The organism is Streptomyces sp. NPDC047079 (assembly GCF_040643755.1).
Classification (GTDB): Bacteria; Actinomycetota; Actinomycetes; order Streptomycetales; family Streptomycetaceae; genus Streptomyces.
The window spans coordinates 1-57,671 of record NZ_JBEYUZ010000026.1 but is presented as its reverse complement, the minus strand read 5'-3'; the positions used below and the strand labels follow the sequence as shown (position 1 = coordinate 57,671).

Below are 57,671 nucleotides of genomic sequence, written 5' to 3'. Positions count from 1 at the left end.
ACTACTTCACATCGAAGCGCGGCTATTACCTGGCGATTGTCGAGGATTCGGTGGCCGGCCTCGTGAACCTGGCGGCCGGCGGCCTCGAACTGCCTCCGGTGGAGCGGGTGAACCGTACCATCGACAGCTATCTGCGCTACGCCGAGAACAACCAGGCCGCCTACCGCACGATCGTGAGCGGCGGGGTCGGCTTCGACGCCCAGGTCCACGCGATCCGGGACGGGGTGCGCGAGGCGATCGTGACCACCATCGCCGAGGGGGCGTACGGTCGGCGTGAGATCCCCCCTCTGGTGCGCATGGGGCTGCTCGGCTGGGTGTGCAGCGTGGAAGGCGCCGCTCTCGACTGGATCGACCGCCCGGAGCTGTCCCGCGACACCATGCGCGAACTGCTCGTGAAGACGCTCGGCGGCACCCTGCGAGCCATAGAGGAGCTGGAACCCTCCCGCGTGGCCCCGCCGCCCGCCCGCCGGGACCCCTGACGGCAAAGTGGGGCGGGAGCCGCCACGGCTCCCGCCCCAGTGCCCTGCCGGACACGTCAGTTGATGGCCTTGATCAACTCCCCGCTCGCGGTGTCACCGCTCAGCTCCCAGAAGAAGGTGCCGCCCAGGCCCTGCTGGTTCTTGTAGGCCATCTTGGTCGCGATGGTCGACGGTGTGTCGTAACTCCACCAGTCGTCACCGCACTTGGCGTACGCGGTGCCGCCCACGGTGCCGGTCGCCGGGCACTTGCTCTTGAGCACCTTGTAGTCGTCGATGCCCTGCTCGTAGGTGCCCGCCGCCGGGCCGGTGGCCGTCCCGCCCGGCGCCGCCTGGGTGACACCGGTCCAGCCGCGCCCGTAGAAGCCGATACCGAGCAGCAGCTTCGACGACGGGATGCCGAGTCCCTTGAGCTTGGCGATGGTGGCGGAGGTGTGGTAGCCGGCCTTCGGGATGCCGGAGTAGGAGTTCAGCGGCGAGTGCGGGGCCGTTGGGCCGGTCGGGTCCCAGGCCCCGAAGTAGTCGTACGTCATCGGGTTGTACCAGTCGACGTACGGTGCCGCTCCAGCGTAGTCCGCCGCGTCGATCTTGCCGCCGCTCGTGGCGTCGGCCGTGATCGCCGCCGTGACCAGCGAGCCGGAGCCGAACTTCGAGCGCAGCGCCGCCATCAGGTTCTTGAACGCCGCCCGGCCGCTGGTGTCGCAGGTGTTGCCGCAGGCGTTCGGGTACTCCCAGTCGATGTCGATGCCGTCGAAGACGCCCGCCCACTTGGAGTTCTTCACCAGGTCGTAGCAGGACTGGGCGAAGGCGGCAGGGTTCTTCGCGGCCTCGCCGAAGCCGCTCGACCAGGTCCAGCCGCCGAAGGACCAGAGGATCTTGAGGTTCGGGTGCTTCTTCTTCAGCTTCAGCAGCTGGTTGAAGTTGCCGCGCAAGGGCTGGTCCCAGGTGTCGGCGACGCCGTCCACCGACTCGGCCGCGGTGTAGGCGCGGTCGGTGGCGGCGTAGGAGTCGCCCATCGCGCACTTGCCGCCGGTGACGTTGCCGAAGGCGTAGTTGATGTGGGTGAGCTTCGCCGCCGACCCGGAGGTCTCGATGTTCCTGACGACGTACTTGCGGTCGTAGGTGCCCCATTCGGTGAAGTAGCCGACGACCTTGGAGCCGGCTGCGGCCTGCTGGGCGGGGCGCGCCTCGGTGGCGGTCGCGGTGCCCGCGCCCGCGAGCAGCCCGGCCCCGAGGACGGCGCTGCATGCGGCGGACACGAGCGCCCGGAGGGGGAGGGCGCGGAAGCGGTGCGGTGTGAGCATCGTGTCTCCTCCGTGGGGGAGAGGGGAACGCGCGCTGACTGTACGCGTGCAGATTGGCATGAACGCGGTGAAACGGTGATCCGCAACAGTAGGAGGACTAGACCAGCATGGTCAATGGTTCGGACCAATCCGGGTTCCGCATTTTCTTCGGAGTAAGCGGTCGTTAACTGGTGACTCCATGCCTCCGATCGGGCATACTCCAAGCGCCACAACCGCTGGTCAGCCGGTTCCGCAACCCGGAGCGGCGAGCATCGGCCAGGCCCAGTGAGACCCGGCGGAGCTGTCCCACCCAAGGCGCGCATCCGTCGATGTTCCCGAACAGGGAGGAGAGCGTCGCCATGCCCGACCGCGCCCCGCAACCGGTGGACCGGCAACTGCCCACGGACGAGGCCAGGGACCTGATCTCGCTCGTCCGCGACATCGCGCAGCGCGAGATCGCGCCGAAGGCGGCCGAGGAGGAGTACGCAGGGCACTTCCCGCGCGAGGTCTTCCGCCTGCTCTCCGAATCCGGACTCCTCGGCCTGCCCTACGCCTCCGAGTACGGCGGCGGCGACCAGCCGTACGAGGTCTACCTCCAGGTCCTCGAGGAGCTGGCCACGGCCCGCCTCACCGTCGGCCTCGGTGTCAGCGTCCACACCCTGGCCTGCCACGCCCTGGCGCACTACGGCACCAAGGAACAGCAGGTCGAGCACCTGCCGGCGATGCTCGGCGGCGGTCTGCTGGGCGCCTACTGCCTCTCCGAGGCGTCCTCCGGGTCGGATGCGGCGTCCTTGCGTACAAAGGCCCGCCGCGACGGCGACCACTGGTTGATCGACGGCACCAAGGCGTGGATCACGCACGGCGGGATCGCCGACTTCTACACCGTGATGGCGCGCACCGGTGTGGAGGGACCGCGCGGTATCAGCGCCTTCCTCGTCCCGGGCGACGCCGAGGGGCTGAGCGGTGTGACGCCCGAGAAGAAGATGGGCATGACGGGCTCCCCCACCGCGCAGGTGCACTTCGACGGGGTGCGGGTGCCCGACGAGCGGCGCATCGGCGAAGAGGGCCAGGGCTTCGCGATCGCCCTGTCCGCGCTCGAATCCGGGCGGCTCGGCATCGCCGCCTGCGCCATCGGTCTGGCCCAGGCGGCCCTCGACGAGGCCGTCGCGTACGCGACCGAGCGCCTGCAGTTCGGGCGGCCGATCTCGGACTTCGAGGGGTTGCGTTTCATGCTCGCCGACATGGCGACGCAGATCGAGGCGGGCCGGGCGCTGTATCTGGCGGCGGCGCGACTGCGCGACGCGGGCCGGCCGTTCGCCAAGCAGGCCGCCATGGCCAAGCTGCACTGCACCGACACGGCGATGAAGGTCACCACCGACGCCGTCCAGGTCCTCGGCGGGTACGGCTACACCGCCGACTTCCCGGTCGAGCGCTATATGCGCGAGGCCAAGGCGCTCCAGATCGTCGAGGGGACCAACCAGATCCAGCGGATGGTCATCGCCCGTCACCTCGTGGGTCCCGAGACCCGGTGAACGGGTCCTGGTCCGCCGCGCGCCGGCCCTGGCCGGCCGGGGGCGCGGAGAGCCGCACCCACTCCGGGTCGTGGCGACCCGGCAGTGTGCGCCCGCGGTCGGCCCACGTGCGCATCAGCGCACGGTAGATGGGCGGATCCTGGGGCTGGGGCGGCGGCGGCAGAAATGCTGCCGACGCCGGGACGAGCACCCGTCGCCGACGTCCGCTCGCCGATTGTGTGGCGGTCATGCATGGGGAACGGCGGGGCGTGTGCGCAGGTCACCGGCCCCGGTATTCGAGCGTGAGTTCCTGGGGGCCTCGTACGGGGGCACGGCCCGACTTCACCTGACGGCCCGGTGGGGTCGGAGGGGCGGACCGTGTCCGGTGCCGTCCGGTGACGGCGGAGCGGCGGGTGGTGTCAGGCCGCCTGCCGGGGCATCACCGGCATCCGCACCGGGCGCGAGCCAGGGCCGCCGACGTGAGAGAACGGCTGCATCCGCCAGTCGAGTCCCTGAGGGAGCGTCAACAGCAGGGCGGTGTCCTGCTCCTGGGGCGCCACGGACTCGTCCGCGGGCCGGGCTTCGGCTGCCGAGCGGCCCGTTCCGGCGCAGACCGTGAGACCGAAGGGGTTCCACGGCGAGGCGCACAGCGCGTGCTCGGGCAGGACCTCCTCGTCCGCCAGGAGGGCGATCGGTTGCGCGCAGTCCGGGCAGATCACCCGGTACATCTCGAAGGTGTCGTACGCGTCGAACTCGTCGTCGTCGGCGGGTTCGACGCCCTCCGGCTCGGGCTCGACGACCGGCTGCTGCCGCTTGGACACGCTGCGACCAGGGTGCTTCAGACTCTGCATGGGATTCTCCCCCTCGGGCTGGGCCGACCAGGAACCGCGGCCTCGACCACAGCAAGCACTTCCCGTCCGGTCTCGGCGGTAATCACGAGGACATCACGAAGCCTGTCCGGGTTCTGTGGCGTTCGTCACATGCCGCCCGCAGGTGCCGGGTACGGCCGCCGTCTGCCGCGAAGGCTCCCTCATCCCCCTGGCCAACATCACAAACCGGGTATGACCTGCGCCGCTGAGGTATCCGCGGGGATTGGCCGCACTGTAGGTTCTAGCGCCATGGAGGAGCTGGACCGACAAATCGTGCAGCTGCTCGTCAAGGACGGGCGGATGAGCTACACCGACCTGGGCAAGGCCACCGGCCTGTCCACGTCGGCCGTGCACCAGCGGGTGCGCCGGCTGGAGCAGCGCGGCGTCATCCGCGGGTACGCCGCGGTCGTCGACCCGGAGGCCGTCGGACTGCCGATGACCGCCTTCATCTCGGTGAAGCCGTTCGACCCCAGCGCCCCCGACGACATCGCGGACCGCCTGGCCGGCGTCCCGGAGATCGAGGCGTGTCACAGCGTCGCGGGCGACGAGAACTACATCCTCAAGGTCCGCGTGGCCACGCCCCACGAGCTGGAGGAACTGCTCGCGCGGCTGCGGACGCTCGCGGGGGTGTCGACGCGCACGACGGTGGTCCTCTCCACACCGTACGAGGCCCGGCCGCCCCGCATCTGACGCGGCCGGACGCCCCCCGTACGGGAGGACCGGAGGCTTCCGGCAGGAGCGGGTCCTGCGGGCGCCTGCGCACCCGCGTACCGGCGTGTCCGGCCGGACCTGCGTGTCGGGCCGTTCGGGCGAGGCGCGAGACTGTTCCCATGAATGAGCGCACCGCCCCGCAGCGGACCGTCCTGCTGCGCCGAGGAGAAGTCCACAGCCCCGCCGATCCCTTCGCGACGGCCATGGTCGTCGAGCGCGGACAGATCGCCTGGGTCGGCTCCGAAGGCGCGGCCGACGCGTTCGCGGAAGGCGTGGACGAGGTCGTGGACCTGGCCGGCGCGCTCGTCACCCCTGCCTTCACCGACGCCCATGTCCACACGACCTCCACGGGTCTCGCGCTCACCGGTCTCGACCTGTCCGACGCGCCCTCCCTCACGGCCGCCCTCGCCCTCGTCCGCGACTTCGCCGCCGCCCGCCCCGGGGACCGCGTGCTGCTCGGTCACGGCTGGGACTCCTCCCGCTGGCCCGAGCGGCGGGCCCCGCGCCGGGAGGAACTCGACGAGGCCACCGGCGGCCGTCCGCTCTACCTCACCCGCATCGACGTCCACTCCGCCGTCGTCACCACCGCCCTGCTGGACCTGACACCCGGCGTACGCGACCGGGACGGCTTCGCGGACGGGGAACCGCTGACCCGGGACGCCCACCACGCCGTCCGTGCGGCGGCGTTCTCGGCGGTGACCCCCGCCCAGCGCACCGAGGCCCAGCGGGCCGCCCTCGCTCACGCCGCCTCCGTCGGCATCGGCTCGGTCCACGAGTGCGGGGGTCCGGAGATCTCCTCCGAGGAGGACCTCACCGGGCTGCTTCGCCTGGCCGCCGAAGAACCCGGCCCCCGGGTCGTCGGCTACTGGGCGGAGCAGGACGTCGACAAGGCGCGGGAGCTGGGCGCGCTCGGCGCCGCGGGCGATCTGTTCGTCGACGGATCCATCGGCTCGCGCACGGCGTGCCTGCACGAGCAGTACGCCGACGCGGGCCACACCGGCACCGCCTACCTGGACGCCGCCGCCGTCGCCGCGCACGTCGTCGCCTGCACCGAGACCGGGCTCCAGGCGGGCTTCCACGCCATCGGCGACGCCGCAGTCACCGCCGTGGTCGAGGGGGTGCGTGCCGCCGCCGAGAAGATCGGCCTCGCCCGCGTCCGCGCGGCCCGCCACCGTATCGAGCACGCCGAGATGCTCACCCCCGAGACCGTCGCGGCCTTCGCCGAGCTCGGCCTCACCGCTTCCGTGCAGCCCGCCTTCGACGCCCTGTGGGGCGGCACGGACGGCATGTACGCGGAGCGCCTCGGCGCCGACCGGGCCCGGACGCTGAACCCGTTCGCGACGCTGCTGCGCGCCGGTGTCCCGCTGGCCTTCGGCTCCGACAGTCCCGTCACCCCCCTGGAGCCGTGGGGCGCGGTACGGGCGGCGGCCTTCCACCGGACCGCCGAGCACCGGATCTCCGTACGCGCCGCGTTCACGGCGCACACGCGCGGCGGCTGGCGGGCGATCGGACGCGACGACGGCGGGGTACTGGTCCCGGGCGCGCCCGCGGACTACGCCGTATGGCGCACCGACGCACTCGTCGTCCAGGCTCCCGACGACCGGGTGGCCCGCTGGTCCACCGACCCCCGTTCGGGCACTCCGGGACTGCCCGATCTGACCCCTGGCGCCGGCCTTCCCGTCTGCCTGCGCACCGTGGTGGGCGGCCGGACGGTGTTCGTACGGCCGGGCGAGTGATCTGCCGGGGTGGCGTGCCCGTGTCCGCCCCCCCGGGGTCCCGTCGCGCGACCTGCGCATCCTCGCCGCTGACCAGGCGAGGGATGGAGAAACCGCAGGTCGGGCGGCTGTTGACAGTGAGGCGCAGCGGGCCGGTAGGTTCGGCCGCGTCCACCATCGGACGTCCGACCGGGGAACCTCCGCGCAGTCGCCGGAGCGCCGCTGGGTCAGGGATGGTGTGCCGCACCGGCGCACCACCACTGGGAGCCAGGCTCAGCGCCCGCGCCACGGCACGGGAACGTTCCGGCCGGTCGGCAGGGTGCGACCCGGGTGGGGCCCGGACGTCCAGTAGACAACGGCTCTCGGTCGACCCGCAGCCAGCGGGTCCCAGGTCGGCCCGAAGGGCGCCGGGCCCCCATCCGCAGCAAGCCCCGCCGGACGCCGTAAAGTGCGCAAACCGTTGTTCTTACCCGACTCTTGTGGAATCGACACCCCCATGCGCATGTGCTGTCACGTCGGTAGAGACGAGGGACACTATGGTGGTTCCCTGCGTACGGACATGAAGGGGCAGCAGTGAACGACGGCGACGGGACCCTTGCGGCAGGAGCCCAGGGGAGGCAGTTCGGTCCGCTCGGCACCGCCTTGGTGATCATCCCGACCTACAACGAGGCGGAGAACATCAAGACGATCGTCGGCCGCGTGCGCTCGGCCGTGCCCGAGGCGCACGTCCTCGTGGCCGACGACAACAGCCCCGACGGGACGGGCAAGCTCGCGGACGAACTGGCGGCCGAGGACGACCACGTCCACGTCCTGCACCGCAAGGGCAAGCAGGGGCTGGGCGCCGCCTACCTCGCCGGCTTCCGCTGGGGCCTGGAGCGCGACTACGGCGTCCTGGTCGAGATGGACGCCGACGGCTCCCACCAGCCCGAGGAGCTGCCGCGACTGCTGACCGCGCTCAAGGGCGCCGACCTCGTGCTCGGCTCGCGCTGGGTGCCGGGCGGGCGGGTCGTGAACTGGCCCAAGAGCCGCGAGTTCATCTCCCGTGGCGGCAGCCTCTACTCGCGCCTCGCCCTCGATCTGCCGCTGCGCGACATCACCGGCGGCTACCGCGCCTTCCGCCGCGAGACCCTGGAGGGCCTCGGCCTCGACGACGTCGCCTCGCAGGGGTACTGCTTCCAGGTCGACCTGGCGCGCCGCGCCGTCAAGGCCGGCTACCACGTGGTCGAGGTGCCCATCACCTTCGTCGAGCGGGAGCTCGGCGACTCCAAGATGAGCCGGGACATCCTCGTGGAGGCGCTCTGGCGGGTCACCGCGTGGGGTGTCGGAGACCGGGTGGCCAAGTTCAAGGGCCGCGGCACGGCCTCTTGAGCGAGACGGCCTCCTGAGGGATATGCGCGGGGGGGTACGGCCGTCCGTCAACCGAAAGCCGCTTTTTGGCGGTCGCCCGTACGGGTGCACGGCTACGACTGCGGGGCGGACCGGGACGACCGGCCGTGGCCTTGTCCCGCTTGTCCCGCGTTGAGTCCGCTCCAGGCACACTGGAAGCATGACGACAGGCGCACCGACTTCCTCGTACCAGGCCCGGCCCCGGCGTTCCCGGCCGCGCAGGTTCCTGCCGCTGGGCATAGCCGCCTGGCTGGTGCTGGAGATCTGGCTGCTCGCCCTGGTGGCCGACGCGGCCGGCGGGTTCACCGTGTTCCTGCTGCTGGTCGCCGGTTTCGTGCTCGGCGCCGCGGTGGTCAAGCGGGCCGGGCGCCGCGCCTTCCGCAATCTCAGCGAGACGCTCCAGGGGCGGTCCTCGGAGTCCGAGCCGAGGAGCGGCGGCAACGGTCTGACGATGCTCGGCGGCCTGCTCCTGATGCTGCCGGGTCTGATCTCCGATGTGGTGGGCCTGGTGCTCCTGCTCCCGCCGGTGCAGAGGACGGTCGGCCGACGTGCGGAGCGCAGCCTCGACCGCAAGCTCCGCGAGGCACCGTACGGCAGCCTCGGCGACGCCTTCCGGCAGGCCAACATTCACCGGCCCGACGGAAAGGTCGTCCAGGGTGAGGTCATCAGGGACGAGCCCGGGGACACCCCGGGCGAACCGCGACCGCCGCTGAGCCGCTGAGGCCGGGGCGCGTCCGCGGAGTCAAGAGGCCCGTGCGCGGAGCCCCGGACCGCCGAGCGGAGCCTTGGAGCGCGTGTGCAGGCCACCCACTCCCGCGCACACGACAGCGGGCGCCGCACGTCGTACCGACGTATGGCGCCCACTGAACCGTCGTGCGCTGTGCTGCCGTCCAGTCCCTGCGGGAACTACGCGGACTTGCGGCTGTCCCGCGGATGAACCGCGATGTTCATCGCGCCGGAACGGAGAACGGCCAGGCGCTCCGCGAGGACCTCTTCGAGCTCCTCACGGGTGCGCCGCTCCATCAGCATGTCCCAGTGCGTACGCGCGGGCTTGGCCTTCTTCTCTTCCGGGCCGTCGCCGTCCACCAGGAGTGCCGGGGCCCCGCAGACCTTGCACTCCCACTCCGGCGGGATCTCCGCCTCGACCGAGAAGGGCATCTCGAAACGGTGCCCCTTCTCGCATGCGTACTCCACGGCCTGGCGTGGAGCCAGGTCGATGCCGCGGTCCGTCTCGTAGCTGGTCACCACGAGGCGCGTGCCGCGAAGAGCTCGCTCACTCATGAATCGTGCCTCCCGGGCTTGTCGCCCACAGGACAGGTGTCGCTGTCGTCGTCATCCGGTCAACGTCCGGTCGGCGGTAAAGATTCCCGTTCCGAGTCCCGTACCGGGTCATGCGTCGCCGTCGTAGCCGCCCCTTGTTGTACCCACCGGCGCCCGGTTTGTCACATCTGCTAGCAGATGTCACCCAGCGTTTCGGCTCCTTTGACGCGCAGTAACGGTACGCCTGGCAGGCCAAACGCGTACACTACCGCCCTTTGCCTTCAGGTGCTAAATCCTTTCGGGCACCGGATTTCCCGCGTCGCGCACCGCCTGCCGCACCGGGACCCGGGCCAGCAGGACGAAGCCGAGGGCGAAGAAGGCCACCAGCGAGATGATCGCGGCCCGGTAGCTTCCGGTCAGCTGGTAGGTGAGGCCGAACAGCAGAGGGCCCAGCCAGCTCATGCCACGGTCACTCATCTCGTACGCCGAGAAGTACTCGGCCTCCTTGCCGGGCGGCACGAGGTGGGAGAACAGGGAGCGGGAGAGCGCCTGGCTGCCGCCGAGCACCAGCCCGATGCAGGCCGCGAGGAGGAAGAAGCCCACCGGCGCGCCCGCGGGCAGGAAGTAGCCGACGCCGAGCGTCAGCGCCCAGGCCACGAGGGAGCCGAGAATGGTCCGCTTGGCTCCGTGGGCCCGCGCCAGCCGCCCCATGCCCAGGGCTCCGCCGACCGCCAGCACCTGCACCAGCAGCACCGCGACGATCAGCGTGGACTGGCTCAGCCCCAGCTCCTCGGAACCGTACACCGACGCCTGGGAGATCACCGTCTGAATGCCGTCGTTGTAGACGAGATAGGCGAGCAGGAAGGCGAGGGTGAGCGGCTTGCCGCGCATGGCCCGGACGGTGGCCGCCAGTTGCCGCCAGCCGTGCACCGCGGGAGCCGTGGACGTCGCACGGCGGTCGCGCAGCCGACCGAGCGGCACCAGGGTGAACGCCCCCCACCACAGGCCGGCCGAGGCCAGGCAGATGCGGACCGCCGTGGACTCCGAGAGGCCGAAGGAGTCGTGTGCGGTGAACAGGACCAGGTTCGCGATCAGGACCAGGGAGCCGGCCGCGTAGCCGAAGGCCCAGCCGCGCGAGGAGACCGCGTCTCGCTCCTCGGGCGGGGCGATCTGTGGCAGATAGGAGTTGTAGACGACCATCGAGACGGCCATCGACGCGTTCGCGACGATCAGCAGGAGACCGCCGAGCAGATAGCGGTCGCCGTCCAGGAAGAACAGGCCCGTGGTGGCCGTGGCGCCCAGGTACGCGCAGAGGGCGAGAAGGGGCTTCTTGCGGCCCGTGCGGTCGGCCGCCGCACCCGCCAGCGGCATGACCAGGATCGCCACGACGACGGAGACGGAGACCGAGTACGCGAAGAAGGAGCCCGCCCGCACCGGGATGCCCAGCGGGTGCACATATCCGTCCGTGTCCGCCGCCGACTTGGCCACCGAGGTGAGGTAGGGCCCGAGGAACACGGTCAGCACGCTCGTCGAATAGACCGAGCACGCCCAGTCGTAGAAGTACCAGCCGCGCTGTTCGCGCCGCCGCTCGACGGCCCCGTCGGCCGCCCCCGGGAGCTTCGGGGAGCTCCGCTCAGGGGGGACCTCCATCGCCCGCTCGGTGCCGGTGCCCACCGTGCCTCGCTTCCCCGCAGTACGTGATCGTGCGCGGGCCTCAGACCCAGGTGCCCCGGTCCTCGAGGACCTTGCGCAGCGTGTCGATGTGATCGGTCATGATGCCATCCACTCCCAGGTCCAGGAGCCGGTGCATGTCCTCGGGTTCATTGATCGTCCACACGTGGACCTGGAGCCCGAGCGCGTGGGCGGTGCGCACGAAACGGTGGTCCACGACGGGCACGCCCGACTGCGACTCGGGGACCTGGGCGGCGACCGCCGAGCGGCGCACCGGCGCGGGTATCCCCCAGGAGCGCAGCCGAAGGCCCAGCACCCCGCGGGTGCCGTACGACGTCGCCAGACGCGGTCCCGCCAGTCGCTGGGCGCGCGACACGCGTCCCTCGGAGAACGAGCCGACGCAGATCCGGTCCCAGCAGTCCGTGCGGCCGATCAGGTCGAGGAGGGGGAGCAGGGCGGGCTCCGCCTTGACGTCCACGTTCCAGCGCACCTTGGGGAACTCCTCGAGCAGCTCCTCGAACAGGGGTACTGGTTCGGCACCCGCCACACGGGCCTGCCGCACATCGTTCCAGGGCAGGTCGGCGATCCGGCCCGCCCCGTCGGTCACCCGGTCCAACGTCGCGTCGTGGAACGCCACCAGCTTTCCGTCGGCCGTGGCGTGCACATCCGTCTCGATGTACCGGTAGCCCGCCGCGACCGCGCGCCGGAACTGGGCCGCGGTGTTCTCCAGGCCGTCCGCCGCCCCGCCCCGGTGGGCGAAGGGGATCGGGCCGGGATGGTCGAGATAGGGGTGGCGTTTGAGGGTGGTCACCGAGGCAGTATCACCCCCTCCGGTTGCCCGACGGCAACGACCGCGCTGCGCCCCGATGCCCGGGGGACGGCGAACACACGCAGGAAGAACTGGGCGAGCGGGCCGATGGACAGCGCGTACAGGACGGTGCCCACTCCCACGGTGCCGCCGAGGGCGAAGCCGGTCGCGACGACGGCGACCTCGACGGCCGTCCGGAGCAGCCGGATCGAGCGGCCCGTGCGACGGTGCAGACCGGTCATCAGACCGTCACGGGGGCCGGGCCCGAAGTCCGCGGCGATGTACAGGCCGGTCGCCACACCGTTGAGCACGATGCCCGCGAGGAGCAGGGGCACTCGTAGGCCCAGGAAGCGGACCTCGGGGAGTACGGCCAGAGTGGCGTCCATGGCGAAGCCGATGACCAGCACATTGGAGACGGTGCCGAGGCCCGGACGCTGGCGCAGCGGTATCCACAGCAGCAGCACGGCCGCGCCTACGATCGTGAGGACCACGCCCATGCTGAGCCCGGTGAGTTCCGCGAGACCCTGGTGGAGGACGTTCCAGGGCTCCAGGCCGAGGCCGGCCCGGACCAGGAGGGCGGAGCTCGCGCCGTACAGCGCGAGGCCCGCGTACAGCTTGACCAGCCGGCATCCGAGCCGGCTCCTCATGGACGTGTCAACGGACCAGTGGGTTCGGGTAGACGGCTCAGCAGACAAAACGTGCCCCCCTGTGGTGATAGTGGCCTGTCGCATGTCACTCTGTGGCTTGGAAAGACAAGCCATCCATGGCCAATTCCGGGAAGGTGGACTGGGAAACATGGCGCAGTGGACTTCGGCGGTCGGAGCGGCACAGCTCGCCCGGCTGCTCACCTCCCAGCAGGACCGTCCGGCGGGCCCGGGAAACCGCCGTCCGCCCGCCTACCGCGCGCTCGCCGACGGCATCCGGCTGCTGGTGCTGGAGGGCCGCGTGCCCGTCGCGGCCCGGCTGCCCGCCGAGCGGGAGCTGGCGCTCGCCCTGTCCGTGAGCCGGACCACGGTCGCCGCCGCGTACGAGGCACTGCGCACCGAAGGATTCCTGGAGTCCCGCCGCGGAGCGGGCAGCTGGACCGCCGTGCCGGCCGGGAACCCGTTGCCGGCGCGGGGCCTCGAGCCCCTTCCGCCGGAGGCGCTGGGTTCCATGATCGACCTGGGCTGCGCCGCCCTGCCCGCGCCCGAGCCCTGGCTCACCCGCGCCGTGCAGGGAGGCCTGGAGGAGCTGCCGCCCTACGCCCATACGCACGGCGACTACCCGGCGGGGCTGCCCGCGCTGCGCGCCATGATCGCCGAGCGCTACACGGCCCGCGGCATCCCGACCATGCCCGAACAGATCATGGTGACCACGGGTGCCATGGGCGCGATGGACGCGATCTGCCACCTCTTCGCCGGGCGCGGTGAACGCGTCGCCGTCGAGTCACCGTCGTACGCCAACATCCTTCAGCTGATGCGGGAGGCGGGCGCCCGGCTGGTGCCGGTGGCCATGGCCGAGGGGCTCGAGGGCTGGGATCTGGACCGCTGGCGGCAGGTGCTGCGGGAGGCCGCGCCGCGGCTGGCCTACGTCGTCGCGGACTTCCACAATCCGACGGGCGCGCTCGCGGACGAAGACCAGCGCCGCCGCCTGGTGGAGGCGGCGCGGTCCGCCGGGACGGTCCTGGTGGTCGACGAGACCATGATCGAGCTGTACCTGGAGGACGATCTGGAGATGCCGCGCCCGGTGGGCGGTTTCGACCCCGCGGGCTCCACGGTCATCACGGTGGGCTCGGCGAGCAAGGCGTTCTGGGCGGGGCTGCGTATCGGCTGGGTGCGGGCCGCCCCCGATGTGATCCGCAGCCTGGTCGCGGCCCGCGCCTACGCGGACCTGGGCACGCCGGTGCTGGAACAGCTGGCCGTGAACTGGCTCCTCAGCGCGGGCGGCTGGGAGCAGGCGGTGGGCCTGCGGCGCGAGCAGGCCCGGCAGAACCGGGACGCCCTGGTCGCCGCGGTGCGCCGGGAGCTGCCGTCCTGGGAGTTCTCGGTGCCGCGGGGCGGTCTGACGCTGTGGGTGCGCACCGGTGGCCTGTCCGGGTCCCGTCTGGCGGAGGCCGGGGAGCGGGTGGGCGTCCGGGTGCCGTCCGGGCCCCGTTTCGGCGTGGACGGCGCCTTCGAGGGGTTCGTCCGGCTGCCGTTCACGGTGGGGGGTGCGGTTGCGGAGGAGGCGGCGGTGCGTCTGGCCGCCGCGGCGCGTCTGGTGGAGACGGGCGCGTCCGGCCCGGCCGAGGCACCGCGCACCTTCGTCGCCTGACCCGGACCGCGAGCGGCGCCGGGCTCAGCCCTCCGTGGCCAGCGCCTCGACCCCCACCGGTGTGGCGGGCGCACTGCGCCGCGGCAGCAGCCCCAGGACCGCCTGCCGGTCGTTCTCGCTGGTCGCGTCGTCGTACGGGTCCGGGGTGGCCGGCACCTGGAGGCGGTGGACCGGGCCCGAGCCCAGGCGCGCGTAGCCCCGGCCGGGCGGGACGTCCTGGACGGGCGTGGTGTGCGGGGGCGCTCCGAGCACCGTCTCCAGTTCGTCCGGGGCCGCGGGGCCGAGGACCACACGGGCGCGGGTGTACTGCCGCACCGCGTCGGACAGGCCGTCCAGGGCATCGAACTGCTCGGCGACCACGACCGTGACGTTCGCCGCTCGCCCGTGCCGCAGGGGCACCTGGAGCAGGCTCTGGGGATCCGGGCGTCCGTCGGCGGCCGCGAGGTGACCGAGAGCGCCGGGGCGGTCCAGCAGGATCCACAGCGGACGCCTGACGTCGTCCGGCGGCGGGTGCCCGGCCTGCCGCGCGCGGTTGGCCGCGATCAGCCGCCGTTCCGTCTCGTGGGTGGCCCACTCCAGGCTCGTCACCGCGCCGACGAGCCCGGATTCGACGGCCAGCACGCCGTCCCGGCCCGCCAGGCACGCGTACTCGCCCGTGTCGCCGCCCTCGACGATCAGGACGTCGCCGTGCTGCAGGGCCTGGAGGGCGATGGAGCGCACCAGTGTCGTCGTACCGCTGCCGGGCGCGCCGGCGATCAGCAGATGCGGTTCGGTGGACCGTGCCCCGGTGCGCCACACCACCGGCGGCACATCGCGCTGCTCCTCGCCGTGGGTGAGCGGAAGCGTGCGCTGGACGCCGGTGGGGTCGGTGAAGCCTAGGACCGTCTCGCCCGGTGCGGTCACGAAGCGCTGTGCGGCGATGTCGGTGGGCAGGGGCGCCAGCACGGTCACCGCCAGCTCGTTCGCCTCCTCGTCCCAGGCGAAGTGGTACTCGCGGCCCCGGCCGGACTTGGCGTGCAGGAGCTGCTCGATCCGGGCCCGTGACGTGGCCTCCCCGTCGGTGAAGTAGGCGGGATAGCGGATACGCAGCCGGGAGATCCGGCCGCTGTCGTCGAAGTCGTACGAGGGGAAGGCCCGGGCCCACTCCCCGCCGTGCGCATAGAGGGGGTCGGGGTCCTGGGCCGCCGAGAAGTACGGCACCAGCGCCTCGTACAGGGCCCGTAGGCGCTTGGTCTGCGCGTCGTCCGGGCCCTGGGGCCGTGGCGGTCTGCGGTCGCGGCCCTTCCAGGCGGCCGCCGCCATGAGTGCGAGGCCCGCGAGCAGCGGCCCGTACGGTGCCAGGGCCACGACCACGATCACCGAGGCGATCAGGAAGAGGAGCGGCCCCCGCCGGTCCTTCGGTGTCTCCGCCCACCTGCGCCGCCCGGCCGCGGCCAGCCGGCGCAGTCCGCGCGCGAGGGTGAACACCGGCTGGAGGACGTCGCCCGCGCCGCCGGCCGCCGTCCGGGCCATCTGCCGGCCGCGGGCGATCTGGGTGCTGCCGCTGCGCAGGATGCGGGGGAGTGGGCGCCGGGCCACGTCGTTCTCCTGAAGGGTGGGGGCGGGGGCGGGGGCCGGGTCAGAAGTTGATCCCGCCGAGCAGGCTCGCGAGGCTCTGGCCGCCGGCCTTGATCCCCGGGGCGATGCCGGTGCTGGCGAGGTAGAAGCCGAAGAGTGAGCAGATCGTGGCGTGCGAGCCCTTGAGGCCGTCTTTCCGGAAGAAGAGGAAGACGCAGGTGCCGAGCAGCAGCACGCTGGAGACGTTGAGGACCATGGGCTCTCTCCTGGTTCGAGCGGGACTGTCACCATGAGTACTTCCAGGCTCACAGCATGTATCCATACGATAAAAGGTGCAAATGAGTGAAATCCGCCAGATTTCCCCCTGCTGGCGGAGCTGTCCGCGCCGACGGAGCGGGTCCGCGCGCCCGACGGGCACTGTCGTGATCTTTGCCTGGCGTGGTGCCGGTCATGTGCCGCGGAAGCCAGTACGCTGGCGATTCACCCGTACGGCGGCACCGCCCGCGCCAACCAGGCGTGCACGACGGCTCCGCTCGCTGTCGTACGCTCCCGCAGTCCCCAGCAGTCTGTAGTGAGAGGCGGTCCGGCCGATGAGTGAAGCCCCCGACCCCGAGGTCGTGGAGCTGGCGACCAAGATCTTCGATCTGGCGCGCCGAGGCGAGACCGAGGCGCTCGTGGCGTACGTCGACGCCGGCGTTCCGGCCAACCTCACCAACGACCGCGGCGACTCCCTGGTGATGCTCGCCGCCTACCACGGCCACGCCGACGCCGTCCGGGCCCTGCTGGAGCGGGGCGCGGAGGCCGACCGCGTCAACGACCGAGGCCAGACGCCGCTCGCCGGCGCGGTCTTCAAGGGCGAGGTGGAGGTCATCCGGGCGCTCCTCGACGGCGGCGCCGACCCCGCCGCCGGTACGCCATCGGCCATCGACACCGCCCGCATGTTCGGCAAGAACGATCTGCTCGAACTGTTCGGCGCACACTGATACGAAAGCTCTGACCAGCGAAGACGACGAAAACGGGGGAGGCGGTACGGGGCCGCCCGAAATAAGGTCGCGACAGCGCAAGACGCCGGGTCATCATGACGTCGTGGTTCATGGACGCGATGGCCGGGCAGGCGTTGCCGCACCGCGCGGACCGTGATGCGGCCCGCACGGGCCACCGACGAGAGGCAGAGGAAGATGGTCTACAACAAGCAAGAGACGGCGGGCGCCCCGACGTGTTGTCACGCGGCCAGGTAATGCGTGTTCCCCGGTTGCGTCGACGCTTGATGTGAGGCTGTTTCCCATGTTCGAACCGGTCATAGCGCCCAGTGGAACGCTGCTCGGCCTCCTCCAGAGGGGCCGCGGCGACGGCACGCTGCACGCGCTCACCGCACCGCGCGCCGAGGCGCTCGCGGCTCTGAACCACTGTGTGCTGCGCGACCCCCGCCACGACTGGCAGGTGGAGAACCGCTCCCTGTACTACGCCCGGCTCTACCTCGATCTGAACGGCGAGCTGGACGAGATCGAGGCGCACCTCTTCGGCCCCGAGGACGTCCTCGACACCGAGGAGTGCCGAACCGGCCTCGCCCTCGCGGTCCTCGGGCACCTCGCCTCCTACGGCAGGCGCGACGCACTTCAGCTGCTGCGCAGGTACGCCGCCTCGGGCTACAACTGGGCGTGGGCCCTGGACGAGCTGGCGCTGCGCGACGACGACGCGGGGCTGCGCGCCCTCGCCGCTCCCGTCCTGGCCCGCTTCCCGGCCGACCCCGAGGGCGAGGCCGAACTCGCGGCCGCCGTCCGGGACGCCTTCGAAGTCCGGCCCTGGCGGCTGTGGGCCGACGACCCCCGCGCCTCCGTCGCCAGGCGCGTGCGTGCCGCACAGGAGGCCGGCTGCTTCGACAGGTGGCAGCGGCAGCTGCGGCCCCAGGGTCCCCGGCCGGGCTGGAGCGTCCAGGCCGTCTTCGACTGGGCCCAGCAGGGCATCGAGCGCGGCGCCGTTCTCCATGTGCCCGCCGCCCGCTGCCTCACCGCCGTCGCGGGCCCCGAGAACCGGCCCGAGATCCTCCAGGCCGCCCGCTCCGGCGGCGACGGGGCCCGCTGCACGGCCCTGCGCTACCTCGCCGACGGCAACGACCCCGAGGCGCTCGACCTGATCGAGGACGCCCTGGCCACCGGGTCCGCGCTCGTCGTGGACGCGGCCGTGGACGCCTTCGAACGGATGCGCAGTGTCGCCGCCGTGGACCGGGCGCGCGGCTGGGCCCGCCGGCCCGACGCGCTCGGCGCCGCCGCCGGCCGCGTGCTCGCCTGCCGGGGCGGCGCCCAGGACCGCGACCTGGTTCTCGCGGCGCTACGGGAGGCGGTACGGGGTGAAGGCCCCGACGCGCCGACCCTGTGGACGCTCGTCGACGGCGCCGGACGGCTCGGCATCGGCTGCGCCGCACCGGTTCTGCGCCATGTCTACCGCGAGACCGCCTCGTCCCATCTCCGGGGGCGCGCCGCCCGCGCACTGGCCGCCACCGACCCGTCCTTCGCCGCCGGATTCGCCGTCGAGTGCCTCTGGGACTGCGAGGAGTCCACCCGTGAGATCGCCGCACGGCATGCCGAGACCGGGGATGTCCGTGTCGTCGAGCAGTTGCGCCGGCTCGCCGCGGACCCGGCCGAGGAGGCAGAGGTCCAGACAGCCGTACGGAGCCGGATCGGGCCAGACATGCCCACCGTGTGAACGTTTGGTGACCCGTGGGTCAGGATCGTATGGACAGGGGCTGACCCACTCGCCTGTGCAGCCCAACGCTCATGGGACGTTCCCCGGCCGGAAAGATCGACGTTGACGCGGCCACGTCCAGCACGGCGAGAACACGGGTATGCGTGTCGTCATCGTGACCGAATCCTTTCCCCCCGATGTGAACGGCGTGGCCCACTGCGCGCTCCAGACCGCCCGGCACCTCGTCGATCGCGGTCACGTTCCCCTCGTCGTCGCTCCCACGACCTCCCCCAAGTCCTCGGCGTCGTTCGGACAGGGAGGCGCCCCGATCAGGACCGGCACGGGAGCCGACGCCCTCGCGCCGTGCCCCGTCGTCCGTGTCCCCTCCATCTCGCTCCCCGGCTACCCCCAGGTGCGCGTGGCACTCCCCAGCCGACGCGTCGCCGCGGCGATCACCGCACACCGCGCCGACATCGTGCACCTGGCCAGCCCCTTCGTCCTCGGCGTCCGCGGAATGGCGGCCGCTGCCCGGCTCGGCATCCCCGCCGTCGCCATCTACCAGACCGACCTGGCCGGATACGCCCGTACCTACATGGGCGCGGGCGAGGCCGCGGCCTGGCGGCGCATCCGCTCCGTGCACGCCGCGGCCGACCGCACCCTCGCGCCCTCGAGCGCGGCCCGCAGCGACCTGGAGGCGCACGGCGTGCCCCGGGTGCAGCTCTGGCCGCGCGGCGTCGACACCGTCCGCTTCCGGCCGGACCTGCGCGACGAGACGATCCGGCGGGAACTGGCCCCCAACGGCGAGCTGATCGTCGGCTACGTCGGCCGGCTCGCCCCCGAGAAGCACGTCGAACTCCTCTCCGGTGTCTGCGGCCTTGACGGGGTCCGCGTCGTCGTGGTGGGCGACGGACCGAGTGAGACGACCCTGCGGGGCGCCCTGCCCGGCGCCGCGTTCCTGGGCCGCCGCACCGGCGACGAACTGGCCCGGCTCTTCGCCTCCTTCGACGTGTTCGCGCACACCGGCCCCTTCGAGACGTTCTGCCAGACCGTGCAGGAGGCCATGGCGAGCGGTGTGCCGGTCGTCGCCCCCGCCGCGGGCGGACCGCTCGATCTGGTGGCCCACGGGCGCACCGGCCTGCTCGTCCCGCCCGGCGACGCGACTGCCGTACGGGACGCCGTGTCGGCCCTGGTGGCCGATCCGGCGCTGCGGACCGCGTACGGGGCCGCCGGGCGCGCCACCGTCGAGGGCCGCACCTGGGCGGCCGTCGGCGACCAGCTCATCGGGCACTACGCGGACGTACTCGCCGCCCGCAGGACGGTGGTGGCGGCATGAGCTACGCCACCGAGCGTTTCGGCGGCGGACTGCGGATCGTGCGGCTCGCCAACTTCGTGGCGCCCGCCTCCGGCGGACTGCGCACCGCCCTGCGCGAACTGGGCAAGGGCTTCAAGGAGGCCGGACACGAGCCCGTGCTCGTCGTGCCCGGCGAACACCACACCGACCGCATGACCGAGCAGGGCCGGGTCATCACCCTTCCCGGGCCGCTGCTGCCCGGCACCGGCGGCTACCGGGTCCTCACGGACAAGCGGCGCGTCGCCGCCCTCCTGGAGGACCTGGTCCCCGACCGCCTGGAGGTCTCCGACCGCACGACCCTGCGCTGGACCGGCAAGTGGGCGCGGCGGGCCCGCATCCCCGCCGTGATGGTCTCGCACGAGACCGCCGACGGTGTCCTGCGCACCTGGGGCCTGTCCGAGAACCTCTCCCGGCGCGCCGCCGACGCCCTCAACACCCGCACGGCCCACACGTACGCGCGCGTGGTGTGCACCACGGAGTTCGCCGAGCGGGAGTTCGTGCGGATCGGTGCCCGCAACGTCGTACGGGCCCCGCTGGGCGTCGACCTGGAGCAGCGCCACCCCGCGCTGCGGCAGCCGGGGCTGCGCGACCAGTACGCGCGCGGGGACGAGACGCTCCTCGCCATGTGCTCCCGTCTCTCCGTGGAGAAGCGGCCGGGAACGGCCCTGGACGCCCTGGAGTCGCTGCTGCGGCGCGGGCGGCGCGTGGTGCTGGTGGTCGCCGGGGACGGGCCGCTGCGCGCCCGGCTGGAACAGCGAGCGCGGGAGCGGCGGTTGCCCGTCACCTTCCTCGGCCACGTCCGTGACCGGGACCTGCTCGGGGCACTGCAGGCCACGGCCGACGTGTGCCTGGCCCCCGGGCCCGCCGAGACCTTCGGCCTCGCCGCCCTGGAGGCGATGGCCTGCGGCACCCCCGTGGTGGCCAGCGTCTCCTCCGCGCTGCCCGAGGTGATCGGCTCCGCCGGGGCCGCTGCCGTCAACAGCGGTGAGGCCTTCGCGGACGCGGTCGAGCTGCTCATGGAACGATCCGAGGCCGAGCGCCGTGAGAGGGCACGCGCGCGTGCCGAGTGCTTCGGATGGAAGACCGCGGTGGACGCGTTCCTCGCCGCGCACGAGGCGCAGCGCCACGACACCCAGACGCACGACGCCCAGGCGCACGACACGCGGGCGCGCGTCACCCCGTCGCCGGCCGAGGCCCGGGTGCGGGACACCGCTCGGGAGGGCGTCGCATGAGACCCCTGCGTTTCGTGGCGCTCGGCGACTCGCTGACGGAGGGCGTCGGCGACCCCGTCGGGGACACCTGGCGGGGGTGGGCCTCACTGCTCGCCGGCGGACTCGCCCCCGCGGACGCGGCGGCGGAGTTCACCAACCTGGCAGTCAGCGGGGCCCAGACGCGGGACGTCCTGGAACGGCAGACCCCGCAGGGGCTGGACCTGCGCCCGGACGTCGTCTCCGTCGTCATCGGCGTCAACGACACCCTGCGCTGCACCTTCGACATCCACGCCGTCGCCGCCCGGCTCGACAAGGTGTACGCGGCCTTCCGGGCCCAGGGCGCGGTGCTGCTCACGGCCTGTCTGCCCGACCCGGGGTCGATGCTGCGGCTGCCCGGGGCGCTGGCGCGTCCGCTCGCCAGGCGGCAGCGGGCCGTGAACACGGTCGTGCACGCGCTGTCCGAGCGGTACGGAGCCGTCCATCTGCATGCCGCGGAAGGGGACTGGATCACCGACCGAGCGATGTGGAGCGCGGACCGGCTGCACCCGGGGGAGCGCGGGCACCGGCAGCTCGCCCGGCACTTCCACGCCCTGCTGGCCGAGGCGGGCGTCGCGACCGGTCCCGTGCCCTCGTCCGAACCCGAGTTCGCCTCACCCACCCGCTCGGCCAATCTCTTGTGGCTCGCCACCGCCGGGACGGGCTGGGTGGCCCGGCGGTGCACGGACCTGCTGCCCCAACTGCTCACCCTGGCCGCCGCCGAGGTGCGTCACAAGGCCAGCGGGACCAGCGCCCGGCTGGACCTGAGCGCTTCGCACGCGGTGGCGTCCGCGCTGGCCGCGATCTCGGTGGCCGAGCAGCAACCGGACGCGGCCTGAGGGGCCGCCTGACGACGGCTCACGAGTGTGAACCGGACCGGGGTGCCCGGAGTCGCCTGTGCGGCCGCAGGGAGGTCGGCGGCGCGCACGACCGCGATCACCGGGTACCCCCCGGTGGTCGGATGATCGGCCAGGAACACGACGGGCCTGCCGTCGGGGGGAACCTGGACCGCGCCCAGCACCATGCCCTCACTGGGCAGTTCACCCGTCCGGACACGCTCAAGGGCGGGACCTTCGGTGCGCAGGCCGATGCGGTTGCCGGCGGCGGACACCCGGTACGCGCGGGTGACGAGGGTGCGCAACGCGTCCGCCGTGAACCAGTCGTCGCGCGGGCCCGGCGTCACCCGCAGCACCAGTTCGGCCGGGGGCCCCGGCTGGGGAACCGTGTCCACGCGCGCACACGGACCGGCCGGTCTACCGAGCGGGAGCACGGCACCGTCCGCGAGCGGCGGCGGGCCGAGCCCGGAGAGCAGGTCCGTGGAGCGGCTGCCGAGCACCGGCTCCACGGCCACCCCGCCCGCGATGCCGAGGTAGCTGCGCACCCCTGCCCGCGCGGGCCCGAGCTCGAGCAGCGCGCCGCCCGGGACGCGCACCGGTGCCCCCCAGGGCGCCGGACGGCCGTCCACACTGACCGCGCACGGCGCGCCGCCGACCGCCATGGTGACCGCCGAACGCGGCCGTACCGCACAGCCATCGAGGGTCGTCTCCAGGACCGCCGCCCCCGGCGGATTGCCGACCAGCCGGTTCACGAGTGCCGCCGCGGGCGCGTCCAGCGCACCGGAGCGCGGCACGCCGAGGTGGGCGTGGCCGGGCCGGCCCCGGTCCTGAATCGTGGTCAGCGCCCCGGCGCGTACGACCGCGAGCGCACGGTCCGTCATCCGGAACCCACCGGCACGAAGCGGACGCGGGCCCCCGGAACCAGCAGGGCGGCCGGCACGCGCGCGTGGTCCCACAGCACCGTGTCGGTCGAGCCGATGAGCCGCCAGCCGCCCGGTGAGGAGCGCGGGTACACGCCCGTGTAAGGGCCCGCGAGTGCCACCGAACCCGCCGGGACGGCCGTGCGCGGGGTGGCCCGGCGCGGCACGTGGTAGCGGTCCGGCAGACCGGTCAGATAGCCGAAGCCGGGCGCGAACCCGCAGAAGGCGACGCGGAACTCGGCCGCCGCATGGATCCGCCCCACCTCCTCCGGCGGCACGTCCCACAGGGCCGCCACCTCCGGCACATCGGGGCCGTCGTACCGTACGGGAATCGCGATCGGCTCGCCCTCGGGCGAGGGGGCTCGCGGGATCCGCCAGCCGGTCAGCCGGGCCGCGGTCGCGGAGGGGTCGGGCACGCCGTCGAGCAGGACCGTACGGGCCGCGGGGACGATCTCGTCCGCCGTCAGCTCCCCGGCGGCCCGGCGGCGCAGCAGCTCGGCGTGCAGGGCCTGGGCCTCCTCCCCGGAGGAGACCTCGACCAGCAGGGACTCCTCGCCGACGGGCAGCACCCTCACGCGAAGGCCTCCACGCGCACGCCCGACGCCTCCAGCCCGGCGCGCACCCGGCGGGCCAGATCCACCGCTCCCGGCGTGTCGCCGTGCAGGCACAGGGAGCGTGCGCGCACCGCGATCTCGCGCCCGGAGCGCGCGGTGACGGTTCCCCGGCGGGCGAGGCCCACCGAGCGCGCCACGACCGTGTCGGGTTCGGTGATCACCGCTGCGTCCTCGCCACGCGGCACGAGGGTGCCCTCGTCCGTGTACGCGCGGTCGGCGAACGCCTCGGTGACGGCCGGGAGTCCGGCCTTCTCGGCCACCTTCAGCAAGCGCGACCCGGGCAGCCCCAGCACGGGCAGTGTCGCGTCGGCGAGCAGCACGCCGTCGACGACCGCCTCGGCCTGCCGCTCGTCGTGGACCACCCGGTTGTAGAGGGCGCCGTGCGGCTTCACATACGACACACGGGAGCCCGCCGCGCGGGCGAAGACCTCCAACGCGCCGATCTGGTAGGCCACTTCGGCCCCGAGCTCGGCGGGCGGCACATCCATCGCGCGCCGCCCGAAACCGGCCAGGTCGCGGTAGGAGACCTGGGCGCCGATCCGTACGCCGCCCTCGGCCGCCAGTTCGCACACCCCTCGCATGGTGGCCGCGTCCCCGGCGTGGAAGCCGCAGGCCACGTTGGCGCTCGTGACGACCGACAGCAGCCGTTCGTCGTCGGTGAGCCGCCAGCGGCCGAAGCCCTCGCCGAGATCGGCGTTCAGATCGATCATGATCCCTCCTGGTCGCCCGACGTCAGCCGACGCGGTACTGGTCGTCGCGGGCGTCGGTGATGAACATCTGCCCCGGTGCGTGGGTGATGGCGAACGGCGGCCGCGAGGCCATCACCGCCGCCTGCGGGGTCACCCCGCAGGCCCAGAACAGCGGGATGTCGTCCGGTTCGGAGTCCACCGGGTCGCCGAAGTGCGGCCGGCCGAGTCCCTCGATGCCGAGGGCCGAGGGATCGCCACAGTGCACGGGTCCCCCGTGCACCGCGGGGAGCAGACTGCTCTCCCGGATCGCGGCGGCCACGTGCTGCGGCGGAACCGGGCGCATGGACACCACCAGGGGGCCGTGCAGCCGCCCGGCCGGACGGCACTCGCGGCTGGTCACGTACATCGGGACGTTGCGGCCCTGCTCGATGTGGCGCAGCGGGACGCCCGCCTCGGTGAGTGCCCACTCGAAGGTGAAGCTGCACCCGATCAGGAAGGACACCAGGTCGTCCCGCCAGTGGCCCAGCACGTCCGTCGGCTCGTCCACCAGTTCGCCGTCCCGCCACACCCGGTAGCGCGGCAGATCGGTGCGCAGGTCGGCGCCGTCCGCGAGAATCGTGCCGAAGGCGCCGGCGTCGGTGACGTCCAGGACCGGGCAGGGCTTCGGATTGCGCTGGCAGAACAGCAGCATGTCGTAGGCCCAGTCCGCCGGGACGGACATCAGGTTGACCTGGGTGTGGCCCGCGGCGGTCCCGGCGGTGGCACCGGTCAGACCCTCGCGGAAGCGCGCCCGGGCCTCCCGCGGGGTCCACGCGTGCGCGTGCTCGTCGACGACGGTGACGGGGCGGTCTTCCGTACGGTTCACAGCAGCTCCTTCCCGCGGGTCTCCGGCAGTCCCAGCAGCGCCAGCGCCGCGAGGCCGTATCCCACCGCGCCGAAGACCAGCGCACCGCCCACGCCCCAGCTGTCGGCGAGGAAGCCCACCAGGGTGGGGAAGACGGCGCCCACGGCGCGACCGGTGTTGTACGTGAACCCCTGGCCCGTGCCCCGCACGGCCGTCGGGTACAGCTCGCTCAGATAGGACCCGAAGCCGCTGAAGATCGCCGACATGCAGAACCCGAGCGGGAAGCCGAGCACCAGCAGCAGGGTGTTGGCGCCGCTCGGGATGTTCGCGTACACCAGGACGCAGACCGCCGAGAGCAGGGCGAACAGCCAGATGTTGCGCCTGCGGCCCAGCCGGTCGGTGAGGTGGCCGCCGGTCAGATAGCCGATGAAGGCTCCGGAGATCAGGAACGTCAGATAGGCGCCGGTTCCGACGACGGACAGGCCTCGTTCCGTCTTGAGATAGGTCGGCACCCAGGTCGCCAGGGTGTAGTAACCGCCCTGGACGCCGGTGGAGAGCAGGCTCGCGAAGACCGTCGTGCGCAGCAGCCCCGGCGCCCCGACCGTGCCCGGACCGAAGATGGCGGCGAAGGAACCCTTCCGCGCGGTGCGTTCGCGCCGGGCCTGCGCCTCGGGAGCGTCGTGGACCCGGCGGCGTATCCAGACCACCAGCAGCGCGGGCAGTGCGCCGGTCCAGAACATGACGCGCCAGGCCAGGGCGTCGTCCACGAGAGAGAAGACCAGGGTGTAGACGGCGGCGGCCAGCGCCCAGCCCACGGCCCAGGAGCTCTGGACGGCGCCGAGCGTACGGCCCCGGTGCCGGGTGCTCGCGTACTCGGCGACCAGGATCGCGCCGACCGCCCACTCGCCCCCGAAGCCGAGGCCCTGGAGGGCCCGGAACACCAGCAGCGTCTCGTAGCTGGGCGCGAAGCCGCAGGCGACGGTGAAGACGGCGTATGTGACCACAGTGATCATCAGGGCCTTGACCCGTCCGATGCGGTCGGCGACCACGCCCGCGACGGCGCCGCCGACCGCGGAGACGATGAGGGTGACCGTGGTGAACAGGCCGGTCTGGCCGCTGTCCAGGCCGAAGTACGCCGCCAGCGCGACCATGCTCAGCGGCAGGGTGAAGTAGTCGTACGCGTCCAGGGCGTAGCCGCCGAAGGCTCCCGCGAAGGCGCGTCGGCCGCGCGGGCCCAGGGCCCGCAGCCAGCCCAACGCGCCCTGGGCGTCGATGGGTTCGGCCGCATTCGGCCGGACGTCCGAGGCCAGGGCCTCGGGTGGAGGGGTCGAGCTCATGGGCACCTCGCAGATGAGGGACGGAGGGTGCTGGAATCCGAGCCGTGCCGTGCGGAAGCCGCGGTGCCGCGTTGAGGAGAGCGGGCGGCGCCGTGCGCAGAAAGGTAGAGGATCGTTGAACGATCCTTCAATACCCGTGTTGTTTCGTCCTCGTGTCTGCGCTTGAATTCCGGGCATGGCAGAGCAGCTGACGGGACTGGCCGGCGACCGCGCCCTCCTCGGGCGCACCAGCACCGCCGAGCGCGTCTCGGACATCCTCAGGAGCCGGATCGCCGAGGGCTACTTCCCGCCCGGCACCCGGCTGTCGGAGGACAGCATCGGCGGCGCGCTGGGCGTCTCCCGCAACACGCTGCGCGAGGCGTTCCGGCTGCTCACACACGAACGGCTGCTGGTCCACGAGTTGAACCGCGGGGTCTTCGTGCGGGTGCTGGCCGTCGAGGACGTCGAGGACATCTACCGCGTCCGCAGCCTGGTGGAGTGCGCCGTCGTACGCGGCCTCGGGAAGCCGCCGTACGCCCTGGACGGGCTCGCCGAGGCGGTCGCCGAGGGGCAGCGCGCCGCGCGCGAAAGCGACTGGAAAGGGGTGTCCACGGCGAACATCCACTTCCACCGGGAGCTGGTGGCTCTCGCGGGCAGCGAACGCACCGACGAGCTGATGCGCAGCATCTTCGCCGAACTGCGGCTGGCCTTTCATGTGGTGGACGACCCGCGCCGGCTGCACGAGCCGTACCTCATGCGCAATCTGCGGATCCTCGAGACCTTGCAGGCGGGGGAGCGCGACCGCGCCGAGGAACTGCTCGCGATCTATCTGGACGACTCGCGAGCGGGCCTCGTCGAGGTCTACGGGCGCCGGGTGGCCGACCCGGGGTAGGGGGCCGTGCCCCGTGAGGGCCGCGGGGACCTGTACCGCCGGCCCCGCGCCACCCGCCCCGCACAGCCGATCCGCGCCTCCCCCCGCTCCCGCGGCGCGGTGTCATCGTTTGGGTCGTTGTCAGACTGAGGACCTAATCTGTGCACCGTGACTTCGCCTGCATCGACGGACCGTGTTCCGCCCCAGCTCAGCGCGGGGCCGCGCCCCGCTCCGGGCCCGGCCGCCGACGAAGGGCTGGCGCGGCGGCTGCGCGCCCTCGCCTGCACCGCGCCGCTGCACGACCTGGACGCACGCAAGGCCAACCTCGCGGGTGAGTACTCGGTCTACGGGATGGCGGAGATCGCCCTCGCCGCCATCGACCTGGTCACACTGAACATGGACTTCGACACGGGCGCCGACCACGACCAGATAGTGTCCCGGCTCATCCCGCGCATCGCCGCCCAGGCCCCGCGGCGCCCGGTCGCCGAGCACGAGCGCGTCGCCCGCTGGGTGCTGGAGAACCTGATCAACGTCGGCAGCGTCGACCGGGGCTTCCGCGCCATATACGGCACATTCGACCCGGATGGCACCTATGTCCGCCGTGACTACGACTTCAAGCTGATCGAAGAGGTACCCGGATACAGCGGGAGCGTCTACCTCCGCACGACGGACGAGGCGGTCAACGTCCTCGTCGGCGCCCTGGACACGGACGTCACCAGCGCGCAGATCGCCGCCGAGGTCAAGCTCGAGGTACTGATCAGCCGCGGACGCCTCGCCGACGCCCAGCTCGCCGCCGAGCAGGCGCGCTACCGAACCGTGCAGTACTCGGAGTCCCTGCGCAGGGCCCTGGAGGCCACCCGGCGCAACGTGCGCGCGGTGGACTGGCTCAACACGGTGCCGGACATGATCGCCGAGGCCCTCGACCACGTCGCCGACCGCTACCGCCACGAGAACGCCATCCTCACCAACATCCGCAAGGCCCGCGACGAGTCCGAGGACCCCGCACAGAAGCGACGCGCCGCCGAACTCGTCGACATCGTCAAGGACTGCATCCGCAGACACACCCGACTCCAGTCCCGGCTCCTGGAGGCGGGCCCGCTGTTCCGCGCCGAACAGGACCGGCAGGCGTTCGCCACGCCGATGACGGCATCCGGCACAGACCTCTACGGGCACCTTCTCGCCCCGGTGCTGCCGCTCCCGCTGGAACAGGCGATCCGCGTCACCGACGCCTTCTTCGCGCACGGCACGGGACTGCGGACGCCGGGTTGCGTGCGGCTCGGGGACCTCGTCGACCTGCTGCTGACGCCCCCGGTGGAGCGCGAGCACCTCGGGGCGGAAATGCCCGAGCCGGACCTCGTCGCGACACCGGACGACAGCCGGTTCAGCGAGGAACAGTTGGCCGCCGCGGCGCAGTTGCTCGACCTGCCGGCGGACGCGCCGCGGCGGCTGTCCGGGCTGCTCGCCGAGGCGCGCCTGACGGGGGACCCCGATCTGCCGTACCTGGTGGCCCTGTTGGCCGTGCACGCGGCCAGTCCGCCGGTGGGCACGGCCTACCGGCAGGGCGAGGAGAAGCTGCTCTTCGCCGTCGACGACGGAACGGAACTGGACGACCCCCAGTTCGGCGGGGCGGACCTGATCGTGGGGACGGCTCTGCTGGACGCTGCCGGAATGGCGGCGGACCGGACGGAGGCGGCATGACCGGCAACCAGTACCAGCGCACCAAGGAGTCCCGACCGTGACCGAGCACGTCGAGTGGAGCGAGCCGGAGACCGCCGCCGCGCCGGCGAGCGCCGCCGTCACCCCCGCCGACGCCGCCGACGCGGCACGGCTCGTCGCCTTCGGGCTGCAACCCAAGCTGGGGCCCGCCCGCGACCAGGAGTACGCGGACCTGCTGCGCCGCTACCGCGAGGACCCGTCCTTCGGACGCCTCGCCGACGCCGTCGCCACCGGACTCGGCCTGGTCGTCCTGGAGGTGTCCCCGCGCGCGGGCATGGCCGTGACCGCCGCCGAGGACTCCGTGTTCGCCGTCCGCATGAGCGACTACGCGCGTCGCACGTCGGCCGACTCCGGCGACCGCTTCCTGCACGGACTCGCCCATCTGGCCGTCGCCGCCCTCGCCTTCCCGCGCCCCGAGGACCTCGCTGACGACGGCTACATCGGCCGGGTCACGGTCAACGGCGTCGACGCCTTCGTGCGCCAGGCCTGCCGCCGCCTCGAGGAGCGGGCCGAGGAACACGGGGAGAACACCGACCCGGCGACCGACACTCCGGGCCTGGAGGCGGCCTGGCGTATCTGGGCCAGACGCAGTGCGACCGGGGCCACCAAGGACGCTCGCAGACTGGCGGGTTCCACCACCGGCATCGTTGCCAAGGCCGTCGCGTTCCTCACCGACTCAGGCTTCTTGCTGCGTACGGGCGACGAAAGCGGCGGCACCTACCGCACGACGGCCCGCTACCAGCTCCAGGTGCGCGACATGGCGGGCAGCGCGGCCATGGCCGCGCTCCTCGAACTGGGCGTCGTCCCGGTGACCGACGGCAAGGCCACCCTGCTGCCCGCCGAGGAGACCGACGACCTGGAGCTGCTGGCCGACGCCGGACTGCCGTTCCACTCCTGAGGCACCGGAGCAGGCTTCCGAAACGCCGCAGGGCCGTGAAGGCCCCGAAGCACAAGCCTTCGAAGCTCCCGGACCTATCACACCTCCCCACGTTTCCGAACACTCAAGCCGACCGACGACGAGAGCCCCCCATGTACGAGCTGTCCCGGGTCCGCCTCTACTCCATCGGGCCGGCCGGTGCGCGCTATGCCGACACCGTGCTGGACCTGCGGGGTGTGGGCGATCTGGTGCCCGACCCCGCGCCCACCCAGGCGGAGTTCTTCGAGGAGGAGCCCACCGGGCCGCCGCGCCGCCCCGCGCCCGCGGGTGTGCTCTTCCTGGAGAACGGCGGCGGCAAGTCCGTCCTGCTGAAGCTGATCTTCTCGGTGATGCTGCCGGGTCACCGCAACACCCTCGGCGGTGCCAGCTCGGGCGTGCTGCGCAAGTTCCTGCTCGCCGACGACTGCGGACACGTGGCCCTGGAGTGGCAGCACACGCTGACCGGCGAGTGCGTCGTGGTCGGCAAGGTGAGCGAGTGGCGCGGCCGCCAGGTCTCCAGCGACCCCCGGAAGTTCGCGGAGGCCTGGTACTCCTTCCGGCCGGGGCCCGGCCTGAGCCTCGACAACCTGCCGGTCGCCGAGTCCACGGCCGTACGGCCGCCCGTCGAGGGCGCGTCCGGAGCGCAGGGGCGGCGCCGCACGATGAAGGGCTTCAGGGACGCCCTCATGGAGGCGGGCAAGGCGTACCCGCACCTCGAAGTGCACTGGGAGGAGATCCACGACCGCTGGAACGAGCATCTGACCGACCTCGGACTCGATCCCGAACTCTTCCGCTACCAGCGGGAGATGAACGCCGACGAGGGTGAGGCCGCCGGTCTCTTCGCGGTCAAGAAGGACTCCGACTTCACGGACCTGCTGCTACGGGCCGTCACCGACACCCGGGACACCGACGGACTCGCCGACCTGGTCAGCGGATTCGGCAACAAGCTCGGGCGGCGCTCGGAGCTGATCGCCGAACGCGACTTCACCGCCGGGTCGGTGGACCTGCTCGGACGCATCGTCGACGCCGCCGAGACACGGTCACGGGCACGGGACATCCACGCGGGCGCCGAGCGCCGCACCCGCACGCTGGCGCGGAGGCTGTCCGCGCGCGGGGCGCAGGAGCGGGTCCGGGCCGCCGATCTGGCCCAGCGGGTGACCGCCGCCGCGTATGCCGTCACCCACGCCGAGGGCGCCAGGGAGCGCAGTGCTCTTGTGGCGGCCGAACTGGCCTACCGGCACGCCTCCTTGGCACTCGCCGGGGCGGAGAAGGCCGCTGCCGCGCAGAAGCGGGAACTGGCCGACGCGCGCCAGTTGTACTCGGCGTGGCAGGCCGCCGAGGCCGTGCTGCGGCACCGCGCCGCCGCCGACCGCTCCGCGCGCGTGGCCGCCGCGATCCGCGAGGCCGAACGGGACGCCGCCCCGGCACTGGCCGCCCGCGCCAAGGCAGCCGTCGATCTCGTACGGGCGCTGCACGCGGCCGCCGAGAGCGCCGAGTCCCTGGCCAACGAGGAGGAGGAGCGGTCCGCCGCCCTCCAGGAGGAGGGCGAGTCCGCCCACCGGGACGCCACCGCTGCCGCCACACAGGCACAGCGTGCCCGCAGCGAGGCGGAGCATCTGCGCCAGCGGCTCGCAGAGGTGGAGCAGGAGACCGCGCAGGCGGTACGAGCGGGCTGGCTGGACGACAGCGCCCCCGACGCCGACCCGGCAAGGGCCGCACTGGCCGCGAGCGATGCGGAGAAGACGGCCGTCGTGGGCTGGGACAGCGCCCGCGAGGCATCCCGCCGCGCGTCCGAGCACGCACGCGAGGCCGCCTCCGCCGAGTCCCGCGCGGAACTGACGGCCGCTCGCGCGGCGGACGCGGCCACGGCCGCCGAGCGTGCCTACCAGGCCGAGCGCCGGACCGCGCGGGCGCTGGCCGCGGAGGAGCGCCTGGCGGAACTGCTGAGCCTGTCGGGCACGGACGCGCACAAGCGGGTCCCCGGCCCCCGGCGCGACGCGGACTCGGACACCGACGTCTCCGACGCCCCGGCCACCGAGGACCCCCTCACGCCCGAGGAACTGGACGGCTTCGCCGACGAACTGCGCGCCCTGCTCGAGGACTCCGTCGCCTCCGCCGAACGGCAGCTCTTCGAACTGCGCACCGCGGCCGCCGACGACGCGCGCATCCTCGGGGCGCTCGGTGACGGCGGGTTGCTGCCTCCGGGTCCCGACGTGCTGGCGACCGTCGAGTTCCTCGGCGAACACGGCATTCCGGCGCTGCCCGGCTGGCGTTATCTCGCGCAGGCCGTCGACCCCGCCGACCACGCGCGCGTGCTGGCCGCCCGCCCCGAACTCGTCGACGGCGTGATCATCACCGATCCGGAGTCGCATGCCCGGGCCCGCAGGGCTCTGAGCGATGCCGCGCTGCTGCCCCGCTCCGCCGTCGCCGTCGGCACCGCCGCCGCGCTGCTCGCACCGGCCCCGGCCCTCGAGGGGAGCGACAGCGGCGCCGGCAGCGTCTTCCTGGTACCGCCGAACCCGGCCATGCACGACGAGCACGCCGCCGACGAGGAGCGGCAGGCACTGCGCGCCCGGGCCACCGCCCGGGACGAGGAGATCCGGGCGCTCGCGGCCCGGCTCGGCAAGGACCGGGAGCTGGCGGCCCGGCTGGCATCCTGGCGCACCGGCTGCCCGGCCGGCCGGCTCACCGAACTCGCCACGGCCGCCCTGGACGCCCGCGAGTTCGCCGAGGAGGCGGAGGCCGAGCTGGCCGAGGCGCGCACCGTCCGCGCCGAGGCCGACGAGGCCGCGGCCGAGGCCGCCCGGAGGCGCGACGAGCGGCAGGAGGCCGCCCAGAGAGCCCGCCGCGCAGCCGACGCCCTCGCCGGGCTGGCCTTCCGGCTGCGCGAGCGCGCGGGCTGGCAGGCGAAGCTGCGGGAACTCGCCGACGAGGCCGTCGAGTCGGAGGTCCGCGCCCAGTCGTGTCTGGAACGCGCCCGCGCGGCCGACGAGGACCGCCGCGCGGCGCAGCGCGCCGCCGACGACGCCCGCCGCACGGCGCGTGCGCTGCGCGGCGAGCGCGCGGAGATCGCGGGCGCCCCCGATGACGTACCGGAGGGCGACGCGGACACGCCCAAGGCGTCCCTGCCCGCCCTCCGCGAGGCCTACCGGGCCGCCTCCCAGGTGTACGAGAAGGTCGGCGTCGGTGCCGATCTGCGGGCCGAACAGGCGCGGGCCGAGAGCGACGAGTCCGCCGCGCTCGCCGAACTGGACCGGCTCAGCAACAAGGTGCGCACACGCGCCGAGCAGCTCCTCCAGTCCCCGGACGGCTCGGACGGCCCGTCCCGGCAGGCCGCCGCCGCACGCGCCGAGGAACTGGTGCAGCTGCTGGAGACCCGCATGTCCACGGCCAGCGAGCAGCTCGGGCGGCTGCGCGGCGAGGCCGAGCGGCACGCACCCGAGGACGGCGAGGCCCACACCGAACTGCCCGAGGAGCTGATGCCCCGGGACGCCGAGCACGCACAGGCCCTGCTGCGCACCGCGACGGCCGAACTGGCCTCCCGAGCCGAGGCGCTCGGCCAGGCCCGCGAGGCCCACGCCGGACTGCTTCAGACCCATCGGGCCGCCGAGGACGCGGCGAGCGGCTTCGACGAGGTCGTGGCGATGCTCCGCGACCTGCTGCGCGAGCATGCCCCGGAGGAGGAGCAGGAGGAGCCGGAACCTTACCCGGGCACGCTGGAGGAGGCCCGCCGGGCCGCCGCCGAGACCCGCAGGTCGCTGCGCGGCTGCGCCGCCGATCTGTCCGCCGCCGAGACCGCCGTCCGCGAGGCCTGCGACGTGCTGGTCCGGCACGCCAACTCCACGCGGTACGAGCAGGTCCGCACCCCCGCCCGGCAGCAGATCCGCGAACTGCCCGCGTCCGCGCTGCCGGAGCACGCACAGCGGTGGGCGGATGCCTTCGCGCCCCGACTGCGCGTACTGACCGACGAGTTGGCGCAGCTGGAGCGCAACCGCGACTCGATCGTGGACCGTCTGCGGGGCCTGGTGGAGTCGGCGCTGACGACCCTGCGGTCCGCTCAGCGGCTGTCCCGGCTCCCCGAGGGCCTCGGTGAATGGTCCGGGCAGGAGTTCCTGCGGATCCGCTTCGAGGAGCCCGACCAGGCCACGCTGATCGAACGCCTCGGAGAGGTCGTCGACGAGGCGACCCGGGCGGCCGTCAAGAAGAACTCCGACCTGCGGCGCGACGGCATGTCGCTGCTGCTGAGGGGAGTCGCGGCGGCGCTCCAGCCCAAGGGCGTCGCGGTCGAGATCCTCAAGCCGGACGCCGTGCTGCGTGCCGAGCGGGTTCCGGTCGGGCAGATGGGGGACGTGTTCTCGGGCGGGCAGCTGCTCACCGCCGCCATCGCCCTCTACTGCACGATGGCGGCGCTGCGCTCCAACGACCGGGGCCGCGACAAGCACCGCCACGCGGGCACGCTGTTCCTGGACAATCCCATCGGGCGCGCCAACGCCACTTATCTGCTGGAGCTCCAGCGGGCCGTCTCGGACGCGCTCGGCGTCCAGCTCCTCTACACCACCGGGCTCTTCGACACCACCGCCCTCGCCGAGTTTCCGCTGGTCATCCGTTTGCGCAACGACGCCGACCTGCGAGCCGGGCTGAAGTACATCCGGGTGGAGGAGCATCTCCGGCCCGGGCTGCCGCAGCAGCCCCCGGCCGGAGAGGCGGTGCACAGCGAGATCACTGCGACCCGGATGTTCAAACGGCCCGCGTGACCTACGCGTCCGCCCCCCTCTTCCAACACCGGCCGGCTCACCGGTCCACAGCTCACCCTGCACAACGGCGAGCTGTGCGAGACGGCCGCGTCACCGCCCTTGCGTCACGGGTGGGACAGCTGGCCGGCCCCGCCCTGCCTGCGTATGCGCCGCTGAGTCCGCTCCGCGGCCCGCGCCTGCCGCCGGGCCCTGCGGCGCTCGCGGCGCAGCTGCCGGGCCGTGCTGCTGGGGGCCGACACCACTCCATGGCGCTGGTACCACACCTGGCGCGTCACCCAGACGTCGAGTACGCCCCAGGTGGCCACCACGGTGCAGGCGACGCTCGAGAGGACCATCGGGAACGCCAGCCAGGAGCCGGCCAGTGTGCACAGGAAGGCGATGACCGCCTGGATCAGCGTCACCGCGATGATGAGCACCGCTCGCACCGCCGCCGTGCGCACCGGGTCCGGGAGCCGTCGCCGGGGCGCGGGCTCCTCCACCCACAACGGCCGGTAGTACGGAGCCTCCTGACGCTCCTTGTCCCTCGTCATCCGCCGGTCGCCCACCGGGGCGTCCGCCCTGTCCGCCGTGCCGCGCTCCCGCGTCGCCTTCCGGGCGGCGCGCTCCGGGACGCCGTCAACCGGTTCCTGCGCGTCCCCCCGCGCCAGGTTTGGCGCCGCCCCACCCGACCCGGTCGTCCCGCGTCGCTCCACCGTGCCCATCGACATGCCACTCCCCACCGCCCGCAGACCGCTCGCCCCGGCGTCATCCGACCCCGGCTCCCCAGTGGCTGCCCGGCTTGCGCTATTTTACGCCGCCTGGGTGCGGCATGCGGCGCCTGTGGCCGAATCCGCCCCCGATTCCCGTACAGAAGGACGACCGATGTTCCGCGAAGATTCCCAATGAGCGAAAATTTCCGGCCAACCGCCCTTCATGCCCGGCCTGGTGTCTTCCTGTGCCGCCTTCCTGTTCCAGGGAGCAAATTCCCCGTAATGGCGGGACAACTCCCCATGTCCTGTTCGCTTTCCACGGGGTGGTGTGACGGGTCGGCCCTTCGAGATACCTGTGTGTCGGTAGTAGGCTCACGCCGTTTGTTGACGCACATGTGTACCCCCGGCCGGAGGGGGTCGAGCTGGGGGAGGCCATGCGCTTTCGCGGGAAGTCCATCCGCCGGAAGATCGTGGCGCTCCTCCTCGTGCCGCTCCTGTCCCTGACCGCCATCTGGGCGTTCGCGACCGTACTCACCGGCCGTGCGGCCCAGTCCGTCTTCCACGCTTCAGACGTCGTCGAAAAGATCGGCTACCCCACCGAGGACACGGTCCGTGTCCTACAGGAGGAACGCCGCCAGACCCTCGTCTACCTCGCGGACCCCCGCGCCTCCGACTCCCTCGCCGCGCTGCACCGCAGCCGCGCCGCCACCGACCAGGCCGTGGCGAGGCTCCGTCGCGGCAGCAAGGACGGGGACCTCCACCAGGACATGGGGCCGGGCACCGCTCAGAGGCTCACCTCCGTCCTGGACGCCCTGGAGGGCATGAAGTCGCTGCGCCGCAGCGTCGAGGACGGCACCGTGGACCGCGCCCAGGCCCTGGACCTCTACAACCGCCTGGTCGACCCCTGCTTCACGCTCCTGGCCAACCTGCGGGTCCTCGACAACGTGGACATGGACAAGCAGGGCCGCGGACTCGTCGGCGTCTCCCGCGCCCGTGAACTGCTCTCCCGCGAGGACGCCCTCCTAGGCTCCGCGCTCGTCGCCGGACGGATCACACGCGACGACATCCACGCCGTCTCCGGCCTCGTCGCACAGCGCACCGTGATGTACGACGTCAGCCTGTCCCTCCTGCCCGGCTCGGAGAGCGGACGCTTCCAGCGCTACTGGAATAACGCCGACACCGCACCCCTGCGCGTGGCCGAGCGGTCCGTCGTCGACGCCACCCCCGGCACCCCGCGCGGCGTCACCGCGAAGAGCTGGGACGAGGCCGCAGGGCGAGTCCTCGACCGGCTCGACCGGATGAGCACCCAGGCAGACGACCTCTATCAGGAGCGCGTCCGTCCCCTGGCCGTCGGCGTCATGGTCAAAGCCGCCGTAGCGGGCGTCCTGGGCTTCGTCGCCCTGCTGGTCTCCCTGATCATGTCCGTACGCATCGGCCGCGGCCTCATCCGCGATCTGCGCCGGCTGCGCCTGGACGCCCACGAGGCGTCCGGAGTACGGCTGCCCAGCGTGATGCGCCGTCTCTCGGCGGGCGAACAGGTGGATGTCGAGACCGAGGTGCCGCGCCTGGAGTACGACCAGAACGAGATCGGTGAAGTCGGCCAGGCCCTCAACACCCTTCAGCGCGCCGCCGTCGAGGCCGCCGTCAAACAGGCCGAACTGCGCGCCGGAGTCTCCGAGGTCTTCGTCAACCTCGCCCGCCGCAGCCAGGTCCTGCTGCACAAGCAGCTCACCCTCCTCGACACCATGGAACGACGGACCGAGGACACCGAGGAACTCGCCGACCTCTTCCGGCTCGACCACCTCACCACCCGCATGCGCCGCCATGCCGAGGGCCTGGTCATCCTCTCCGGCGCCGCCCCCTCCCGGCAGTGGCGCAAACCGGTTCAGCTCATGGACGTGGTGCGCGCCGCCGTCGCCGAGGTCGAGGACTACGAGCGCATCGAGGTACGACGGCTGCCCCGCGTCGCCGTCACCGGCCCCGCGGTCGCCGACCTCACGCACCTGGTGGCCGAACTCCTGGAGAACGCCACGGTCTTCTCGCCGCCGCACACCGCTGTCCAGGTCATCGGCGAACGCGTCGCCAACGGCTTCACCCTCGAGATCCACGACCGCGGACTCGGCATGACGGCCGAGGCGCTCCTGGACGCCAACCTCAGACTGGCCGAGACTCCCGAGTTCGAACTGTCCGACACCGACCGCCTCGGCCTCTTCGTGGTCAGCAGACTCGCCCGGCGCCAGAACGTCCGCGTCTCCCTCCAGCCGTCACCCTACGGCGGCACCACGGCCGTCGTCCTCATCCCCGACAGGCTGCTGACCGATGACGTCCCCGACACCAATGGGACCGGCTTCCGCCTCGACCGCCCGCTGCCCGACAGGACGGAGGGCGAGGCGGAGGACCGCACGACGGCGCTTTCCCACATGCCCGTCCAGCTCCCGGGCCTCCCGGCGTCGATCCTGGACGGTCCGGTGGAACTGGAGGCACCCGTCGACCTGGACGGGCTCGACGACTTCTCGGGCACCCTCGGCGACGAGGACAGCGAACGCGCGAGTCTCTTCCGCCCCCGCCGCTCACTCGCCGACACCCCGGGCACACAGCGCCGGCCGACGCGCGACAGCCGGCGCGAGTCGGCCAGGCCCGCCGACACCGACCACCCGGGCGCCCCGGTGCCGCTGCCACATCGGCGCGCTCCCAAGCTCATCAGCTCCCACGGCCGCCCGGTGACGGGATCGGCGTCACGGCGCGGACGGGCGGATGCCGAGAAGGAGCCACCGGAACGGAGGGTGACGGATCTCCAGGAGGCCAGACGACCGTCCGGCCGCCAGGCGGAACCCACGGGAAGCGCCCCACGTTCACCCGGTGACCGGTCCGAGGCCCCCGCCCTGCCGCAGCGGCGTCGTACCCGGCCCCCGGCAGGCCCGGACGCGACCACCCCGCGACGGGATTCGGAGGCCGGACCGGCAGAATCGGGCGCGGATACGCTGCCCCGCCGGGTGCGGCAGGCCAGCCTTGCACCACAGCTGAGGGAAGGCCCCGACCTGCGCGCCGCACGGGAGCGGTCCCGCACCACGCAGCAGGAAGGCCCGGCCGAGCGCGACGCCGACGAGGTCCGCAGCCGATTCGCCTCGCTCCAGCGGGGCTGGCGGCGCGGCCGAGAGGAGAACGCCGCGGGCGACGAGGCCCGGGACGGCTCAGCACGAGGAACGACAGAGGGGGACGGTCGATGACCACACCGAAGGCCGCAGGGCCGACCGCGACGAACAAGGCGTCGGGAGAGCTGAACTGGCTCCTCGACGACCTGGTGGAGCGCGTAGCCAGCATCCGCAAGGCACTTGTGCTCTCCAGCGACGGGCTGCCGACAGGGGTCTCCAAGGAGCTGAGCCGGGAGGACAGCGAGCACCTCGCCGCGGTCGCCTCCGGATTCCACAGCCTCGCCAAGGGGGTCGGCCGGCACTTCGACGCCGGTGGCGTCCGGCAGACCATCGTGGAACTCGATGACGCCTTCCTGTTCGTCACGGCCGCCGGCGATGGCAGCTGCCTCGCCGTCCTGTCGGACGCGGACTCCGATGTCGGGCAGGTAGCCTACGAGATGACCCTCCTGGTCAAGCGTGTGGGCGCACATCTCGCTTCCGCTCCGCGCACCGATCTGCCCTCGGGCGGGTAGTGAGATGGTATGAGCGGAGACGGTCAGGGAAGCAGCCACTGGTACGACGACGAGGCCGGGCCCGTGGTCCGTCCGTACGCCATGACGCGCGGCCGCACCAGCCATGGTGCCCAGCACCGCCTCGACCTGATCGCGGTGGTCGTCACGGAACCGCACGTGGACGACCCCGGGGCGGACCCGTCGCTGTCCCCGGAACACATGGACATCGTCGAGCTCTGCCGTGACACACCCCAGTCGGTCGCCGAACTCGCCGCCGAACTCGATCTGCCCGTCGGTGTCGTCCGCGTTCTCGTCGGAGACCTCGTGGACGAGGAACTCGTCCATGTCTCGCGTCCGGTGCCGCCCGCCGAGCTCGTGGACGAGAGCATTCTGCGCGATGTGATCAACGGCCTGCGGGCCCTGTGAGTCAGGGGTGTCCGCGCCCTCCCGGTGAGCGCTCGGACACCCGGAAGCGGGAGCCGGCCGAGCACGGGAAGACCAGGGAGAAGAGGTTGGACGAGCACGGCCGGGCTCGGAAGAAAGAGCCCGGGGTGCGCGGGCAGGCTCCGAAGAGGAAGCCCCGTGGGTGCGGGCAGTCGGCGTAGAAGAAGTCCCGTGAGTGCGGGCAGGCCCCGTTGGAGAAGGGATCGGCAGCGTACGGGAGAGCCCGGGAACGTGAACGGGTGTCGGTGTGGCCCCGGGCGCGTGGACCGGAGTCGGCAGGGGTCGCCCGTTATGATCTGACCGATCGTCGACCACCGGCCGCGACGGGCCGAACCCCCGCCCGCGGACGCGGTTTTGAGCAGCGCGATCGGAGAGACGGACGTGACCACGGGCTGGCAGTTCTGGGTCGACCGCGGCGGAACCTTCACCGACATCGTCGCGCGCCGCCCGGACGGCCGCCTGCTCACCCACAAGCTGCTGTCGGACAACCCTCACCACTACGCCGACGCGGCCGTCGCGGGCGTGCGTGAACTCCTCGGCCGCGACCAGCCGATCGACAGCGTGCGGATGGGCACCACCGTCGCCACGAACGCCCTCCTGGAACGCAAGGGCGAACGCACCCTCCTCGTCGTCACCCGCGGCTTCGGGGACGCCCTGCGCATCGCCTACCAGAACCGCCCGAGCATCTTCGCCCGCGCGATCGAACTCCCGGAGCCGCTGTACGAGCGGGTCGTCGAGGTCGACGAACGCATCGCCGCCGACGGCACCGTCCTTCGCGCCCCCGATCTCGAGGCTCTTGGCGGACTCCTCCGGGAAGCGTACGAGGACGGGATCCGCGCGGTCGCGGTGGTCTGTATGCACAGCCATCTGCACCCCGCCCACGAGCGAGCCATCGGCGAGCTGGCCGCCCGGACGGGATTTCCGCAGATCTCGCTCTCCAGCGAGGTCAGCCCCCTGATGAAACTGGTCCCGCGCGGCGACACGGCCGTCGTCGACGCCTACCTCTCGCCCGTCCTGCGCCGCTACGTCGGGCACGTCGCCGACGAACTCGAAGGCGTACGGCTGATGTTCATGCAGTCCAACGGAGGACTCGCCGAGGCGGGACAGTTCCGCGGCAAGGACGCCATCCTCTCCGGACCCGCGGGCGGCATCGTCGGCATGGCCCGGATGTCGCAGCTCGCCGGCTTCGACCGCGTCATCGGTTTCGACATGGGCGGCACGTCCACCGATGTCTCGCACTTCGCCGGTGAGTACGAGCGGGTCTTCACCACACAGCTCGCGGGGGTCCGGCTGCGCGCGCCGATGCTCGACATCCACACGGTCGCGGCCGGGGGCGGCTCGATCCTCCACTTCGACGGCTCCCGCTACCGCGTAGGGCCGGACTCGGCGGGCGCGACCCCGGGGCCGGCCTGCTACCGGGGCGGCGGCCCGCTCACCGTCACGGACGCCAACGTCATGCTCGGTCGCATCCAGCCCGCCCACTTCCCCAGGGTGTTCGGCCCGGACGGTGATCAGCCCCTGGACGACACCTTGGTCCGCGATCGCTTCGCCGCCCTCGCACACGAGATCCGGGAGCGGTCCGGCGACGACCGCACCCCCGAGCAGGTCGCCGAGGGCTACCTCCACATCGCGGTCGCCAACATCGCCAACGCCATCAAGCGGATCTCGGTCCAGAAGGGCCACGACGTCACCCGCTACACGCTCACCACCTTCGGCGGAGCCGGCGGACAGCACGCGTGCATGGTCGCGGACTCCCTGGGCATCCGCACCGTTCTCGTGCCGCCCATGGCCGGGGTTCTCTCCGCGCTCGGCATCGGTCTCGCCGACACCACGGCCATGCGTGAACAGTCCCTCGAAGCGCCCCTGGAACCCGCCTCCATGCCCCGGGTCCGAGAGACCGCCGACGACCTGGCGGCCGCCGCCCGCGCCGAACTCCTCGCCGAGGACGTGCCCGAGGACCGCGTCCGGGTCGCCCGCCGGGCCCAGCTGCGCTACGACGGCACGGACACCACCCTCACCGTCGAGCTGACCGAGCCCGACACGATGAGACGCGCATTCGAAGAGCGTCATCGCGCCACGTACTCCTTCACGCTCGACCGTCCGATCGTCGTCGAAGCCCTCTCCGTGGAAGCCACCGGCATCACCCAACCCCCCGATCTGTCCGCCCTCGCCCCGTACGAAGGCCGCTCCGCCGCGCCCGAGACCGTCCGCCTCCACACGGGCGGCGCCTGGCGCGACGTACCTCTCCACCGCCGGGAGCACCTGCCTCCCGGCGAAACCGTCACCGGCCCCGCGGTCATCACAGAGGCCAGTGCGACGACCGTCGTCGACGACGGCTGGCGGGCCGCGGCTACCGACGACGGGCATCTGGTCATGGAACGCGCGGCGATTACGGAGAGTTCCGACCTGGACACAAAAGTCGATCCGGTCCTGCTCGAGGTGTTCAACAACCTCTTCATGTCCATCGCCGAACAGATGGGCGCCCGTCTGGCGTCCACGGCCCAGTCCGTCAACATCAAGGAACGCCTGGACTTCTCCTGCGCGCTCTTCGACCCCGAGGGCAACCTGGTCGCCAACGCCCCCCACATCCCCGTCCACCTGGGCTCCATGGGCACCAGCGTCAAAGAGGTCATCCGACGACGCGCCGGCGGTATGCGCCCCGGCGACACGTACGCCGTCAACGACCCCTACCACGGCGGCACCCATCTGCCCGACGTCACCGTCATCACGCCGGTCTTCGACACGGATGGCGAGCGCATCCTGTTCCACGTCGCCTCCCGCGGCCACCACGCCGAGATCGGTGGCATCGCCCCCGGCTCCATGCCCGCGCACAGCCGCACCATCGAGCAGGAGGGCATCCTCTTCGACAACTGGCTGCTCGCCGAGAACGGCCGGTTCCGTGAGCGGGAGACGTTCCGGCTCCTGACCGAGGCGCGCTACCCCTCGCGCAATCCGAAGACCAACCTCGCCGACCTTCGCGCTCAGATCGCCGCCAACCAGAAGGGCGTGGACGAAGTCGGCCGCATGATCGAGAACTTCGGCCTCGACGTCGTCCAGGCGTACATGAAGCACGTGCAGGACAATGCCGAGGAGGCCGTCCGCCGTGTCATCGACGCCCTGGACGACGGCGAGTACGCCTACGAGACGGACTCCGGCGCGGTCATCCGCGTCCGTGTGCGCGTGCACCGGGACAGACGCTCCGCGACCGTCGACTTCACCGGCACGTCCCCGCAGCTGACCACCAACTTCAACGCCCCCTTCTCGGTCGTCAACGCCGCGGTCCTGTACGTCTTCCGCACCCTCGTCGCGGACGACATCCCGCTGAACGACGGCTGTCTGCGCCCCCTCGACATCGTCGTACCGCCCGGCTCGATGCTCGCGCCCGAGCCCCCGGCCGCCGTCGTCGCCGGCAACGTCGAGACCTCCCAGTCCCTCACCGGTGCCCTGTACGCCGCACTGGGCGTACAGGCAGAGGGCTCCGGCACCATGAACAACGTCACCTTCGGCAACGACCGATACCAGTACTACGAGACCGTCGCCTCCGGCTCCGGGGCGGGCGACGGCTTCCCCGGCGCACCCGTAGTGCAGACCCACATGACCAACTCGCGCCTGACCGATCCCGAGGTCCTCGAGTGGCGACTGCCCGTCCTGCTCGAGGAGTTCGCGGTACGGTACGGCAGTGGCGGTGCCGGCCGTTGGCGCGGCGGGGACGGAGCAGTTCGCCGCATCCGTTTCCAGGAGCCCATGACCGTCTCCACCCTCTCCCAGCACCGCAGGATCCCGCCCTATGGCATGGCGGGCGGCGGACCGGGCGCGCTCGGCGCCAACCGTGTGGAGCGCGCCGACGGGACCGTGCAGCACCTCGAGGGCAGTGACTCGGCGGACGTGGCCTCCGGCGATGTGCTGGTCGTCGAAACCCCCGGCGGCGGAGGCTACGGACCGCCGCCGACGCACCCCCATCGAGCAGGAGAAGAGAACGATGATCTTCGGGCGCAGTGAGCGCGGCAACCCTCCGGTCGAGCCCGTCACGCTCAAGATCCTCGTGGCCGGCGGTTTCGGCGTGGGCAAGACGACCCTCGTCGGCGCGGTCAGCGAAATCAGGCCGCTGCGCACGGAGGAGGTGCTCACCGAGGCGGGGCGCCCCGTCGACGACACCAGCGGTGTGGAGGGAAAGCACACCACCACCGTCGCGATGGACTTCGGCCGCATCACCCTCCGCGAGGAGCTGACGCTGTACCTGTTCGGCACGCCGGGCCAGGACCGCTTCTGGTTCCTGTGGGACGAACTGGCCGCCGGCGCCCTGGGAGCGGTCGTCCTCGCCGACACCCGGCGCCTGGAGGACTGCTTCGCCGCCGTCGACTACTTCGAACGCCGCTCCATACCCTTCGTCATCGGCGTCAACTGCTTCGAGGACGCGAGCCGTCACCCCGCCGAAGACGTACGGCGGGCCCTGGACCTCGACGACGACGTGCCGGTCGTCCTCTGTGACGCACGCGAGCGCGAGTCGGTGAAAGAGGTCCTCATCGAGGTCGTCCGACACGCCATGGCGCACACGGCCGACCACCGCGCGGGCGTCACCACCTGAGCCACCGCACACGCGGCCCGCACCCCGCCGACCGGGGCGCGGGCCGCTGCCGTGCGCGCGTGGCGCACGTGCGACGCACGCACGCGTGGAGGTGTTTTCAGCCCACCCCGTCCTCGTGCCAACCGAAGCTCTTCTCCACGGCCTTGCGCCAGTTGTGGTACTCGCGGTCGCGCACCGGCGCCTCCATGACGGGTGTCCACTCGACGTCCTGCTGCCAGTGCGACTTCAGTTCGTCGAGGTCGTGCCACACCCCGGTCGCGAGGCCGGCCGCGTACGCGGCGCCCAGACAGGTCGTCTCGGAGACCTTAGGGCGGATCACGGGCACCCCCAGCACATCCGCCTGGTGCTGCATCAGCAGGTTGTTCTTCGTCATGCCGCCGTCGACCTTGAGGGTGGTGATCCGCACTCCGGAATCCTGGTACATGGCGTCCACGACCTCGCGTGTCTGCCAGCTCGTCGCCTCCAGCACGGCACGCGCCAGGTGCGCCTTCGTGACATACCGCGTCAGGCCCGTGATCACGCCGCGCGCGTCGGAGCGCCAGTACGGCGCGAACAGGCCGGAGAAGGCCGGCACGATGTACGCCCCGCCGTTGTCCTCGACGCTCGCCGCCAGCGTCTCGATCTCGTCCGCGCTGCGGATGATGCCGAGCTGGTCCCGGAACCACTGCACCAGTGCGCCCGTGATCGCGATCGAACCCTCCAGACAGTAGACCGGCGCCTCGTCGCCGATCTTGTACCCCATGGTCGTGAGCAGGCCGCTCTTCGACGGCACCGGCCGGTTGCCGGTGTTGAGCAGCAGGAAGCTGCCCGTGCCATAGGTGTTCTTCGCCGTGCCCACGTCATAGCAGGCCTGTCCGAACACGGCCGCCTGCTGGTCACCCAGCGCCGAGGCGACGGGCACGCCCGCCAACTGGCCGACGGCGGTCCCGTACACCTCGGATGAGGACCTGATCTCCGGCAGCACGGCCTCGGGGACGTTCATGGCGGACAGGAGCGAGGGGTCCCACTGGAGTGTCTCCAGGTTCATCAGCATCGTGCGCCCCGCGTTGGTGACGTCGGTGACGTGCCGCCCTCCGTCCGTGCCCCCGGTCAGGTTCCAGATCAGCCAGGAGTCGATGGTCCCGAAGGCGATCTCGCCACGCTCGGCCCGGGCCCTGAGACCTGGCACGTTGTCGAGCAGCCAGGCGGCCTTGGGGCCGGAGAAGTAGCTCGCGAGCGGCAGGCCGGTCTGCTCGCGGAAACGATCCTGCCCGTCCGTGCCCCCCAGTTCGTTGCACAGCGCCGATGTCCGGGTGTCCTGCCAGACGATCGCGTTGTGCACGGGTTTGCCCGTGGCGCGGTCCCACAGCACCGTCGTCTCGCGCTGGTTGGTGATGCCGAGCGCGCTGAGCTGGTCGGCGCGCAGCCCGGCCTTGGCGATCGCGCCCGCGACCACCGCCTGCACCTTGGACCAGATCTCCGTGGCGTCGTGCTCCACCCACCCGGGCTTGGGGAAGATCTGGCGGTGTTCTCGCTGGTCGACAGCGACGATCGCGCCGCCCTGGTCGAAGATGATGCAGCGGCTGGACGTGGTGCCCTGGTCGATGGCGGCGACGTACTTGTGGGCGTTGTCCGTCATGACGTCCCCTTCGTCAAAGGGTCAGAAGGCTGCTTTGTACACAAGGGCCGCGAGCGCCCCGCCGATCAGCGGGCCCACCACGGGTATCCAGGCGTAACCCCAGTCCGAGGGACCCTTGTTGGGTATCGGCAGCAGGGCGTGGGTGAGGCGCGGACCGAGATCGCGAGCGGGGTTGATCGCATAGCCGGTTGGCCCGCCCAGGGAGAGGCCGATGCCGACGACGAGCAGGGAGACGAGCAGGATGCCGATGCCCGAGCCGTACGCCGTCGTGCCGGGTATCGGGCCGATGCCGGTGCCGAGGTTCTTGCCGAAGAACAGGATGGGCAGCACCAGACCCACCGTCGCGATGACCTCGGTGATCAGGTTGGCGGCGGGATTGCGGATCTCGGGAGCCGTGGAGAAGATCCCCAGCGTGGGAAGCGCGTGGTCCTCCTCGGCATTGGCCTGGAACTGGGCGAAGTAGAGCAGCCAGGTCAGCAGGGCGCCCAGGATCGCGCCTGCCATCTGGCCCAGCAGGTAGTAAGGGACGTCGTCCCACCGGGTGATGCCGGCGATGGCGAGACCGAGGGTCACCGCCGGGTTGAGATGGCCGCCGGACTTGGGGGCGGCGGTGTAGGCACCGGCCAGGACCCCGAAGCCCCAGCCGAAGGCGATGACGACCCAGCCCGAGCCTTGAGCCTTGGAGTGGTTCAGGGTGACGGCGGCGCAGACACCCGCGCCGAACAGAATGAGGATGGCCGTTCCGATCAACTCGCCGACGAAGATGCTCCCGTGGGTCATGGCGGCTCCTATCCCCTCGCCCAGGGCGGTCCCGCCCCGTGTCCGTCCTCCGTGCAGGGTGCGTGTCCCTTGGCGACTTCAGCCGAAGGCAGGGAGTGTCCCGCGCCCTGCCCGGCGTCCGCGACGAGCGTGCCTGTACAGCGGAATCGCCCGTGGGGGACGGCCCGTTGCGAAGGCGGGCCTCAGTGGCGCACTACGTGAATGCGCCCGGATGCGGCGATGCCGACTGACATCCGGAAGTTTTCACCGGCACCCACAGAGCGTCAAGGTCAGCGACGGCAACGGTTGGAGCCGGCCTGCGCGGCCGATGGCGGGACACGGCGATACGGCGGATGAGCCGCGGGTGGGGCCCTCCCTGCGGGCCCGAGCGGAACCCGGCCACGACCGGGCCAGGGATCACCGGGTCGCCATGGTCCTCAGCCCCACGCCGGTTGGCCCGCCTGCGCCGGGGTCACCGCCGCACCCCTGCGTATCTCATGGCCCGGCTGGCCCGCCCGGCCCAGCACCCAGCTGGCACCGCTCAGCGCCTTGGCGGCCTGCTTGAGTGGCGCGAGGCAAGCGGCCGCCTGGCGGTGGTCGCTCACGCTGCCGGGCGCGCACAGAACCGTGGCCAGCGAGAGGGTGACGGCGCGCCCACCGGCCGACCAGGGCGCGTCCAGCACCGAGGCGGCCAGCGGGTCGAGACCCTCCGGATCCGCGAGTACCAGGAAGTCGTCCCCGCCGATGTGCCCCACGCGGGTGCTCCCGGAGGCAGCGCACTGCAACGCGTGTCCCACCGCCCGGATCAGCTCGTCCCCGGCGGCGAATCCCGCTCCGTCGTTGACCTGCTTGAAGTGGTCGACGTCGAGCCAGCTCAGCGCGAACATCCGCCCATCGGCGATGCGCCGGTCCACTTCGCCGGTGATCGCGTCCGAACCGGGCAGCCGGGTCAGCGGATTGAGCCCCGCCGCCTCCTCGACCCGGCTCTCGGACAGCGCCCGTACGAGATCCGCGAGCCGGACGACCCCCACGCACCGCCCGTGCTGGTCGACCACCGCCACGTCGTCCGAGGTGCGGTCCCGCGCCCCGTCCGCCACCACGTCGAGCACCTCCCACGCCGTGGCGTCGACCCCGACCGTACGCGGCGGATCGCCGAGCTTCGCCGCGGGCCGGTCGGCGTACAGCGCATGCCCGTAGCGCCCCGACAACGACAGCAGGAAGCGTGAGCGGTGCACCGAGCGGACCGGCACCCCGGCCGGGTCCACCAGCAGCACCCCGGACACATCGGGGGAGCCGGTGAGCAGCGCCCGGACCTGCCCGGCCGAGGCCGTCACGGGCAGCAGCGCGGCCGGCCGCAGGAACTGCCGCACCGGCGGCCCGGTGCGCTGTGTCGTCGCCAGCGCAGTGGGCCGCGTCGGCAGGTATACGTCCGCGACGGGGAGCCGGGACGGCGGCGCGAAGAGGTCCCCCTGTGCCAACTGGGCCCCCGCCGCCACCACGGCCTCGTACTGCCGCTCGGTTTCCACCCCCTCGACCGACAGCAGCGCGCCCAGTTCCTCGCACAGCGTGCGCATGGCCCGCACCACGCCCGGCCGCGTCACCAGGGACATGTCGAGTTTCATCAGGTCCGGTGCCACGTCCGAGAGCAGCCGTAGCGGCAGGTCGCCGTCGCCGACTCCGTCCGCGCAGATCCGAAAGCCCTCCCCGCGCAGTACGGTGACGGCCTCCAGCAGTGCCCGGTGCGGCACGTGCGTGTACGGCGGTCCTACGTCGACGGTCACCTCCCAGGGCAGCCTCCCCGCCTCGCGCACGGCGTCCCGCAGCGTGGCCAGGCCCCCGAGATCGGCGAGGGTCCCGGCGAACACATTGACGTGCAGGGGCAGCAGCGCTTCCATCCGCGCCGCGGCGCGGACCGCCAAGGCGGCCAGCTTCCCGTCGAGTTCGGGGTCCCGGCGGGCCTGGGCCAGGACGTCACCGGTCTCCGGGCGTGCGAGGATCTCCAGCGCGGTGACCCCTCCGGTCGTCAGATTGACCACCGGCTGGAACGCGAAGCGGAGAGTATCCGTCCAGGAGGGCACGGGAGCATGATGACGTCGTTGACGGACCCCGAGGGCCAGTTCATGACCTGTTCACACATCATTCCCAGGTGCTGACGGAGCGTGTCAACGGCCGCCCCGCCATGCCGACAGGCCATGCGGTGATGAGCACACGTCGATCACCGCCGAGCCGTGCCCGAACAGCTCTTGATTCGCGGTGATCCCAACCCGCCCCCGCAACCTGCTGGTTGCCCGCCTGTCCCCGCAACTGACAGGTCAGTTCACACACCTGGGCGATCGCCTGTGCCGGAACGGCCTCCCCGAAGGACGCCAGCCCACCGCTGACGATGACGGGTATGCGCCCGCCGGGGTCGTGGAACCTTCGCGCAGCAGCCTCGCCGCCTCGCCCTCCGCGCACAGCCCCAGATCCTCGTACCACTGCAACTCCAGCGCGGTGGACAGGTCGTAGACCTCGGCGAGAGAGAGCTTGTCGGGCCCGATACCCGCCTCCTCGTACGCGGTCCGCACCGCCTTCCCGCGCCCCGACGAGACGCCCGTGGAGTGATCGGATACAGTCCGCCCGTGTCCGAATCCCCGTTCCCATCCGCCGACGCCGTGCCGGGCTCCCACTGCTCGAGCTGCGGAACGCCCTACGGAGAGGCCATCGCCGGCTGGCCCCGCACCTGCTCCGCCTGCGGCACGGTGGCCTACCGCAATCCGCTGCCCGTCGCGGTGGCCCTCCAGCCCCTGTACGACACCAAAGGCACCGCCCTGGTCGTCATCACCCGAACCATCGCTCCCGCGCGCGGCGGCATCGCGTTGCCCGGAGGGTTCATCGATCACCGCGAGGACTGGCGGCACGCCGTGGTCCGCGAACTGAAAGAGGAGACGGGCATCGACGCGGCAGGCCGTGATGTGCGGCTCGTCGACGCGATGAGCTCGCCCGACGGCCATCTGCTGCTCTTCGGACTCCTGCCCGAACGCCCGGCAGCCGAGCTGCCCCCGTCCGCCGGCACGGACGAGACGGAGGGCTGGCACCTCCTGCGCAGACCCACCGAACTCGCCTTTCCGCTGCACACCCTCGCGGTGCAGGGATGGTTCGAGGGCCGCTACGTCTGAGGCACGGGCGGGACGGCCCCCGCCCGTCCCGCCACCGCCCGTGGGACGCGCCCCCGCGTCCGCCCGGTGACGAGCCCAGCACCCGCGGGGACGGCCGAGCCCCCCGGGCCGACCCCGCCCGCGTCACCCGCCGCCGAGGCCCCGTACGCGCACCGGATACGCGGGCTCGGTCCGGCCCTCGTCACCGTCCCGCTTCACCACGACCCGACGACCCTTCCACCGCGTCACATAGCGCTCGACCTCCGGCTCGTCCCAGCCGTCGCCCTCGTCCCGCACCACCAGCCCGCCCCCGGACCTGCCGCGCGCGGGCGCCCAGGCCTCGAGCTCCAGACCGCCGTCCTCACCCCGCACGGGCAGCACGGCGCCGGCGCGCGCGAACACCGGAATCCGCGCCATGGAGACATCGACCACCACCGGGCCCGGCCCCTGATACGCCTCCTCCGTCACCGTGTCGTACCAGCGCCCCCGCGGGAGCAGCACCGTCCGCCGGTGCGCGCCGGGATCCAGCACCGGCGCCACCAGGAGACCATCACCGAGCAGGAAGGCGTCCTCGCAGTCGCGCAGCGCCCGGTCCTCGGGCGTACTCCACCACAGGGGCCGGACATAGGGCGCCCCCGTGCGGCGGGCCAGATGCGCCAGCGTGACGAAGTACGGCAGCAGTCGGCGCCGCTCGCCGAGCGCCACGCGCGCGTGCTCGAGGACGTCGTCGCCGAACTCCCAGGGCTCCCGGCGCCCGGCCCGAATGCTCGCGTGCGTACGGAACAGCGGCAGATAAGAGGCGAGCTGGAACCAGCGCAGATACAGCTCGGGCGACGGACTCCCGTCGAAGCCGCCCACGTCCGGCCCCGAGTACGGCACCCCGCACAACCCGAGCCCCACCACCAGCGACAGCGACGCGCGCAGCCCGGGCCAGCCCGTGGCCACATCCCCGGACCAGGTCCCCCCATAACGTTGCATTCCAGCCCATCCCGAGCGAGAGAAGAGGAAAGGCCTCTCCGCAGGGGCGAGGCTCCGCAGACCCTCGTATCCGGCCCTGGCCATGCACAGCCCGTAGACGTTGTGCGCCTCCCTGTGGTCCCCGCCACGGCCGTCCAGCGCGTGCCGGGCCGAGCGGGGTAGGGTGTTCTCCCCGAAGGCCGTGAACGAGACCGGCTCGTTCATGTCGAACCACAAACCGTCGAAGCCCTGCGCGAGACGTTCCACGAGGAGCCGGCCCCACCACTCACGCACGCGCGCGTGCGTGAAGTCGGGATAGACCGCCTCCCCGGGCCACACCACCCCTTCGACGACCCGCCCCGAGGCATCGCGCACGAACACGTCCTCGGCGCTCCCCCCGTCGAACACCGCGCTGCCCGGTTCGGTCTTCACCGCCGGGTCGACGATCGACACCAGGCGGATGCCCTGCCGGCGCAGATCCTCGGCGAGAAGCGGAAGCTTCGGAAAGCGTTCCCGGTCGACCGTGAACACCCGGTGGCCGTCGTAGTGGTCTATGTCAAGATGCACGGCGTCGAGCGGAAGATCGCGCTCCTGGTAACCCGCGACGATCCGGCGAACCTCCTGCTCGCTGCCGAACCCCCACCGCGCGTGGTGGTGGCCCAGTGCCCACGCGGGCGGCACGGTCGGCGCCCCGGTCAGCGACGCCCAGACCAGCAGTACGCGCGCGGGAGTGCCCACCATCACCCAGCAGCGCAGGGGTCCGCCGTCCATCCGCACCTCACAGGTGCCCGCACGGTCGTGCCCGGAGCCCGCGCCCTCCCGGCCCTCGCGCAAGGTCACCGTGCCGTCCCAAGACGTGTCGAGGAACACCAGATGGGTGGCCGCGTCGGCGACCACCATCTGCACCGGCATGGTGATGTACAGAGGGTCGTCGCCGGGACCGAAGGGCCGACCCGGGTCGGTGTTCCACAGCCGGTACGTCCCGTCCCGCAACCGCGGTCCCGCGGCCCGTCCCCCCAGCCCGAAGAACCGGGCGTCCGCCCCCACTTCGGACCGCTGCATCCACCGCGCGCCACCGCCGTCCGAAGGCTCCCACCAGCGGGGCGGCAAATCCCGGCGCAGGGTCACCCCGCCCGGCGTGCGCACCTCGATCGCGCCGTGCCGCGACACCGCGACCGTCACACGCTCCGCCACGACCCGCCAGCCGCCGTCCTTGTCCGGCTCCAGCACGGCCCGCGGATCCGGCTCGGGACAGCGGCCCGCGAGCGCGTACGACGGCTCCGGTTCCGCCCCGTCCCAGCCCCAGAACACCGCCCCGTTCACGGCCACGGTGATCCGCAGTTCGGTCCGGGCGAACCGCACGACACCGCCACCGGGCCCGGGCTGCGCACTCTGCACGGGACCGGGGACCCGCGCCCGCTCCGCACCTCGGCGCGGCAACCCGGTGGCGTCGGTACGCCTCCTGCGCCACGCGGCACGCACGGTGCGCAAGCCCTGCACCGCGCCCCCCGAACCGACCGCCTTCACCCAACGCACCAGGTCACGACCGTCCATGTTGCTCACCCTGTCATCCACATCCCCGCACAGAGGCGCCGTTCAACTGTCGTTCACCCGTGCTGGGAGCACAGCTTCACAATGCCAACTATGTGTGGTGCACCCTGGTGCAGAAGTCGATCACATGGCATCGTCCGTGTCAGCCGCGTAACGCGCACACCCCAGCACGTGCGCGACTCACGCACACGACGCGTCCAGTCCGGGAGCCGCCCCATGACCTCAGCGAACCCCGCGCCGCTCTGGCGGCCCGACGCCGACCGCATCGCGCGGGCACAGATCACCAGGTTCCAGGCCTGGGCGGCCGAACACCACGGAGCCCCTTCCGAAGGCGGCTACGCGGCCCTGCACCGCTGGTCGGTGGACGAGCTCGACACCTTCTGGAAGGCCGTCACCGAGTGGTTCGACGTACGGTTCGCCACTCCCTACGCGCGCGTGCTCGGCAACCGCTCCCTGCCCGGCGCGGAGTGGTTCCCCGGCGCGACCCTCAACTACGCCGAACACGCCCTGCGCGCCGCGGCCACCCGCGCCGACGAACCGGCCCTCCTCGCTGTCGACGAGACCCAGGAGCTCCGCCCGGTCACCTGGGCCGAGCTGCGCCGCCAGGTCGGCTCACTCGCCGCGGAACTGCGCGCCCTGGGCGTACGCCCCGGAGACCGCGTCAGCGGCTACCTCCCCAACATTCCGCAGGCCGTCGTCGCCCTCCTCGCCACGGCCGCCGTCGGCGGCGTGTGGACGTCCTGCGCCCCCGACTTCGGGGCCCGCAGCGTCCTGGACCGCTTCCAGCAGGTCGAACCCGTCGTTTTGTTCACGGTCGACGGCTACCGCTACGGCGGCAAGGAGCACGACCGACGCGAGACCGTCGCCGAGCTGCGCCGCGAACTGCCCACCCTGCGCGCTGTCGTCCACATCCCGCTGCTCGGTTCCGAGGCCCCCGAAGGCGCCCTGGACTGGTCGGCCCTGACCTCGGCGGACACCGAGCCCGTCTTCGAACAGGTTCCCTTCGACCACCCTCTGTGGGTGCTGTACTCCTCGGGCACGACCGGCCTTCCCAAGGCCATCGTCCAGTCCCAGGGCGGCATCCTGATCGAGCACCTCAAGCAGCTGGGCCTGCACTGCGACCTCGGCTCCCAGGACCGCTTCTTCTGGTACACATCCACCGGCTGGATGATGTGGAACTTCCTCGTCTCCGGGCTCCTGACGGGAACCACGATCGTCCTCTACGACGGCAGCCCCGGCCATCCCGACACCGGCGCCCAGTGGCGCGTCGCCGAGCGCACCGGTGCCACCCTCTTCGGCACCTCCGCGGCCTACGTCATGGCCTGCCGCAAGGCGGGCGTACATCCGGCGCGCGACTACGACCTGACCCGGGTGCAGTGCGTGGCCACCACGGGCTCCCCCCTGCCGCCGGACGGCTTCAGCTGGCTGCACGACGAGGTCCGCGACGACCTGTGGATCGCCTCCGTCAGCGGCGGCACCGACGTCTGCTCCTGCTTCGCCGGAGCCGTTCCGACCCTCCCGGTGTACATCGGCGAACTCCAGGCCCCCGGCCTCGGCACCGACCTGCAGTCCTGGGATCCCAGCGGCAACCCCCTCATCGACGAGGTCGGCGAGCTGGTCGTCACCAACCCCATGCCCTCCATGCCGATCCGCTTCTGGAACGACCCCGACGGCAGCCGCTATCACCACAGCTACTTCGACACGTACCCAGGCGTGTGGCGCCACGGCGACTGGATCACCCTCACCTCCCGCGACTCCGTGATCATTCACGGCCGTTCGGACTCCACCCTGAACCGCCAGGGCGTGCGCATGGGCTCGGCCGACATCTACGAGGCCGTCGAGCGCCTCCCCGAAATCAAGGAGTCCCTGGTCATCGGCATCGAGCAGCCCGACGGAGGCTACTGGATGCCCCTCTTCGTGCACCTGGCCCCCGGAGAGGTCCTGAACGACACCCTCCTGAACCGGATCAGGCAGACCATTCGCGAACAGCTCTCACCGCGCCACGTCCCCGACGAGATCATCGAGGTCCCCGGCGTCCCGCACACCCTCACCGGCAAGCGGATCGAAGTCCCGGTCAAACGCCTCATGCAGGGCACCCCCCTGGAGAAGGCCGTCAACCCCGGCTCAATCGACAACCTCGACCTGCTCCACTTCTACGAGGACCTGGCCCGCAAACGCGCCTGACGAATCGCGTCGCATCCCTTCGCCCGGGGTTGCGGCACTCCACCACTGCCGCCGGTCACCACGACCGGCGGCGTTGTCAGTGGCGCCCATTACCGTGTGTGATGACTGATCGACTGCACGTAGGGGGAGCCATGGCACACACCGAGCACCAGACCATGCGACGCGTTCTGCGCCGTGAGATCGCCGGCACCATCGGCCTGTTGACCGACGAACACGACTTCACCGCGATGCGGCGCTACCGCACCTTCACCTTCGACGACCACACGACCTACCTCCAGCAGGTGGAAGCCCTGCTCAGGACCCTCGCCGCCCAGGGCGGCCACACCACGGTCGCCCTCTTCGACCCGGAGGAGTACGCGGCGTTCTGCGCCGACAGCGGCCTGGATCCCGACGCCCCGGCCAGCCGCACCCGCTTCACGGCGGAGCTGGCCGCCACCGGACCGGCGATCCCGTACGAGGGCCAGCCGCTGGACGAACTCGTCCCGGACCTGGTCGACGAAGCCGTTCGCCATGCCACCTGGCAGTACGCGACCACAGCACTGACACGCCTCGGGGCCTGCGCCTCCTGCGGGGAGGACATCGGACGCGCCGCCTTCGCCCAGGCCTCGCGACTGCTCACCCGCATCCTCGACACGGCGAGCCCGGGCCACCGTCACCTCGTCTGCAGTGTCTCGGCGCCACCCGAAACCCTTGTCGCGGTGCTCCACGCGGATGAGGACCCCGACGGCACGAGCCGCATCGACGAGACGGAGGCCCTCGAATTCACGACCGTCCTCGCCCTGGGCATCGCCACCCACGCGGCCGGCGGACTCGTCATGCGCACCACCGCGCCCGACACGACGGACCGCGTGTACGGCTGGCGCCTGCGCGGGGAGCGCCTGGAACCACTCACCGCCGGAGAGGTCTTCGACGCCTACTGCACCGACGTCGAGTCCGGCGACCTCGTCTCCCCGGAATCCGGCGTCGACTACAGCGCCCCACCCGACCTCGGGGACGACGGACCACTGACGGACCACACCCACTGAACGCCCCACACCATTGAGCGGGGGAGCGGGAATACCCACCGACCGGCAGCACGCAGGCGTCTGAGCGAGCGAAGGGCGCCCCACCCACAGGTGGAGCGCCCCTGGCCACATGAAGATCGACGCGATGACGCCGCCCCCGCTACTCGCCGGACAGCACCGCCTGAGCCGCCTTGCGCGCATCGTCGGCGGTGTCGGCCGCACGCGCGGCCGCCGCGGCACGCTCGCACTGCGCCAGCGTGTACTTCGCCAGCGTGGCCCGCACATACGGGAGCGACGCCGCGCCCATCGACAAGGAGGTGACACCCAGACCGGTCAGCACACACGCCAGCAGCGGGTCCGAAGCGGCCTCACCGCAGACACCGCAGCTCTTGCCCTCGGCCTTGGCCGCCTCGGCGGACAGGGCGACCAGGTCGAGCAGCGCGGGCTGCCACGGGTCCTGCAGACGCGAGACCGCACCCACCTGGCGGTCCGCCGCGAACGTGTACTGCGCGAGGTCGTTCGTCCCGAGCGAGAGGAACTCGACCTCCTGCAGAATCGAGCGCGCCCGCAGAGCGGCCGAGGGTATCTCCACCATCGCGCCGAACTTCGCCCGCAGCCCCGCCGCATGGCACGCGTCCGCGAACGCCTTCGCGTCGGTGCGGTCGGCGACCATCGGCGCCATGACCTCCAGATAGACCGGAAGCCCCTCGGCAGCCTTCGCGAGCGCGGTCAGCTGCGTGCGCAGCACGTCGGGGTGGTCCAGCAGCGTCCGCAGACCTCGCACGCCGAGCGCCGGGTTCGGCTCGTCGGCCGGCGTCAGGAAGTCCAGCGGCTTGTCCGCACCGGCGTCCAGCACCCGCACGACCACACGGCCCTCGGGGAAGGCCTCCAGCACCTGACGGTAGGCCTCGACCTGCTTCTCCTCGGACGGAGCGTTCTTGTTGTCGTCCAGGAACAGGAACTCCGTGCGGAACAGACCGACACCCTCGGCGCCGGCCTCCACAGCGGCCGGTACATCCGCGGGACCACCGATGTTCGCCAGCAGGGGCACCTTGTGCCCGTCGGCGGTGGCACCCGGCCCGCTGGAGGCAGCCAGAGCGGCCTTGCGCTCGGCTGCGGCTGCCTCGAGCTGTGCCTTCTTCTCGTCACTCGGGTTCACGAAGATCTCGCCAGTGCTGCCGTCCACCGCGATCATCGTGCCCTCGGCAAGCTCACCGGCACCCGGCAGCGCCACGACGGCGGGGACACCCAGCGCGCGCGCCAGGATCGCGCTGTGACTGGTCGGCCCGCCCTCCTCCGTGACGAAGCCGAGGACCAGGGCCGGGTCCAGCAGAGCCGTGTCGGCCGGCGCAAGATCACGAGCGACGAGGACATACGGCTCGTCACTGTCCGGGACACCCGGCATGGGGACCCCGAGGAGACGGGCGACGATACGGTTCCGCACGTCGTCCAGGTCGGCCACCCGCCCGGCGAGGTACTCCCCAGCGCCCGCCAGCAGCTCCCGATATGCGGCGAAGGCGTCGTACACCGCGCGCTCCGCCGTACTGCCGACGGCGATACGTCGATCCACGTCCGCCATCAGCTCGGGATCCTGGGCCATCATGGCCTGGGCCTCGAGAACGGCCTGCGCTTCTCCACCCGCCAGATTGCCGCGTGCGATCAGATCGGCTGCCACAGCTTCCACGGCCTGACGTGCGCGCCCCTGCTCACGCTCCGCCTCCTCGGCCGGAATCTGCTTCGCCGGCGGCTCGAGCACCGCCGTTCCCATGTGCCGGACCTCGCCGATCGCCACACCGTGGCTCACCCCGACGCCTCGCAGCGTTGTGTCCATCTCACCCGTCTCCGAATCATGCGGCGGGTCCCCGCCACCGCGATGGTTGTCTGTTGTGCCGTCCATTACGGCGCCGGCGTCACTGCCAGGCGAAGAGCTGGTCGCCCGCCTTCACATCGCCGTCCTCACGGAGACCGGAAAGGGCGTCGGCCGTGGCCTCGAGAGCCACCACGGGGCACACCGGAGACTTACCGGCCTGTTCGACGGCGGCCGGGTTCCAGCGCACGATGGCCTGACCGCGCCCGACGGTGTCGCCCTTGTTGACGAGCAGTTCGAAGCCCTCACCGTTGAGCTGCACGGTGTCGATGCCCAGGTGCGTCAGCACACCGTGACCCTCTCCGTCCACTACGACGAAGGCGTGGGGATGGAGCGAGACGATGACCCCTTCCACGGGGGAGACGGCCTCCACGGGCTCACGCACGGGGTCGATCGCCATGCCCGGCCCGACCATCGCTCCGGAGAAGACGGGGTCGGGCACTGCGGCCAATGGGATCGCACGCCCTGCGAGAGGGGACGTCACGATGGTCATGGGAAGCCTCCCAGGGGTGGAGATTCAAATGGGCCGTCACTGCCTGTCCTGGACGGCGCACCGGGCAGCAGCGTATGTCATATGAAGTGATGGTTCCGCGTGAGACGTAGGGGTCGGCGGCCCTGACGACGCGGCCCGGGCGATTTGCGCCCCGTCGCGACTCCGTGTACAGTCGTACTCCTGCCTGGGACGAGGGACGCGACCAGCGACCTTGCTCGGCAGCACCCAACTTGTCAGATCCTATCTCGGGATCCTTTCTGCATGTCCGCAGAACGGTGGTCAGAGAGACGGAAAAACACTGATAGAGTCGGAATCGCCGAAGGGAAGCGCCCGGAGGAAAGCCTGAGAGTGTCTCTCGGGTGAGTACGAAGGAAGCGTCCGTTCCTTGAGAACTCAACAGCGTGCCAAAAGTCAACGCCAGATATGTTGATACCCCGTCCGTCGG

43 protein-coding genes and 2 pseudogenes (1 of these 45 running past the window's edge) are annotated in these 57,671 nt (G+C 72.1%); 24 read left to right on the top strand and 21 right to left on the bottom strand.

Features of this window, described 5'->3' with window-relative positions; all coding sequences use genetic code 11:
- A protein-coding gene (locus ABZ823_RS26115; RefSeq protein ID WP_361665099.1) for a TetR/AcrR family transcriptional regulator crosses the window boundary here: on the top strand, positions 1-479 show its 3' portion. Its footprint begins 181 nt before the window's first position; the window shows 479 of its 660 coding nt (coding positions 182-660); the start codon falls outside the window, past its left edge; the stop codon is at positions 477-479.
- A 56-nt stretch (positions 480-535) separates the two neighbouring features.
- On the opposite strand, the gene ABZ823_RS26110 is transcribed toward ABZ823_RS26115, so the two are convergent.
- Positions 536-1,780 (bottom strand): glycoside hydrolase family 18 protein, encoded by a 1,245-nt coding sequence (locus ABZ823_RS26110; RefSeq protein WP_361665096.1) that lies wholly within the window; start codon positions 1,778-1,780, stop codon positions 536-538.
- Between the two features lie 338 nt (positions 1,781-2,118).
- Here ABZ823_RS26110 and ABZ823_RS26105 point away from each other — a divergent pair, with 338 nt between their 5' ends.
- Entirely contained in the window at positions 2,119-3,291 is a 1,173-nt protein-coding gene (locus ABZ823_RS26105) for an acyl-CoA dehydrogenase family protein (protein ID WP_361665105.1), read from the top strand.
- 398 nt (positions 3,292-3,689) lie between these two features.
- Here ABZ823_RS26105 and ABZ823_RS26100 read toward each other — a convergent pair whose 3' ends face one another.
- Positions 3,690-4,121, bottom strand: coding sequence for a hypothetical protein (locus tag ABZ823_RS26100; protein WP_361665093.1), 432 nt, complete (start codon positions 4,119-4,121; stop codon positions 3,690-3,692).
- A 267-nt stretch (positions 4,122-4,388) separates the two neighbouring features.
- Here ABZ823_RS26100 and ABZ823_RS26095 point away from each other — a divergent pair, with 267 nt between their 5' ends.
- The 4 genes from ABZ823_RS26095 (at position 4,389) to fxsA (ending at position 8,672) form a co-directional block, all read left to right on the top strand.
- Positions 4,389-4,829, top strand: coding sequence for an Lrp/AsnC family transcriptional regulator (locus ABZ823_RS26095; protein WP_121888443.1), 441 nt, complete (start codon positions 4,389-4,391; stop codon positions 4,827-4,829).
- 140 nt (positions 4,830-4,969) lie between these two features.
- Entirely contained in the window at positions 4,970-6,586 is a 1,617-nt protein-coding gene (locus tag ABZ823_RS26090; protein ID WP_361665090.1) for an amidohydrolase, read from the top strand.
- A gap of 552 nt (positions 6,587-7,138) precedes the next feature.
- Positions 7,139-7,933, top strand: coding sequence for a polyprenol monophosphomannose synthase (locus ABZ823_RS26085; protein ID WP_361665087.1), 795 nt, complete (start codon positions 7,139-7,141; stop codon positions 7,931-7,933).
- 178 nt (positions 7,934-8,111) lie between these two features.
- Positions 8,112-8,672: an FxsA family membrane protein gene (fxsA, locus tag ABZ823_RS26080; RefSeq protein WP_361665084.1), complete on the top strand. Its 561-nt coding sequence runs from the start codon at positions 8,112-8,114 to the stop codon at positions 8,670-8,672.
- A gap of 185 nt (positions 8,673-8,857) precedes the next feature.
- Here the strand turns inward: fxsA and ABZ823_RS26075 are convergent, their stop codons facing one another.
- The 4 genes from ABZ823_RS26075 to ABZ823_RS26060 all read right to left on the bottom strand — a co-directional run bounded on the left by ABZ823_RS26075 (position 8,858) and on the right by ABZ823_RS26060 (position 12,337).
- Positions 8,858-9,232, bottom strand: a complete 375-nt coding sequence (locus ABZ823_RS26075; RefSeq protein WP_361665081.1) for an RNA polymerase-binding protein RbpA — start codon at positions 9,230-9,232, stop codon at positions 8,858-8,860.
- Positions 9,233-9,499: 267 nt separating this feature from the next.
- The gene (locus ABZ823_RS26070) at positions 9,500-10,861 is read right to left on the bottom strand and encodes an MFS transporter (RefSeq protein ID WP_361665078.1); all 1,362 of its coding nucleotides are present in this window, start codon (positions 10,859-10,861) and stop codon (positions 9,500-9,502) included.
- A gap of 64 nt (positions 10,862-10,925) precedes the next feature.
- The gene (locus tag ABZ823_RS26065) at positions 10,926-11,693 is read right to left on the bottom strand and encodes a glycerophosphodiester phosphodiesterase (RefSeq protein ID WP_361665075.1); all 768 of its coding nucleotides are present in this window, start codon (positions 11,691-11,693) and stop codon (positions 10,926-10,928) included.
- Positions 11,690-12,337 carry a hypothetical protein gene (locus ABZ823_RS26060; protein ID WP_361665072.1) on the bottom strand — a complete coding sequence of 216 codons (648 nt, stop codon included), beginning with the start codon at positions 12,335-12,337 and terminating at the stop codon, positions 11,690-11,692. Before ABZ823_RS26060 ends, ABZ823_RS26065 begins: the two co-directional genes overlap by 4 nt.
- A gap of 148 nt (positions 12,338-12,485) precedes the next feature.
- On the opposite strand from ABZ823_RS26060, the gene ABZ823_RS26055 reads away from it, so the two are divergent.
- On the top strand, positions 12,486-13,985 hold the full coding sequence (locus ABZ823_RS26055) for a PLP-dependent aminotransferase family protein (protein WP_361665069.1): 1,500 nt from the start codon (positions 12,486-12,488) through the stop codon (positions 13,983-13,985).
- A 24-nt stretch (positions 13,986-14,009) separates the two neighbouring features.
- On the opposite strand, the gene ABZ823_RS26050 is transcribed toward ABZ823_RS26055, so the two are convergent.
- Positions 14,010-15,563, bottom strand: coding sequence for an ATP-binding protein (locus ABZ823_RS26050; RefSeq protein ID WP_361665066.1), 1,554 nt, complete (start codon positions 15,561-15,563; stop codon positions 14,010-14,012).
- 40 nt (positions 15,564-15,603) lie between these two features.
- A complete protein-coding gene (locus ABZ823_RS26045) occupies positions 15,604-15,798 on the bottom strand; it encodes a hypothetical protein (protein WP_361665063.1) in 195 nt (64 codons plus the stop codon).
- A gap of 334 nt (positions 15,799-16,132) precedes the next feature.
- On the opposite strand from ABZ823_RS26045, the gene ABZ823_RS26040 reads away from it, so the two are divergent.
- The 5 genes from ABZ823_RS26040 (at position 16,133) to ABZ823_RS26020 (ending at position 21,661) form a co-directional block, all read left to right on the top strand.
- Positions 16,133-16,525 carry an ankyrin repeat domain-containing protein gene (locus ABZ823_RS26040; RefSeq protein ID WP_361665060.1) on the top strand — a complete coding sequence of 131 codons (393 nt, stop codon included), beginning with the start codon at positions 16,133-16,135 and terminating at the stop codon, positions 16,523-16,525.
- 301 nt (positions 16,526-16,826) lie between these two features.
- Positions 16,827-18,245 carry a HEAT repeat domain-containing protein gene (locus tag ABZ823_RS26035; protein WP_361665057.1) on the top strand — a complete coding sequence of 473 codons (1,419 nt, stop codon included), beginning with the start codon at positions 16,827-16,829 and terminating at the stop codon, positions 18,243-18,245.
- Between the two features lie 139 nt (positions 18,246-18,384).
- Positions 18,385-19,557, top strand: coding sequence for a glycosyltransferase family 1 protein (locus ABZ823_RS26030; RefSeq protein WP_361665054.1), 1,173 nt, complete (start codon positions 18,385-18,387; stop codon positions 19,555-19,557).
- Complete coding sequence (locus tag ABZ823_RS26025) at positions 19,554-20,807, top strand: glycosyltransferase (protein ID WP_361665051.1); 1,254 nt, start codon at positions 19,554-19,556, stop codon at positions 20,805-20,807. Before ABZ823_RS26030 ends, ABZ823_RS26025 begins: the two co-directional genes overlap by 4 nt.
- Positions 20,804-21,661 (top strand): SGNH/GDSL hydrolase family protein, encoded by an 858-nt coding sequence (locus ABZ823_RS26020; RefSeq protein WP_361665048.1) that lies wholly within the window; start codon positions 20,804-20,806, stop codon positions 21,659-21,661. The genes ABZ823_RS26025 and ABZ823_RS26020 overlap by 4 nt, the downstream gene beginning before the upstream one ends.
- A gap of 11 nt (positions 21,662-21,672) precedes the next feature.
- Here the strand turns inward: ABZ823_RS26020 and ABZ823_RS26015 are convergent.
- The 5 genes and pseudogenes from ABZ823_RS26015 to ABZ823_RS25995 form a co-directional block, all read right to left on the bottom strand.
- Positions 21,673-22,539 (bottom strand): annotated as a pseudogene (locus tag ABZ823_RS26015) (biotin-dependent carboxyltransferase family protein); the annotation flags it as partial.
- Positions 22,536-23,153: an allophanate hydrolase subunit 1 gene (locus ABZ823_RS26010; RefSeq protein WP_361665045.1), complete on the bottom strand. Its 618-nt coding sequence runs from the start codon at positions 23,151-23,153 to the stop codon at positions 22,536-22,538. The pseudogene ABZ823_RS26015 and the gene ABZ823_RS26010, both read right to left, overlap by 4 nt.
- On the bottom strand, positions 23,150-23,902 hold the full coding sequence (locus ABZ823_RS26005; RefSeq protein WP_361665042.1) for a 5-oxoprolinase subunit PxpA: 753 nt from the start codon (positions 23,900-23,902) through the stop codon (positions 23,150-23,152). Before ABZ823_RS26005 ends, ABZ823_RS26010 begins: the two co-directional genes overlap by 4 nt.
- A gap of 22 nt (positions 23,903-23,924) precedes the next feature.
- Positions 23,925-24,746, bottom strand: a complete 822-nt coding sequence (locus tag ABZ823_RS26000) for a putative hydro-lyase (protein WP_361665040.1) — start codon at positions 24,744-24,746, stop codon at positions 23,925-23,927.
- Positions 24,743-26,062 carry an MFS transporter gene (locus tag ABZ823_RS25995; protein WP_361665038.1) on the bottom strand — a complete coding sequence of 440 codons (1,320 nt, stop codon included), beginning with the start codon at positions 26,060-26,062 and terminating at the stop codon, positions 24,743-24,745. Before ABZ823_RS25995 ends, ABZ823_RS26000 begins: the two co-directional genes overlap by 4 nt.
- 175 nt (positions 26,063-26,237) lie before the next feature.
- Between ABZ823_RS25995 and ABZ823_RS25990 the strand changes: the two genes are divergently transcribed.
- From ABZ823_RS25990 to ABZ823_RS25975, 4 genes are all read left to right on the top strand, one after another.
- A complete protein-coding gene (locus ABZ823_RS25990) occupies positions 26,238-26,933 on the top strand; it encodes a GntR family transcriptional regulator (RefSeq protein ID WP_361665035.1) in 696 nt (231 codons plus the stop codon).
- Between the two features lie 147 nt (positions 26,934-27,080).
- Entirely contained in the window at positions 27,081-28,610 is a 1,530-nt protein-coding gene (locus ABZ823_RS25985; protein WP_361665032.1) for a hypothetical protein, read from the top strand.
- 37 nt (positions 28,611-28,647) lie between these two features.
- Positions 28,648-29,526: a hypothetical protein gene (locus tag ABZ823_RS25980; RefSeq protein WP_361665029.1), complete on the top strand. Its 879-nt coding sequence runs from the start codon at positions 28,648-28,650 to the stop codon at positions 29,524-29,526.
- A gap of 131 nt (positions 29,527-29,657) precedes the next feature.
- Positions 29,658-34,298 (top strand): hypothetical protein, encoded by a 4,641-nt coding sequence (locus tag ABZ823_RS25975; RefSeq protein WP_361665026.1) that lies wholly within the window; start codon positions 29,658-29,660, stop codon positions 34,296-34,298.
- A gap of 104 nt (positions 34,299-34,402) precedes the next feature.
- Here the strand turns inward: ABZ823_RS25975 and ABZ823_RS25970 are convergent, their stop codons facing one another.
- Complete coding sequence (locus tag ABZ823_RS25970) at positions 34,403-34,999, bottom strand: hypothetical protein (protein ID WP_361665102.1); 597 nt, start codon at positions 34,997-34,999, stop codon at positions 34,403-34,405.
- A gap of 422 nt (positions 35,000-35,421) precedes the next feature.
- Between ABZ823_RS25970 and ABZ823_RS25965 the strand changes: the two genes are divergently transcribed.
- The 5 genes from ABZ823_RS25965 (at position 35,422) to ABZ823_RS25945 (ending at position 43,659) form a co-directional block, all read left to right on the top strand.
- Positions 35,422-38,214 (top strand): nitrate- and nitrite sensing domain-containing protein, encoded by a 2,793-nt coding sequence (locus ABZ823_RS25965; RefSeq protein WP_361665023.1) that lies wholly within the window; start codon positions 35,422-35,424, stop codon positions 38,212-38,214.
- Entirely contained in the window at positions 38,211-38,651 is a 441-nt protein-coding gene (locus tag ABZ823_RS25960; RefSeq protein ID WP_361665020.1) for a roadblock/LC7 domain-containing protein, read from the top strand. The genes ABZ823_RS25965 and ABZ823_RS25960 overlap by 4 nt, the downstream gene beginning before the upstream one ends.
- A gap of 9 nt (positions 38,652-38,660) precedes the next feature.
- Positions 38,661-39,056, top strand: a complete 396-nt coding sequence (locus tag ABZ823_RS25955; RefSeq protein WP_361665017.1) for a DUF742 domain-containing protein — start codon at positions 38,661-38,663, stop codon at positions 39,054-39,056.
- 372 nt (positions 39,057-39,428) lie between these two features.
- Positions 39,429-43,073 carry a hydantoinase B/oxoprolinase family protein gene (locus tag ABZ823_RS25950; RefSeq protein WP_361665014.1) on the top strand — a complete coding sequence of 1,215 codons (3,645 nt, stop codon included), beginning with the start codon at positions 39,429-39,431 and terminating at the stop codon, positions 43,071-43,073.
- A complete protein-coding gene (locus ABZ823_RS25945; protein WP_361665011.1) occupies positions 43,054-43,659 on the top strand; it encodes an ATP/GTP-binding protein in 606 nt (201 codons plus the stop codon). Before ABZ823_RS25950 ends, ABZ823_RS25945 begins: the two co-directional genes overlap by 20 nt.
- 97 nt (positions 43,660-43,756) lie before the next feature.
- Here the strand turns inward: ABZ823_RS25945 and glpK are convergent, their stop codons facing one another.
- The 4 genes and pseudogenes from glpK to ABZ823_RS25925 all read right to left on the bottom strand — a co-directional run.
- Positions 43,757-45,277 (bottom strand): glycerol kinase GlpK, encoded by a 1,521-nt coding sequence (gene glpK / locus ABZ823_RS25940; protein ID WP_361665007.1) that lies wholly within the window; start codon positions 45,275-45,277, stop codon positions 43,757-43,759.
- Positions 45,278-45,298: 21 nt separating this feature from the next.
- Positions 45,299-46,057: an MIP/aquaporin family protein gene (locus ABZ823_RS25935; protein WP_361665005.1), complete on the bottom strand. Its 759-nt coding sequence runs from the start codon at positions 46,055-46,057 to the stop codon at positions 45,299-45,301.
- A gap of 416 nt (positions 46,058-46,473) precedes the next feature.
- Positions 46,474-48,114 (bottom strand): GGDEF domain-containing protein, encoded by a 1,641-nt coding sequence (locus tag ABZ823_RS25930; RefSeq protein ID WP_361665002.1) that lies wholly within the window; start codon positions 48,112-48,114, stop codon positions 46,474-46,476.
- An 84-nt stretch (positions 48,115-48,198) separates the two neighbouring features.
- A pseudogene (locus ABZ823_RS25925) lies at positions 48,199-48,591 on the bottom strand (hypothetical protein); the annotation flags it as partial.
- A 63-nt stretch (positions 48,592-48,654) separates the two neighbouring features.
- Here ABZ823_RS25925 and ABZ823_RS25920 point away from each other — a divergent pair.
- Positions 48,655-49,191 (top strand): NUDIX domain-containing protein, encoded by a 537-nt coding sequence (locus tag ABZ823_RS25920; RefSeq protein ID WP_361664999.1) that lies wholly within the window; start codon positions 48,655-48,657, stop codon positions 49,189-49,191.
- A gap of 123 nt (positions 49,192-49,314) precedes the next feature.
- On the opposite strand, the gene ABZ823_RS25915 is transcribed toward ABZ823_RS25920, so the two are convergent.
- The gene (locus tag ABZ823_RS25915; RefSeq protein WP_361664996.1) at positions 49,315-51,681 is read right to left on the bottom strand and encodes a TIM-barrel domain-containing protein; all 2,367 of its coding nucleotides are present in this window, start codon (positions 51,679-51,681) and stop codon (positions 49,315-49,317) included.
- A 213-nt stretch (positions 51,682-51,894) separates the two neighbouring features.
- Here ABZ823_RS25915 and ABZ823_RS25910 point away from each other — a divergent pair, with 213 nt between their 5' ends.
- Both ABZ823_RS25910 and ABZ823_RS25905 read left to right on the top strand, forming a co-directional pair.
- Complete coding sequence (locus ABZ823_RS25910) at positions 51,895-53,862, top strand: acetoacetate--CoA ligase (RefSeq protein ID WP_361664993.1); 1,968 nt, start codon at positions 51,895-51,897, stop codon at positions 53,860-53,862.
- A gap of 131 nt (positions 53,863-53,993) precedes the next feature.
- A complete protein-coding gene (locus tag ABZ823_RS25905; RefSeq protein ID WP_361664990.1) occupies positions 53,994-54,887 on the top strand; it encodes a hypothetical protein in 894 nt (297 codons plus the stop codon).
- Positions 54,888-55,026: 139 nt separating this feature from the next.
- On the opposite strand, the gene ptsP is transcribed toward ABZ823_RS25905, so the two are convergent.
- Together ptsP and ABZ823_RS25895 are read right to left on the bottom strand one after the other, a co-directional pair.
- Entirely contained in the window at positions 55,027-56,697 is a 1,671-nt protein-coding gene (gene ptsP, locus ABZ823_RS25900; protein WP_361664987.1) for a phosphoenolpyruvate--protein phosphotransferase, read from the bottom strand.
- 79 nt (positions 56,698-56,776) lie between these two features.
- On the bottom strand, positions 56,777-57,226 hold the full coding sequence (locus ABZ823_RS25895; RefSeq protein ID WP_361664984.1) for a PTS glucose transporter subunit IIA: 450 nt from the start codon (positions 57,224-57,226) through the stop codon (positions 56,777-56,779).
- Positions 57,227-57,671 lie beyond the last annotated feature (445 nt).

Coding starts and splice junctions, on each gene's coding strand:
- ABZ823_RS26110 (WP_361665096.1), bottom strand. CDS start 1,780: ATGCTCACACCGCACCGCTTCCGCGCCCTCCCCCTCCGGGCGCTCGTG.
- ABZ823_RS26105 (WP_361665105.1), top strand. CDS start 2,119: ATGCCCGACCGCGCCCCGCAACCGGTGGACCGGCAACTGCCCACGGAC.
- ABZ823_RS26100 (WP_361665093.1), bottom strand. CDS start 4,121: ATGCAGAGTCTGAAGCACCCTGGTCGCAGCGTGTCCAAGCGGCAGCAG.
- ABZ823_RS26095 (WP_121888443.1), top strand. CDS start 4,389: ATGGAGGAGCTGGACCGACAAATCGTGCAGCTGCTCGTCAAGGACGGG.
- ABZ823_RS26090 (WP_361665090.1), top strand. CDS start 4,970: ATGAATGAGCGCACCGCCCCGCAGCGGACCGTCCTGCTGCGCCGAGGA.
- fxsA (WP_361665084.1), top strand. CDS start 8,112: ATGACGACAGGCGCACCGACTTCCTCGTACCAGGCCCGGCCCCGGCGT.
- ABZ823_RS26075 (WP_361665081.1), bottom strand. CDS start 9,232: ATGAGTGAGCGAGCTCTTCGCGGCACGCGCCTCGTGGTGACCAGCTAC.
- ABZ823_RS26070 (WP_361665078.1), bottom strand. CDS start 10,861: ATGGAGGTCCCCCCTGAGCGGAGCTCCCCGAAGCTCCCGGGGGCGGCC.
- ABZ823_RS26060 (WP_361665072.1), bottom strand. CDS start 12,337: ATGAGGAGCCGGCTCGGATGCCGGCTGGTCAAGCTGTACGCGGGCCTC.
- ABZ823_RS26055 (WP_361665069.1), top strand. CDS start 12,486: ATGGCGCAGTGGACTTCGGCGGTCGGAGCGGCACAGCTCGCCCGGCTG.
- ABZ823_RS26045 (WP_361665063.1), bottom strand. CDS start 15,798: ATGGTCCTCAACGTCTCCAGCGTGCTGCTGCTCGGCACCTGCGTCTTC.
- ABZ823_RS26040 (WP_361665060.1), top strand. CDS start 16,133: ATGAGTGAAGCCCCCGACCCCGAGGTCGTGGAGCTGGCGACCAAGATC.
- ABZ823_RS26035 (WP_361665057.1), top strand. CDS start 16,827: ATGTTCGAACCGGTCATAGCGCCCAGTGGAACGCTGCTCGGCCTCCTC.
- ABZ823_RS26030 (WP_361665054.1), top strand. CDS start 18,385: ATGCGTGTCGTCATCGTGACCGAATCCTTTCCCCCCGATGTGAACGGC.
- ABZ823_RS26025 (WP_361665051.1), top strand. CDS start 19,554: ATGAGCTACGCCACCGAGCGTTTCGGCGGCGGACTGCGGATCGTGCGG.
- ABZ823_RS26020 (WP_361665048.1), top strand. CDS start 20,804: ATGAGACCCCTGCGTTTCGTGGCGCTCGGCGACTCGCTGACGGAGGGC.
- ABZ823_RS26005 (WP_361665042.1), bottom strand. CDS start 23,902: ATGATCGATCTGAACGCCGATCTCGGCGAGGGCTTCGGCCGCTGGCGG.
- ABZ823_RS25995 (WP_361665038.1), bottom strand. CDS start 26,062: ATGAGCTCGACCCCTCCACCCGAGGCCCTGGCCTCGGACGTCCGGCCG.
- ABZ823_RS25990 (WP_361665035.1), top strand. CDS start 26,238: ATGGCAGAGCAGCTGACGGGACTGGCCGGCGACCGCGCCCTCCTCGGG.
- ABZ823_RS25975 (WP_361665026.1), top strand. CDS start 29,658: ATGTACGAGCTGTCCCGGGTCCGCCTCTACTCCATCGGGCCGGCCGGT.
- ABZ823_RS25970 (WP_361665102.1), bottom strand. CDS start 34,999: ATGGGCACGGTGGAGCGACGCGGGACGACCGGGTCGGGTGGGGCGGCG.
- ABZ823_RS25965 (WP_361665023.1), top strand. CDS start 35,422: ATGCGCTTTCGCGGGAAGTCCATCCGCCGGAAGATCGTGGCGCTCCTC.
- ABZ823_RS25960 (WP_361665020.1), top strand. CDS start 38,211: ATGACCACACCGAAGGCCGCAGGGCCGACCGCGACGAACAAGGCGTCG.
- ABZ823_RS25955 (WP_361665017.1), top strand. CDS start 38,661: ATGAGCGGAGACGGTCAGGGAAGCAGCCACTGGTACGACGACGAGGCC.
- ABZ823_RS25945 (WP_361665011.1), top strand. CDS start 43,054: ATGATCTTCGGGCGCAGTGAGCGCGGCAACCCTCCGGTCGAGCCCGTC.
- glpK (WP_361665007.1), bottom strand. CDS start 45,277: ATGACGGACAACGCCCACAAGTACGTCGCCGCCATCGACCAGGGCACC.
- ABZ823_RS25935 (WP_361665005.1), bottom strand. CDS start 46,057: ATGACCCACGGGAGCATCTTCGTCGGCGAGTTGATCGGAACGGCCATC.
- ABZ823_RS25915 (WP_361664996.1), bottom strand. CDS start 51,681: ATGGACGGTCGTGACCTGGTGCGTTGGGTGAAGGCGGTCGGTTCGGGG.
- ABZ823_RS25910 (WP_361664993.1), top strand. CDS start 51,895: ATGACCTCAGCGAACCCCGCGCCGCTCTGGCGGCCCGACGCCGACCGC.
- ABZ823_RS25905 (WP_361664990.1), top strand. CDS start 53,994: ATGGCACACACCGAGCACCAGACCATGCGACGCGTTCTGCGCCGTGAG.
- ptsP (WP_361664987.1), bottom strand. CDS start 56,697: ATGGACACAACGCTGCGAGGCGTCGGGGTGAGCCACGGTGTGGCGATC.
- ABZ823_RS25895 (WP_361664984.1), bottom strand. CDS start 57,226: ATGACCATCGTGACGTCCCCTCTCGCAGGGCGTGCGATCCCATTGGCC.